The sequence below is a fragment of the Microcystis sp. M083S1 genome (assembly GCF_020246405.1).
GTDB classification, from domain to species: domain Bacteria; phylum Cyanobacteriota; class Cyanobacteriia; order Cyanobacteriales; family Microcystaceae; genus Microcystis; species Microcystis aeruginosa_C.
Genome location: NZ_JADBTB010000014.1, coordinates 1 through 57,671, shown reverse-complemented (window position 1 = coordinate 57,671; position 57,671 = coordinate 1). Strand labels below are relative to the sequence as shown.

Annotated in this window: 50 protein-coding genes, 4 pseudogenes and 1 riboswitch (1 of these 55 running past the window's edge); of the genes and pseudogenes, 33 read left to right on the top strand and 21 right to left on the bottom strand. The window is 42.5% G+C overall.

Annotated features, from left to right (window positions below; all coding sequences use genetic code 11):
- The 3 genes from IM450_RS01210 to IM450_RS01200 all read left to right on the top strand — a co-directional run.
- Window positions 1–288 carry the final stretch of a DUF561 domain-containing protein gene (locus tag IM450_RS01210; protein WP_287667190.1) on the top strand. Its footprint begins 456 nt before the window's first position, so the window shows 288 of its 744 coding nt (coding positions 457–744); its start codon lies beyond the left edge, outside the window; its stop codon occupies window positions 286–288.
- Between the two features lie 270 nt (window positions 289–558).
- Window positions 559–1,818 carry a dihydrolipoamide acetyltransferase family protein gene (locus IM450_RS01205; RefSeq protein ID WP_002801702.1) on the top strand — a complete coding sequence of 420 codons (1,260 nt, stop codon included), beginning with the start codon at window positions 559–561 and terminating at the stop codon, window positions 1,816–1,818.
- A gap of 264 nt (window positions 1,819–2,082) precedes the next feature.
- Window positions 2,083–3,030, top strand: a complete 948-nt coding sequence (locus tag IM450_RS01200) for a PRC-barrel domain-containing protein (protein WP_002801701.1) — start codon at window positions 2,083–2,085, stop codon at window positions 3,028–3,030.
- A 148-nt stretch (window positions 3,031–3,178) separates the two neighbouring features.
- Here IM450_RS01200 and IM450_RS01195 read toward each other — a convergent pair whose 3' ends face one another.
- The 6 genes and pseudogenes from IM450_RS01195 to acs all read right to left on the bottom strand — a co-directional run bounded on the left by IM450_RS01195 (window position 3,179) and on the right by acs (window position 7,416).
- Window positions 3,179–3,406 (bottom strand): type II toxin-antitoxin system HicA family toxin, encoded by a 228-nt coding sequence (locus IM450_RS01195; RefSeq protein ID WP_002801700.1) that lies wholly within the window; start codon window positions 3,404–3,406, stop codon window positions 3,179–3,181.
- Window positions 3,399–3,608 (bottom strand): type II toxin-antitoxin system HicB family antitoxin, encoded by a 210-nt coding sequence (locus IM450_RS01190; RefSeq protein WP_002734849.1) that lies wholly within the window; start codon window positions 3,606–3,608, stop codon window positions 3,399–3,401. Before IM450_RS01190 ends, IM450_RS01195 begins: the two co-directional genes overlap by 8 nt.
- Window positions 3,609–4,291: 683 nt before the next feature.
- A complete protein-coding gene (locus IM450_RS01185; protein WP_287667196.1) occupies window positions 4,292–4,687 on the bottom strand; it encodes a hypothetical protein in 396 nt (131 codons plus the stop codon).
- Between the two features lie 350 nt (window positions 4,688–5,037).
- Window positions 5,038–5,157: pseudogene (locus IM450_RS22640) on the bottom strand (DUF29 family protein); the annotation flags it as partial.
- Window positions 5,156–5,314: pseudogene (locus IM450_RS01175) on the bottom strand (ISAzo13-like element transposase-related protein); the annotation flags it as partial. The pseudogenes IM450_RS01175 and IM450_RS22640, both read right to left, overlap by 2 nt.
- Window positions 5,315–5,445: 131 nt before the next feature.
- Window positions 5,446–7,416, bottom strand: coding sequence for an acetate--CoA ligase (gene acs / locus IM450_RS01170; RefSeq protein WP_002801695.1), 1,971 nt, complete (start codon window positions 7,414–7,416; stop codon window positions 5,446–5,448).
- A 251-nt stretch (window positions 7,417–7,667) separates the two neighbouring features.
- On the opposite strand from acs, the gene psaC reads away from it, so the two are divergent.
- A complete protein-coding gene (gene psaC, locus IM450_RS01165; protein ID WP_002734319.1) occupies window positions 7,668–7,913 on the top strand; it encodes a photosystem I iron-sulfur center protein PsaC in 246 nt (81 codons plus the stop codon).
- A gap of 324 nt (window positions 7,914–8,237) precedes the next feature.
- Here the strand turns inward: psaC and IM450_RS01160 are convergent, their stop codons facing one another.
- Complete coding sequence (locus tag IM450_RS01160; RefSeq protein ID WP_287667199.1) at window positions 8,238–8,948, bottom strand: Uma2 family endonuclease; 711 nt, start codon at window positions 8,946–8,948, stop codon at window positions 8,238–8,240.
- A 75-nt stretch (window positions 8,949–9,023) separates the two neighbouring features.
- Here IM450_RS01160 and IM450_RS01155 point away from each other — a divergent pair, with 75 nt between their 5' ends.
- Entirely contained in the window at window positions 9,024–9,752 is a 729-nt protein-coding gene (locus IM450_RS01155) for an ABC transporter ATP-binding protein (protein ID WP_287667202.1), read from the top strand.
- Window positions 9,753–9,754: 2 nt separating this feature from the next.
- Here the strand turns inward: IM450_RS01155 and IM450_RS01150 are convergent, their stop codons facing one another.
- Window positions 9,755–10,525 (bottom strand): class II glutamine amidotransferase, encoded by a 771-nt coding sequence (locus tag IM450_RS01150; RefSeq protein WP_287667205.1) that lies wholly within the window; start codon window positions 10,523–10,525, stop codon window positions 9,755–9,757.
- A 487-nt stretch (window positions 10,526–11,012) separates the two neighbouring features.
- Between IM450_RS01150 and thrC the strand changes: the two genes are divergently transcribed.
- On the top strand, window positions 11,013–12,122 hold the full coding sequence (gene thrC / locus IM450_RS01145) for a threonine synthase (RefSeq protein ID WP_287667207.1): 1,110 nt from the start codon (window positions 11,013–11,015) through the stop codon (window positions 12,120–12,122).
- Between the two features lie 30 nt (window positions 12,123–12,152).
- On the opposite strand, the gene hisB is transcribed toward thrC, so the two are convergent.
- The 3 genes from hisB to IM450_RS01130 form a co-directional block, all read right to left on the bottom strand.
- The gene (gene hisB, locus IM450_RS01140) at window positions 12,153–12,782 is read right to left on the bottom strand and encodes an imidazoleglycerol-phosphate dehydratase HisB (RefSeq protein ID WP_002801689.1); all 630 of its coding nucleotides are present in this window, start codon (window positions 12,780–12,782) and stop codon (window positions 12,153–12,155) included.
- 288 nt (window positions 12,783–13,070) lie between these two features.
- Window positions 13,071–14,567, bottom strand: coding sequence for an energy transducer TonB (locus IM450_RS01135; protein WP_287667210.1), 1,497 nt, complete (start codon window positions 14,565–14,567; stop codon window positions 13,071–13,073).
- A gap of 164 nt (window positions 14,568–14,731) precedes the next feature.
- Window positions 14,732–15,415: a hypothetical protein gene (locus IM450_RS01130; RefSeq protein WP_287667213.1), complete on the bottom strand. Its 684-nt coding sequence runs from the start codon at window positions 15,413–15,415 to the stop codon at window positions 14,732–14,734.
- Between the two features lie 476 nt (window positions 15,416–15,891).
- Between IM450_RS01130 and IM450_RS01125 the strand changes: the two genes are divergently transcribed.
- A complete protein-coding gene (locus IM450_RS01125; protein ID WP_002801686.1) occupies window positions 15,892–16,104 on the top strand; it encodes a chlorophyll a/b-binding protein in 213 nt (70 codons plus the stop codon).
- Between the two features lie 58 nt (window positions 16,105–16,162).
- On the opposite strand, the gene dapF is transcribed toward IM450_RS01125, so the two are convergent.
- Window positions 16,163–17,008, bottom strand: a complete 846-nt coding sequence (dapF, locus tag IM450_RS01120; RefSeq protein WP_043997812.1) for a diaminopimelate epimerase — start codon at window positions 17,006–17,008, stop codon at window positions 16,163–16,165.
- Between the two features lie 61 nt (window positions 17,009–17,069).
- Here dapF and IM450_RS01115 point away from each other — a divergent pair, with 61 nt between their 5' ends.
- The 9 genes from IM450_RS01115 to IM450_RS01080 all read left to right on the top strand — a co-directional run bounded on the left by IM450_RS01115 (window position 17,070) and on the right by IM450_RS01080 (window position 26,832).
- Window positions 17,070–17,282, top strand: coding sequence for an Hfq-related RNA-binding protein (locus IM450_RS01115; protein WP_002733331.1), 213 nt, complete (start codon window positions 17,070–17,072; stop codon window positions 17,280–17,282).
- A gap of 361 nt (window positions 17,283–17,643) precedes the next feature.
- Window positions 17,644–18,816, top strand: a complete 1,173-nt coding sequence (locus IM450_RS01110) for a glycosyltransferase family 2 protein (RefSeq protein ID WP_287667221.1) — start codon at window positions 17,644–17,646, stop codon at window positions 18,814–18,816.
- Between the two features lie 300 nt (window positions 18,817–19,116).
- On the top strand, window positions 19,117–19,956 hold the full coding sequence (locus IM450_RS01105) for a class I SAM-dependent methyltransferase (RefSeq protein WP_002787626.1): 840 nt from the start codon (window positions 19,117–19,119) through the stop codon (window positions 19,954–19,956).
- A 173-nt stretch (window positions 19,957–20,129) separates the two neighbouring features.
- Complete coding sequence (locus tag IM450_RS22365) at window positions 20,130–21,146, top strand: acyltransferase family protein (RefSeq protein WP_353736970.1); 1,017 nt, start codon at window positions 20,130–20,132, stop codon at window positions 21,144–21,146.
- Between the two features lie 282 nt (window positions 21,147–21,428).
- On the top strand, window positions 21,429–22,325 hold the full coding sequence (locus tag IM450_RS01095; RefSeq protein ID WP_002787628.1) for a class I SAM-dependent methyltransferase: 897 nt from the start codon (window positions 21,429–21,431) through the stop codon (window positions 22,323–22,325).
- A gap of 5 nt (window positions 22,326–22,330) precedes the next feature.
- Window positions 22,331–22,738 carry a GtrA family protein gene (locus IM450_RS22360; protein ID WP_353736971.1) on the top strand — a complete coding sequence of 136 codons (408 nt, stop codon included), beginning with the start codon at window positions 22,331–22,333 and terminating at the stop codon, window positions 22,736–22,738.
- A gap of 51 nt (window positions 22,739–22,789) precedes the next feature.
- Window positions 22,790–23,860, top strand: coding sequence for a glycosyltransferase family 4 protein (locus IM450_RS01090; RefSeq protein WP_287720570.1), 1,071 nt, complete (start codon window positions 22,790–22,792; stop codon window positions 23,858–23,860).
- Window positions 23,861–23,899: 39 nt separating this feature from the next.
- A complete protein-coding gene (locus tag IM450_RS01085) occupies window positions 23,900–24,835 on the top strand; it encodes an NAD-dependent epimerase/dehydratase family protein (protein WP_287667231.1) in 936 nt (311 codons plus the stop codon).
- A 128-nt stretch (window positions 24,836–24,963) separates the two neighbouring features.
- The gene (locus IM450_RS01080; protein WP_287688695.1) at window positions 24,964–26,832 is read left to right on the top strand and encodes a hypothetical protein; all 1,869 of its coding nucleotides are present in this window, start codon (window positions 24,964–24,966) and stop codon (window positions 26,830–26,832) included.
- A 134-nt stretch (window positions 26,833–26,966) separates the two neighbouring features.
- On the opposite strand, the gene IM450_RS01075 is transcribed toward IM450_RS01080, so the two are convergent.
- The gene (locus IM450_RS01075; protein ID WP_287667236.1) at window positions 26,967–27,248 is read right to left on the bottom strand and encodes a hypothetical protein; all 282 of its coding nucleotides are present in this window, start codon (window positions 27,246–27,248) and stop codon (window positions 26,967–26,969) included.
- 75 nt (window positions 27,249–27,323) lie between these two features.
- On the bottom strand, window positions 27,324–29,789 hold the full coding sequence (locus tag IM450_RS01070) for an ATP-dependent Clp protease ATP-binding subunit (protein ID WP_002732350.1): 2,466 nt from the start codon (window positions 29,787–29,789) through the stop codon (window positions 27,324–27,326).
- A 462-nt stretch (window positions 29,790–30,251) separates the two neighbouring features.
- Here IM450_RS01070 and IM450_RS01065 point away from each other — a divergent pair, with 462 nt between their 5' ends.
- Together IM450_RS01065 and IM450_RS01060 are read left to right on the top strand one after the other, a co-directional pair.
- The gene (locus IM450_RS01065; RefSeq protein ID WP_002801678.1) at window positions 30,252–30,476 is read left to right on the top strand and encodes an addiction module protein; all 225 of its coding nucleotides are present in this window, start codon (window positions 30,252–30,254) and stop codon (window positions 30,474–30,476) included.
- A complete protein-coding gene (locus tag IM450_RS01060; protein ID WP_287667239.1) occupies window positions 30,473–30,769 on the top strand; it encodes a type II toxin-antitoxin system RelE/ParE family toxin in 297 nt (98 codons plus the stop codon). Before IM450_RS01065 ends, IM450_RS01060 begins: the two co-directional genes overlap by 4 nt.
- 262 nt (window positions 30,770–31,031) lie before the next feature.
- On the opposite strand, the gene IM450_RS01055 is transcribed toward IM450_RS01060, so the two are convergent.
- The 4 genes from IM450_RS01055 to rimI all read right to left on the bottom strand — a co-directional run bounded on the left by IM450_RS01055 (window position 31,032) and on the right by rimI (window position 34,151).
- Window positions 31,032–31,538 (bottom strand): DUF1269 domain-containing protein, encoded by a 507-nt coding sequence (locus tag IM450_RS01055; protein ID WP_002801676.1) that lies wholly within the window; start codon window positions 31,536–31,538, stop codon window positions 31,032–31,034.
- Window positions 31,539–31,635: 97 nt separating this feature from the next.
- Window positions 31,636–32,253, bottom strand: a complete 618-nt coding sequence (locus tag IM450_RS01050; protein WP_002756663.1) for a CP12 domain-containing protein — start codon at window positions 32,251–32,253, stop codon at window positions 31,636–31,638.
- Between the two features lie 90 nt (window positions 32,254–32,343).
- Window positions 32,344–33,534, bottom strand: coding sequence for a glycosyltransferase family 4 protein (locus IM450_RS01045; protein ID WP_287667243.1), 1,191 nt, complete (start codon window positions 33,532–33,534; stop codon window positions 32,344–32,346).
- Window positions 33,531–34,151 (bottom strand): ribosomal protein S18-alanine N-acetyltransferase, encoded by a 621-nt coding sequence (gene rimI / locus IM450_RS01040; protein ID WP_287667245.1) that lies wholly within the window; start codon window positions 34,149–34,151, stop codon window positions 33,531–33,533. Before rimI ends, IM450_RS01045 begins: the two co-directional genes overlap by 4 nt.
- 570 nt (window positions 34,152–34,721) lie before the next feature.
- Between rimI and IM450_RS01035 the strand changes: the two genes are divergently transcribed.
- Both IM450_RS01035 and IM450_RS01030 read left to right on the top strand, forming a co-directional pair.
- Window positions 34,722–35,702 (top strand): sodium-dependent bicarbonate transport family permease, encoded by a 981-nt coding sequence (locus IM450_RS01035; RefSeq protein WP_287667248.1) that lies wholly within the window; start codon window positions 34,722–34,724, stop codon window positions 35,700–35,702.
- A 73-nt stretch (window positions 35,703–35,775) separates the two neighbouring features.
- Window positions 35,776–36,093, top strand: coding sequence for a P-II family nitrogen regulator (locus IM450_RS01030; RefSeq protein WP_002801670.1), 318 nt, complete (start codon window positions 35,776–35,778; stop codon window positions 36,091–36,093).
- Window positions 36,094–36,358: 265 nt separating this feature from the next.
- Here IM450_RS01030 and IM450_RS01025 read toward each other — a convergent pair whose 3' ends face one another.
- Window positions 36,359–36,937: a DUF3172 domain-containing protein gene (locus IM450_RS01025; protein ID WP_002801669.1), complete on the bottom strand. Its 579-nt coding sequence runs from the start codon at window positions 36,935–36,937 to the stop codon at window positions 36,359–36,361.
- Between the two features lie 188 nt (window positions 36,938–37,125).
- Window positions 37,126–37,255, top strand: a riboswitch (cyclic di-AMP (ydaO/yuaA leader).
- A gap of 232 nt (window positions 37,256–37,487) precedes the next feature.
- Between IM450_RS01025 and IM450_RS01020 the strand changes: the two genes are divergently transcribed.
- The 4 genes from IM450_RS01020 (at window position 37,488) to IM450_RS01005 (ending at window position 43,785) form a co-directional block, all read left to right on the top strand.
- Entirely contained in the window at window positions 37,488–38,825 is a 1,338-nt protein-coding gene (locus IM450_RS01020; protein WP_002801668.1) for an ArsB/NhaD family transporter, read from the top strand.
- Between the two features lie 106 nt (window positions 38,826–38,931).
- Entirely contained in the window at window positions 38,932–40,104 is a 1,173-nt protein-coding gene (locus IM450_RS01015) for a glycosyltransferase (RefSeq protein ID WP_287667253.1), read from the top strand.
- Between the two features lie 54 nt (window positions 40,105–40,158).
- Window positions 40,159–42,165 carry an ABC transporter ATP-binding protein gene (locus tag IM450_RS01010; RefSeq protein WP_002801666.1) on the top strand — a complete coding sequence of 669 codons (2,007 nt, stop codon included), beginning with the start codon at window positions 40,159–40,161 and terminating at the stop codon, window positions 42,163–42,165.
- A 249-nt stretch (window positions 42,166–42,414) separates the two neighbouring features.
- On the top strand, window positions 42,415–43,785 hold the full coding sequence (locus tag IM450_RS01005) for a DNA cytosine methyltransferase (RefSeq protein ID WP_043997809.1): 1,371 nt from the start codon (window positions 42,415–42,417) through the stop codon (window positions 43,783–43,785).
- 16 nt (window positions 43,786–43,801) lie between these two features.
- Here IM450_RS01005 and IM450_RS01000 read toward each other — a convergent pair whose 3' ends face one another.
- On the bottom strand, window positions 43,802–44,041 hold the full coding sequence (locus tag IM450_RS01000) for a type II toxin-antitoxin system HicB family antitoxin (RefSeq protein ID WP_002732327.1): 240 nt from the start codon (window positions 44,039–44,041) through the stop codon (window positions 43,802–43,804).
- 341 nt (window positions 44,042–44,382) lie between these two features.
- On the opposite strand from IM450_RS01000, the gene yhdJ reads away from it, so the two are divergent.
- The 8 genes and pseudogenes from yhdJ (at window position 44,383) to IM450_RS00955 (ending at window position 56,302) form a co-directional block, all read left to right on the top strand.
- On the top strand, window positions 44,383–45,270 hold the full coding sequence (gene yhdJ, locus IM450_RS00995; RefSeq protein ID WP_287667256.1) for an adenine-specific DNA-methyltransferase: 888 nt from the start codon (window positions 44,383–44,385) through the stop codon (window positions 45,268–45,270).
- A pseudogene (locus tag IM450_RS22355) lies at window positions 45,251–46,370 on the top strand (restriction endonuclease). The gene yhdJ and the pseudogene IM450_RS22355 overlap by 20 nt, the downstream one beginning before the upstream one ends.
- Window positions 46,371–46,429: 59 nt before the next feature.
- Window positions 46,430–48,064: a peptide chain release factor 3 gene (gene prfC, locus IM450_RS00980; protein ID WP_130757878.1), complete on the top strand. Its 1,635-nt coding sequence runs from the start codon at window positions 46,430–46,432 to the stop codon at window positions 48,062–48,064.
- A 112-nt stretch (window positions 48,065–48,176) separates the two neighbouring features.
- Complete coding sequence (locus IM450_RS00975) at window positions 48,177–48,887, top strand: lysophospholipid acyltransferase family protein (protein WP_002801661.1); 711 nt, start codon at window positions 48,177–48,179, stop codon at window positions 48,885–48,887.
- 196 nt (window positions 48,888–49,083) lie between these two features.
- Window positions 49,084–50,115 carry a GntR family transcriptional regulator gene (locus IM450_RS00970; RefSeq protein WP_287667264.1) on the top strand — a complete coding sequence of 344 codons (1,032 nt, stop codon included), beginning with the start codon at window positions 49,084–49,086 and terminating at the stop codon, window positions 50,113–50,115.
- 253 nt (window positions 50,116–50,368) lie between these two features.
- Complete coding sequence (locus IM450_RS00965) at window positions 50,369–51,493, top strand: vWA domain-containing protein (RefSeq protein ID WP_287667267.1); 1,125 nt, start codon at window positions 50,369–50,371, stop codon at window positions 51,491–51,493.
- Window positions 51,494–51,510: 17 nt separating this feature from the next.
- Entirely contained in the window at window positions 51,511–54,660 is a 3,150-nt protein-coding gene (locus IM450_RS00960; RefSeq protein ID WP_287667270.1) for a tubulin-like doman-containing protein, read from the top strand.
- 97 nt (window positions 54,661–54,757) lie between these two features.
- On the top strand, window positions 54,758–56,302 hold the full coding sequence (locus tag IM450_RS00955; protein WP_287667273.1) for a methyl-accepting chemotaxis protein: 1,545 nt from the start codon (window positions 54,758–54,760) through the stop codon (window positions 56,300–56,302).
- A gap of 4 nt (window positions 56,303–56,306) precedes the next feature.
- Here the strand turns inward: IM450_RS00955 and IM450_RS00950 are convergent, their stop codons facing one another.
- A complete protein-coding gene (locus tag IM450_RS00950) occupies window positions 56,307–56,822 on the bottom strand; it encodes a Uma2 family endonuclease (protein WP_287667275.1) in 516 nt (171 codons plus the stop codon).
- Between the two features lie 381 nt (window positions 56,823–57,203).
- Here IM450_RS00950 and IM450_RS00945 point away from each other — a divergent pair.
- Window positions 57,204–57,671 (top strand): annotated as a pseudogene (locus IM450_RS00945) (methyl-accepting chemotaxis protein); the annotation flags it as partial.

Sequence of the window (57,671 nt, the reverse complement as noted above, 5' to 3'; positions counted from 1 at the left end):
GAAGGCGGCACTAGCAGTCAACCCCGTCACGCCGGTATTTTGGGACTGATTGAAAAAGCCGCCCCGACTTTAGCGGCAGCCCACGCTATTTCCCATGCGGTTAAAGTTCCCGTCCTCTGCGCTTCCGGTTTATCCAGCGTTACCGCCCCTATGGCGATCGCTGCTGGAGCGGCTGGTATCGGTGTTGGTTCGGCGATCAATCAATTGGATAATGAAGTAGCCATGGTGGCAGCCGTGCGCGGTTTAGTTGAATCTCTGCAAGCACAACCGGTCTATATTGGCAACTAGAACAATTTTTGTCTAGATACGACGGAGAAGGGGCCGTTTTCCCTTCTCTTTTTCCCTTTGTCACCAGTTATTTTAGCTGTCAGGAGGCGGTCGTCAGGAGTCAGAAGTCAGGAGATAGGAGATTATTTTATTTATTCTCCCCACACCCCACACCCCAATTCATAATTCATAATTTATAATTCCCACACCCCACTTCCCCACACCCCCAACCCCATCAACTGTGGTAAAATGCGCTATGGCTCAAAACATTAGAGATAGAAGCACTCCACCATGATTCGAGATATCTTCATGCCCGCGCTCAGTTCCACCATGACCGAAGGAAAAATAGTTTCTTGGGTGAAGTCCCCCGGGGAAAAAGTCAGCAAAGGGGAAACGGTGTTAGTGGTCGAATCCGACAAGGCCGACATGGACGTGGAATCGTTTTATGATGGCTATCTCGCTGTAATTTTAGTCGAAGCTGGCCAAGAAGCGCCCGTGGGGGAAGCGATCGCCTATATTGCCGAAACTGAAGCGGAAATTGAACTGGCCAAAGCTCAGGGAAAAACCGCCGCAGTCGCCCCTAGCAAGCCCGTAGAGACCCCAGAAATCGCTCCGCCTCCCGTTTCGATCCCCGTCGCCGTCGTTAAAGATAATGGCCGTTTAGTCGCCTCTCCCAGGGCCAAAAAACTGGCTAAAGAATTAAAGGTGGATCTGAAAACCCTAGTGGGTAGCGGTCCCCACGGACGAATTACCGCCGAAGACGTAGAAAAATCGACAGGAAAAGTCAGCACCGCCCCCGCTCCTGTCATTACTCCCCCGCAACCCGTCAGCGTCCCTGTAGCGGCTCCTAAAGCCCCGATTCCAACCAGCGCCCCAGTCGGCCGGACTGTTCCCCTCACCACTCTACAAAAAGCCGTCGCCCAGAATATGTCGGTTAGCCTACAGGTTCCCACCTTCCAAGTGGGCTACACTATCACCACCGACCCACTGGATCAACTCTATCAACAGCTAAAATCCAAGGGTGTCACCATGACGGCCCTGTTAGCAAAAGCGGTGGCCAACACCCTCGCTAAACATCCGATCGTTAATGCCTGCTATAGCGACGCAGGAATTCAATACCACGGGGCGATTAACGTCGCTGTCGCCGTAGCTATGCCCGATGGGGGCTTAATTACGCCGGTTTTGCGCTCTGCTAACCAGATGGATATCTATTCCCTCTCCCGCAGTTGGAAAGATTTAGTCGATCGCGCCCGCAGTAAACAACTGCAACCGGAAGAATATAATAGCGGTACTTTTACCATTTCTAATCTGGGAATGTTCGGAGTCGATCGCTTTACGGCTATCTTACCCCCCAACCAAGGCGCGATCCTAGCCGTGGGTGCTTCCCGTCCCCAAATCGTCGTCAATAAAGATGGTTTATTCGGAGTGCAAAAACAGATGACGGTTAATCTCACCAGTGACCACCGAGTCATCTACGGGGCCGATGCGGCCTCCTTCCTGCAAGACTTAGCTAAACTGATCGAAACTGAGGTGCAGTCTTTAACTATGTAATCAAAATCTAGACAGCAGGAGCCAAGGGAGTTTCTCTCTAGCTCCTGCTTTGTTGTTACTAAAAAAATGTAAAGAATTAGCTAAAATGGGTTTAACCCTATCTATCACCCGAAACTATCGCCCAAACAAGGTCAAAAAAAGTGTTAATCTCAGGGAACTTTAAGATCTAAGCTAATATCGGTAAATTAACACTCAATTTCGCCCTATATATTAAGCCTACAATAATTCGTATTCCCACGCCCTAACGCCTACCCATAGGAAAAAATGATCACAGAGAATAGTCGCTTACGTTCAGAATTTTTAAATACACAGGTTATCACTCGCAATACAGGCAAAAAACTCGGCGTTGTTAAAGATATCCTAGTAGATATCGATCAACGAGAAGTGGTTGCCCTGGGACTCCGCGATAATATCCTCTCCCTGTCGGGAATGCCTCAATATATGTATTTATCGAGCATCAGTCAGACGGGAGACGTGGTTCTCGTTGAAGATGATAACGTCTTGGAATCCGTCGATATCGATGCTTATACTCCCTTAATCGGTAGTGACGTGATCACGGAAACCGGCGAACCTTTAGGCAAAGTCCGCGATTATCAATTTGATCCCCTTAGTGGTCAATTACATTCCATTATCATTGCTTCCCTGGGATTGCCTCTGATCCCCGAACAATTGATCAGTACCTACGAAATTTCTATCGAAGAAGTGGTTAGCAGCGGTCCGAATCGCTTAATTGTCTTTGAAGGGGCCGAGGAACGTCTCACGCAGGTTAGTGTGGGGGTTTTGGAACGTTTGGGTATTGGTCGTCCCCCCTGGGAAAGAGAAGAGGAAGAAGCTTATTATACCCCCGCTGCTCGTCCAGAAAATCAGTTAGGTACGGGCATTCCCCTCCGCACCCCCGTGGAGGCCGCTAAACCCGTTGAAGAACGCTGGAGTGAGGATGAATGGGAAAAAGAACCCCTGCGTGCCACTCCCCCACCGCAAAAACGGGCCGAAGCTCGTTATTATGAGGAAGAATACGAGGAAGAAGAAGATAACTGGGGAGAAGCTCGCTCAGAACGCACAGAAAGCTTTTCTCGTCCTCAGTACGACGATTACGAAGATAAGGCCGAGGATGATATGTGGGATGATGACGTGGAACCAGATTACAATCCCCCCCGCATCAATATCACCGAGAAGAAAAAGGAAAGAATCCCCGAATACGAAGACGGTTAATCTTTGGTCATCCCCCTATCCATTAGTTACATCTTTCTTAACATAAAATTTGACAAAAAAAGAAAAGTGTGGTATGTGGCTCAAGGGGAGTTCTCTGGGGGGACTAAATATTTTTGGGATCACGTCGAGTGCATTGATTTGTCAGACCTTATAGATGTTCAATGAACTCTTCAACTGTGACTTGGGCTTGTTTCAGAATTCCACTTAATGTACCAACCTTCAATTCCTGATGTACAGGGACAACACAACCAATTTTGCCATCTTCGGTTTCTTTCTTCATCACAACATGGCTACCTGTTTGACGAACTTGCTCGAAGCCTAAGCGTTCAAGAGATCTAATTGCCTCCCCACTAGAGATTCGTGGCAGTTTAGGCATAACTAACCTCAATACTGGTCACAAATCTAGGGGATGTTTCTGGTAAGGTAAATTCCTCTAGGTAAAGCCGTGTGGCTTCTTTCAATCCAGCAATCGCCTGCTCAATTGTTTCTCCTTGATCTACTGTGCCAACTTCTGGACATTCAGCAATGTACATATTATCTTCTTTGTACAAAATAACAGTAAAGATGCGATTTTTCATGGTGTCTTATCATCTCTGGCTTACTCTGAAAATCATAACATAACTGTTTCCTAATCGTTTGGTTAGAAAATAGTTATGTTTCCTGATCATTGACCCAACTCACGCTTTTTGAAAAACTCTATAAGATATTAAGTTATTAGTACTTAATCTAATATTGTCCCACCTTCCTAGAATTGAGTGAGAAGATTGTGCAAAAACAGGCGTAGAGTTGATATAAAGAATGGAAAATATTAAAGCAAAATCAAGTTTTTCTATCTTGAACTTTAACTTTGATGGTCTAATTAGGGTTTGCGGCAAAAAGTTTTTCGTGGGGGTAGGGTGTGGGGTGTGGGGTGTAGGGTGTGGGGTTTTACCCATTTTCAGGTGGTCAATTACCTAATTTTCAGAGAAAAAGTAACTGAATTTTTCCCCGATCACTCCAATGGTCGGCACTTTTTGGGGGGAAAAAAGTCTAAAAACCTTATCCAACAAAGTTTTTAGATTTATTCAGCAGAACCTAATTAACATCTTTTATCCTCAATTTGTCCGAAAATTCCGTCTAACGGTTGAACTCACCCACCGTCATTAACTTTGGATGTTAGAGGTAGCCTAGCATATGATCGGGCGCAGTGATTTGTTAGACGGGCTTAGATTTAGACAGGTGAAAGATGCGTGGGACTCACCCACAAGATCGGCGATCACACTTAACATCTTCTGAATGCGAATTCAACAGAGCTTCCCACTTCGGCTAATTCATATTTCGAGACTACCTTCAGTGTTACTGTATTTCCATCCTTCCATTGAATCACAACGTATCCGTCATCAATAATCCATTCACCAGAGGAGTAATGTGGTTCTGGTTCTATCCGTACTAAACCGGAGGTAATCGTTACATTACTCTCTCTACTAAAACTACCTCCTGGTTCCAGTTTGTACGTTTCTTTCCAATAGCCTGAAGAAGCACCGTCAGCATTAAATTTGCTTCTTTCCCAACAACCGGATATATCAGACTTGACTACACCCGTATTGTTAAATGAACAGCCCACTAACAACAGTAAACTTATCGCCATTAACTGTGAAACCTTGATGAACATAATCATCGTTGGATTACCTCCAAAATTCTGCCTAACTACACATTATACAGAAACTTTCTGCATAACAATCTCCAGAGCAACGATAGGGGTCAACTTTCTGCATATCACCCCGTTTTATAACATAAAATACTCATTTGTCAATAGTTAGCAATATTTAATCTGCTTATACTTCGAGTTTTGGTCTGAAAATGGGCGATCAATAGTCAAGCGATCGAGAGATGGGGAACAACTTATACTAAATCCGTTGAGTATAGGCTACATATCAAGACAGACAAAAGGCACTCATGCAAAAGGGAGAATAAATAATCAGTCTTTAATAACCAGATTTAGGATTATTTAACCTTCAATCCGGGCTATCACTGGGGCAACCAATCTTCGATCACCTGCGCGATAGTATAGGGACAAAACTCGGGAAAAATGCTGAGGACTAAACCTGTTTGTCTGGCGGCTTCTCGACGCGCTCTATATTCCTTTGCCTACATTTACCCATCCCGCGTTTTGGCTCAGATCGTAAATTCCATAGGGAATGATTCTTCCCTTATCTTGGTCAGGAAAATCATGAACCAATACTTGTACTGGCTCTCCCTTTTTTAGCCATTCAGCACCGCTATTTTTATAATTTCCAATTAATTCTGGTTCTAACGAAGAACCGTTATAGATTTGATGCTTGAGCAAATATGTTCACCGAGAATCACTCCCGTTAGAGTGAGATAAGATTAACTCTTATTCCTCACCCTAACTACTAGGAAAAACCGGCAATTAAATTAGGCACCTTGCCGTAATTTATCCAAAACCGATCGATCCTCTAGAGTAGAAGTATCACCGGAAATCTCTTGACCTGATGCTAAAGTTCGCAAGAGACGACGCATAATTTTACCCGATCGCGTTTTTGGCAGCACATCGGTAAAACGGATTTCTCCCGGTCGGGCAATAATGCCAATTTCCTTGACAACGTGATCCTTTAATGCTTGCGCTAACTCCGGACTCGCTTCATAATGCCCCTCAAGAGTCACAAAAGCATAGACTTCTTCCCCTTTAATTTCATCTGGTCGTCCCACCACAGCCGCCTCTGCTACCGCAGGATGGGATACTAAAGCTGATTCGATCTCCATTGTCCCTAAACGGTGGCCAGAAACGCTCATCACGTCATCGACGCGCCCCATTACCCAGAAATAACCGTCTTCGTCCTGACGGCTACCATCTCCAGCAAAATAGAGATATTGGCCATCTTTGGGGGCGATATGTTCCCAGTAGGTATTGCGGAAGCGATCGGGATTTTTATAAACTGTTCGCATCATACCGGGCCAGGGATGTTTGACCACCAGATAACCCCCCTCATTCGCTTGGGCGGGATTACCGTCTAAGTCCACCACTTCGGCCATAATACCGGGGAAAGGTAGGGTTGCTGACCCCGGTTTGGTGGCAATTGCCCCGGGTAGGGGAGTAATCATAATCCCCCCGGTTTCCGTTTGCCACCAAGTATCGACAATCGGACATTTTTCTTTACCGATAACCCGGTGATACCACATCCACGCTTCCGGGTTAATCGGTTCTCCCACGGTTCCCAGTAAGCGCAAAGAGGATAAATCCCGGCTATTGGGGATGTCTTCACCCATTTTGATAAAAGCGCGGATAGCAGTGGGGGCAGTATAAAAGATATTAACGCGATATTTCTCAATTACATCCCAAAAACAGCCTAAATTAGAGGGACGGGGAACCCCTTCATACATTACCGTGGTGGCACCATTGGAGAGGGGTCCGTAAACGATATAACTATGGCCGGTAATCCAACCCACATCGGCAGTACACCAGTAAACATCGGTGTCTTTCAGGTCAAAAATCCATTTGCAGGTGACATGGGTGTAGAGATTATAACCGCCGGTGGTGTGGACGACTCCTTTCGGTTTGCCGGTGGAACCACTGGTGTAGAGGATAAATAACATATCTTCGCTATCCATGGGTTCGGCCGGACAGTTAGCAGATACCTGTTTTTGTAGATCATGCCACCAGTAATCGCGATCGGCAACCATATTGATGGGTTCCTTGCTGCGCTGGACAACGAGGACTTTTTCCACACTGGGGGCGCTATTATCGGCTAGAGCCAGATCTACCTGTTCCTTGAGGGCAACTACTTTATCCTTGCGGAAACCACCATCGGCAGTGATTACCACCTTAGCGGCCGCATCATTAAGACGATCGCGCAAAGCATCGGCACTAAATCCCCCAAAAACTACACTGTGGGGCGCACCAATTCTGGCACAGGCTAACATAGCGATGGCCGCTTCGGGAATCATCGGCATATAAATTCCGACCACATCGCCTTTTTTCACGCCTAATTCCTTTAAAGCGTTGGCAAATTGGCACACTTCTCGGTGTAGCTGTTCGTAGGTAATGGTGCGGCTGTCTCCCGGTTCTCCTTCCCAGATGATGGCAGCTTTATTGCGCCTCCATGTCGTGAGATGTCTGTCAATACAGTTGTAACAAATATTAATCTTGCCGTTGACGAACCATTTAGCAAAGGGGGGCTGCCACTCAAGAACCTCTGACCATTTTTCAAACCAATGTAATTCTTTTTCGGCTAATTGGGCCCAAAAAGCCGGGGGATCGGCCTTGGCTTTGGCGTAGAGTTGCTGATATTCTTCAAAGCTTTTAATGGTGGCATTCTGGGCAAATTCGGCACTGGGGGGAAACAGCCGATTTTCCTGTAGGATCGATTCGATCGCTATTTCTGTCATACTGGCAAACGAAATAAATTATCTTGCGATCCAGATTACCTTTTTCGGTTCCCCGCGTAACCCCGGCAAGCAATTCTTTAAGGCTATTTTAGGATTGCCCGATCCCTGACTAGCGATCGCCATTTGGCCCCAAGTGTTACAGAGTTTAAAGTTATGTCACCGATCGAGCGATGAACAGATCGCTGTAAGGTAAACTAACCGATAAACCCGAAATTTAACATGGAGAACACTCGGTAAGGAGTCATAATTCAATGTCTCATAGCGTTAAAATTTACGATACCTGTATCGGTTGCACCCAATGCGTTCGGGCTTGTCCCCTCGACGTGCTGGAAATGGTTCCCTGGGATGGCTGTAAAGCTGCCCAAATTGCCTCCTCCCCCCGCACGGAAGACTGTATTGGTTGCAAACGTTGCGAAACCGCTTGTCCGACGGATTTCCTAAGCATTCGGGTTTATCTCGGAGCAGAAACCACCCGCAGTATGGGTCTAGCCTACTAGGCCTGGCAATCATTCTGTGTTTAACATTTAGCGAAAACTAATCTTGTTAAGAGGACTAACCAGTCCTCTTTTTTTTTGTTATACTCCCGTCGCTAGTGAAGATTTTAGTTAGGGTTTGCGGCAAAAAGTACGGGCGAAGCATTCGGATAGAAAATCTACGGTTTCACCGATAAGTTATTGCCCGAATGCTTCGCCCCTACAGGACGCAATCGCCGATCAAGATGCAAGGTTTTTGAGCCACTAGCTTTAAAATCTTGCACCTGCCTCGCCAAACAGGCCCCAAACCCCTTACCTCGTCTATATTTCACATTTATTCAGCAGACCCTAGTTAGGTAATTCCCCAAAAAGTTGACGATATTTTTGCAGTTTTGCCTCCATTTCTACTAACTGCTGATTAGCCTGTTCTGCCCGTTGGCGTTCATTTTCAGCCCGTTGGCGTTCATTTTCAGCCCGTTGCTTTTCCTGCTCCAGTAGTTGATTAATTTCGCTGTAGGACAAAAATTGAGTACCATCAGGACGATAAATTTTTAACTCGTCGGTTAAGTCAAAACGAATGCCTAAACGGGGACTCACCCAATTATTAACCTCACTAACACTGTCTAAACTGTCACCAATTCGCTGCCAAGCTTCTAGACTATTATCATCGGGATCATAGACGTAGTATTCTTGGACTCCATAGCGATCATAAAATAGCAATTTTTTGGCCATTTCGATGGAGGTATTACTGGGAGAAAGAATCTCAAAGACGACTTGAGGAGCAAGATTATCTTCTTGCCATTGTTTGTAGGAACCTCGATCGCCTTTCGGTCTGCCAAATACTACCATCGTATCAGGAGCATCGGCAATTTTCGGCTGGCCTTCCACGGGATACCATAACAGATCCCCCGCTACAAATACCTGGGGATCATCGATATATAACCAGTCGATATTCTGCTTAATCGTTACTATCCAGTGAAATTGTTTAGTATTATCTGCCATCGGTTTACCGTCGCTCTCAGGATAGATAATCTCGTTTTTGTTAACTTGACTAACCATGGGGAATACCTGCCGAACTGATTGGGCTATTTTTATTATATAATAAATTTGAACTAAGTAAGGAAAAGACCGCTCTTGATTTTAGAACTACAGCAAGTAAATTTAGCTATCCGACGGGGCAGTGCTTATCTGTTAGAAGATATTACTTTTAGCATCAAGCAAGGAGAAAAGTTAGCTATTGTCGGAGCATCTGGGGCAGGAAAAACCACTCTTTTGCGATTGTTAAATCGTTTGCAGGAACCAAGCACGGGAAATATTTATTTTCACGGTAAATCGATTAGGGAAATACCGGTTATTTCCCTGCGACAACAGATAGTTTTATTGCCACAAGAGTCGAAGTTATTAGGGATGACTGTTCGAGATGCTCTCGCTTATCCTTTGCAATTAAAAAAACTTACTCCTGCCGAAATTAATCAGAGAATTGACCATTGGACATCCCTATTAAAAATTCCTCAACAGTGGTTTGAGCGCGGAGAGTTAGAATTATCTTTAGGACAAAGACAATTAGTGGCAATTACCAGAGCCTTGCTGTTAGAACCGAGCATACTGTTATTAGATGAACCCACCTCTGCTCTAGATACAGGCACGGCCAGCAGGTTATTAGAAGTATTAAATAATCAAAGTTCAATGACGATAATTATGGTCAATCATCAACTGGATTTTTTAGAGGAATTTGCCGAGCGAGTCATTTATCTAGAAGCGGGAAAAATTGGATCAGATTGCCTCGCCAATCAATTAGATTGGTTAGGGCTAAAAACTCAGTTAATTGATTTAGAAAAATCTCGACAAAGTGACAATTGGTAAGATTAACTTAAAATTGCTGCGCCCTCCTGAAAAACTAATAATTCTCCTGCATTAATCGCTGTCCAAACTTCATTATCAGTTAAGGGTGTAGTGGCAATAATTGCCACTTGATCGCCCAGACGAGCTAAAGCTTGAAAGTCAACGCTCACATCTTCATCAATTAAATGAGCAGCCGCAAAAGGATATTGCCGGATTATATAGCTTAATTTAGTTGAACAATGGGCAAAAAAATGTTCACCATCGCATAAAAGATAATTAAAAATTCCTTGACAAGCGATAGAGTTTGTGATAGTTTTTAGGACTGGATAAAGTTGTTCTAGGGAAGGTTTGCCCTGGGGAAAAGTCTCTCGCAGGGTATTAAGAATTAAACAAAAAGCTTTTTCGGAATCCGTCTCCCCAACCGGTTGATAAAAATCTCCCGCAGGAGGTGAGAAATTTTCTAAATTACCATTATGGGCAAAAACCCAATATTTCCCCCACAATTCCCGCCGAAAAGGATGACAGTTTTCTAGTTTAATTTCTCCTTGGGTGGCTTTGCGAATATGGGCGATAACATTGGTAGAATGGATCGGATAGTTTTTAATTAATTCCGCGATCGGAGAAGCGATCGAGGGTTTAACATCAATAAAAGTTCGGCAGCCTAAACCCTCAAAAAAAGCGATTCCCCAACCGTCTCGATGTTCGTCGGTTTTTCCTCCCCGCGCACAAAATCCCTCAAAGGAAAAACAGATATCCGTGGGGACATTACAATTCATGCCTAGAAGTTGACACATAGTTGCTTGAGTTTGAATATCAGATGCCAGCAAAATTACTTACTGCCAGCAGCCGTGACAGCAGACAGGAGAATTTTTTCCAGCTGCCTCTTGCCTATCCTAGCTAAGAAATTAATCTGGCACTAAGTAGGTAGGTGTTAAAAACTGTCAGACACCCCCCTTATCAAGGTAGGGTTGATTCATGAATCAACCCTACTATGAATCAACCCTAGGGATTAAAGGGGGAACCATCTTCAATTTAATTATAACCAGCTAATTAAATCAACCTCTGAAAGACAAAAAGGGCAAAAAATCAGATTTATAGCGATATAATAGCTATTTTTTTGACCAAAAAGGTCATTTATTTGCTGTTATTGCCTTTTATCTTCCCGCATCCCTGTTTTAACTCCCATGAATCTGAATCGGGCGATCGAGATTAATTTTTTGGACTGCTTATTGGATAAAATAGGAAATCAGGCCATCTAATCAAATCTGTATCCTTAAGGCTATGACAATTATTTCTCGATCGATCCCCCAATCACCCACTAAATCCTCGTCTATCGGCGGCTGGCGCGGTTTGATCGAAGAATATCGCCAATTTCTGCCCGTAAGCAGTAAAACCCCTGTAATTACCCTCCTAGAAGGCAATACACCCCTGATCCCCGCCCCCTATCTCTCAGCACAAATCGGGCGCGATGTCAAGGTTTTTGTCAAATATGATGGCTTAAATCCCACCGGCAGCTTTAAAGACCGAGGCATGACCATGGCCATCTCGAAAGCTAAAGAAGAAGGGGCAAAAGCGGTGATTTGTGCCAGTACTGGGAACACCTCGGCGGCGGCGGCAGCCTATGCAAGACGTGCGGGGATGCGGGCCTTTGTGATTATCCCCGACGGTTATGTAGCCTTAGGAAAATTAGCCCAAGCTTTATTGTACGGAGCGGAAGTCATCGCTATTAATGGCAACTTCGATGATGCCCTCAAGATTGTCCGCCAACTATCAGAAAATTATCCCGTAACTTTAGTCAATTCCGTCAATCCCTACCGTTTAGAGGGTCAAAAAACCGCCGCTTTCGAGATTGTCGATGTCTTGGGTAATGCCCCCGACTGGTTATGTATTCCCGTGGGTAACGCGGGCAATATTAGCGCCTATTGGATGGGATTCTGTCAGTATCACCAGATAGGTAAATGTGACCAGCTGCCGAAGATGATGGGTTTTCAGGCCGCCGGGGCCGCCCCTTTTATCTCTAAACAACCGGTTGACCATCCCGAAACCCTAGCCACGGCTATCCGTATCGGCAACCCCGCTAACTGGGAAAAAGCTTGGGCCGCTAGTCACGCTAGTCAAGGGCAATTTCATGCGGTCAGCGATGAGGAAATATTGGCAGCCTATCGGATTTTAGGGGGCCAAGAGGGGGTTTTCTGTGAACCGGCCAGCGCCGCTTCTGTGGCAGGATTATTAAAAGTGCATCAACAGGTTCCCGATGGGGCCACCGTGGTGTGTGTTTTAACGGGAAATGGACTAAAAGACCCAGATTCGGCGGTAAAATACAGCAATAATCAACTAAAATCTGGGATTGCTCCCGAATTAACGCAAGTGGCTCAAATTATGGGCTTCTAAGCTAACGTCAATTCGGGTTAAGCAGTGCTTCTATAAAACTCCCTTAGAACTGGGAATTATACCGGCGCGACGGGGATCGATCGCTATGGCCCCACTCATCGCCCGGGCAAAAGCTTTAAAAGTAGCCTCAATAATATGATGGGAATTAATCCCGTCTAATTGGCGAATATGTAGGGTCATTTGACTGTGATTGACCAAAGCAACGAAAAATTCCCGCACTAGCTGAGTATCGTAGGTTCCCACTCTTTGGGTGGGAATTTCTAGACCATAACTGAGGTGGGGGCGACCGGAAAAATCGAGGGCAACCTGCACTAAAGCTTCATCGAGAGGGGCGACAAAATGCCCGAAACGGACGATGCCTTTTTTGTCCCCCAAAGCTTGCAGTAAAGCTTGTCCGAGGGTGATTCCCACGTCTTCATTGGTGTGATGGTCATCAATTTCTAGATCTCCAGTGGCACGCACATCGAGATCGATCGCAGCGTGGGAGGCGATTTGCTGCAACATATGATCAAGAAAAGGAATTCCTGTCTGGGCGCGACAATTGCCGCTACCATCAAGATCGATCGTCACCTGTACATCGGTTTCTTTGGTAGTACGACTAACCGAGGCGCGACGGCAAGGTGAGACAAAAGAATCGGGTATCTGGGAAGTGGAAATCATTGAAGTAAAAATAAGTAGGTAGCCGTTAAAAATTATCAGATGCCCCCCTTATTAAGGGGGGATTAAGGGGGGATCGGCACCCCCTTATTAAGGGGGGATTAAGGGGGGATCGGCACCCCCTTATTAAGGGGGGATTAAGGGGGGATCGGCATCCCCTTATTAAGGGGGGATTAAGGGGGGATCGAATCATTGACTAGGGAGATGAGAGTTTTTTTCAGTGATCAGTAAACCTAAAACTCACATCTGATAACTGATCACTGATAACTGATCACTGATCACTGAAAAGGCCTAACTTTCTGGTTCAGTTTTAGCTTCCGCCGGCGGACCGGGGGGCAAAGCTTCCTCGCTCAGGGGTTGAGGATTTTGGCTAGTGGGGGGACTAGCGGGGGAAACCTCCGGCTGATTGAGAGCGGGGGTTTGGGGGGGAGCTTCTGGGGCTTTTTCTTCGATTATCGCTTCTTTGGGCGGTTCTGGCTGGGTTTGGACTGGATTTGGCCCTGTGGTTGCGGGGGGGTTGACGTTATCCGGTTGGGGACTAACGGCGGGTTGCGGGGTTTGATTGGGACGAAGCGGGGTTTCAGTTGCCGGCGTTACGGGGGGGGAGTTACGCGTATTGAGGTTACTACCCTCCGGTTTTGGGGGATTAGCGATCGCACCTCGGCACACTTCCGGGTTAGGGGCAAAACTGACTCGCACCTGATAGATTCTCGACTCACCACTGGGATTATTAAAACGAGTTGATCTCACTTCCCCAGCCGCCTGTTGATTGAAAATCGGGAAGCCAGCACTTTTAATTAACTGGGGTTCACTGCTGAGGCGGCCTTGACCATCCACCGTCACCCCATAAACCGCCGTCCCCGCTAATTGACGGGAACAAGCCGTGGCGGGATAATTACCGGTCAAATTGACGGTAGTTATACCTCTGCTGCCCTGATTGGGCTGATTTAGTTCATTTAAGGCGTTAGGATTAGTTTTTTGGACTCTGGCCAGCCAATCCACCTGATTTCTCATGGCCTCTTCGTTACTGGTATTGCTTTTGTCTGCCTCTAGGGAGCGCAAACGTTCTCGCATTTCCCACATTAATTGTTGACGACGCTGTTCATCAATGGGCGATTGACCATTCGGCTCCGAAGTGCGGGCCAAGGAATTGTTTAATTGTTCCTGTGCCTGTTGCGATGCACTACGGGGCGAATTTCGCAATTCATCTGGAGTTAGATTATCTCGGTAGGGATCGAAGTAAGGCTGGAGCTGCTGGTTATTAGTCCCCCTAGGCCGATTATTATTCTCTGACAGGGTGGGAACAGAAGGAGGACTAGGTAAACTGGGGGTAGAAGTGGGAAAATTGCGAGGAATCGGTAATCTACCCGAGGAGGAGATAGATGCGGCGGGAGGAGAATAGATATTGACGGAGGGTAAAGGAGGTAAGGAAGGTAAGGGGGGAAGGGAAGAAACCGAGGGTAAAGGAGGTAAGGTGCTGTTATGGATGCCATCCATGGCGGGGAGAGGAGGCAAAGAGGAAGAAGACGAATTGAGGTTAGGCAGTCCGGGTAAGCTGGACAGGGAGGAGTCAAGACTGGGAAGACGTGACTGCTCTAGAGGATTCAATTCAATCAGATTGACGTTGCGTAATTCCTTTTTTGGCTCCTGCGCTGGATTATTGAGGAAATTAGGTAAGATAATCGCTAAAATTAGGGCATGAATACCAAGAGAAGCGGCGAACGAGAGATTATTAGAGTTAATTAGTTTATTTTCTTCGGTTTCTAGACCAAAATAGGAGGATGTCATAATCTAGTTAATTGAGCAGCGCCTGGAGGGGGAAAGTTAACTCTATTCTAATCGTCAAGGCGATTTTTTTTCTTGAGGGCGGGGAATTAATTGGTGTCAGTACCCCACCACCCCACACCCCACACCCCACACCCTGCCCCTAGGAAAAACTTTTTCAGCCAACCCTACTTATACTGCGATCGAGCCACAGCTTTTAATTTGGGATATAATTCCGAAGGGTCTAACAAAGGGATAAACTCATCGATTACCGGTTTAAAATTAGCCGAAAAATTCTCCCTAGTTCCATGACCGTTAGGCGATTTAGGCAATGATTCTAATTCAGGGAATTTGGGCGTTTCTGGGGTTAACTGCGAGAATAATTCCTCCACATCACTCATCCCTTTGCGAGGATCATCAAAAAGAGAAGTTTCTAAGTTGAATAAAGAATCTTTACCCATGGCTACTGTGCCATTATTATCGGTTTTTCCCGCTTGTGGCTCTGGATAAGGCCGCTCAAGGGTGGTAGAAAGTATATTGACCTTTTCCTGTTCAGGGACAACTGCTGTTTTTTTGCCATTTAACTGGGAATCTGGCAAGTTTTTACAAACCAAGCGCTCGAATTCCCCCGTAAAATGAAAGGTAGGATGGCCGCGACGGTGCCAAATTTTGAGAATTTCCTCCACCGAAATGACTTTGTAACGTCCCTGATAGAGTGCCTCTAAAATCGCCATGCGAATCCAATTTAGCGAATAGGTGGGCAACCAGCGATCGATTAATTCTTGCGCTTTATATCCTCTCATTTCAAATCGATATTGGTTGAGTATAGTCGCTATCTGCATGAGGTTGATCTCTGGGCTAATCTCTGCCATAGAATTTACAAAAACAGTGAGCGCAATCGTTACGGCTACTAGGCACTCCGTATCTTAAGATTTTATTCGGGTTTTTCCTAGCGGTTTTCCCCTATTCTCCCCACACTTACCCTTTCTAGTATCTTCACTCAAGGTCAGTTGACTCCCTAAAATCTGGTTCGCTTTTGACGGCAATTTATCCCCCGCTAACTCCTGTACGGTTTAACGGGACTTCTCTGGCGACCTTAAGATAGTTTTTGTCTTTTCCCTGATTAGGCGATCGAGTTTATACCTCTTTGGTACCACAATCTGACTAATTTGTCAAGAAAAAGGCAAAATTTCATCGATAAACCCAGAGGAGATAGAACTATAGCACTACCCTGACAGCCTACCCGATCGAGGTTTTCTGAGTCCCCAAAAATTTTTTGTTAAAATTTGCAACATAACTTAACAATGTGTTACACTTCTTAACACAAGCATACAAAAGGAGCCTCCCCATGACTGCCCGCGGCTACACCACCGAAGAACAAGGAAGACTGAATAATTTTGCTGTCGAACCGAAAATGTACGTTGATAGTTCCAGCGGTCTCGGTTTTACCAAAAAAGCTGAAAAATTGAATGGCAGACTAGCTATGATTGGCTTTGTCTCTCTTTTGGCCATTGAAGTGTTAACCGGTAAAGGAATTATTGCTTGGATTACCAGTCTCTAAGAATTAACAATCCCGTCGCGCTGTTCGGGGAGTTCAGTCCCCGTCCAGACGGGGTGATTCAGATAGCATAAATGCCCTCAAAAACAGCTTTAGCAGGACCTGTCATGTAAACCCGGTTATCGGTTTGGGACCAGTGAATCTGAAGACAACCACCGGGGAGTTCCACGGTACAGATGCGATCGCATTTGCCCGTTAACAGGGCCGCAACTACCACAGCACAAGCACCAGTACCGCAAGCGAGAGTAATTCCCGCTCCTCTTTCCCAGACACGCATCTTCATATAATCCGGCGCGATTACCTCCACGAACTCCACATTAGTCCGTTGGGGAAAAACCGGGTGATGCTCAAATTTTGGCCCGATAGTTTCTAGGGGAATAGAGGCCAGATCATCCACAAAAGTGACACAGTGGGGATTACCCATACTAACGCAAGTAACTAACCAATCTTTACCCTCCACCTCTAGGGGAACCGCGAGGACTTTTTCTGATCCATTGACCAAGGTGGTGGGGATTTCACTGCCTAGTAATTGCGGCGGTCCCATATCAACCGTTACCTGTTCATTAGCTTCTAAACGGGGAATTATCGTTCCTGCTAGAGTATGAATGCGATAGGTGCGGCCAATGGTGTTGTTAGCCTCTAAACGGGCGATAAATTGGGCTAGACAGCGAATACCGTTACCACACATTTCCGGTTCCGAACCATCAGAGTTGAAAATTCTCATGGTGTAGTCGGTTGCTGCTTGGCCGGGAAGCGCAAAAATCACGCCATCGGCACCGATGCCAAAATGTCGATCGCACATAGCCACGGCTATTTCCGCTGTGATCAGGGGTTCGGGACTGTGACGGTTATCTATCAAAATAAAATCATTGCCCAGGCCTTGATATTTGGTGAAGGGGATTTTCATGGTCAATAAAAGCTGCTCAACAGGAATAATAGAGGATGAACACCTCATCGATAAACTCATTATGTCTCAATTTGATCCTGGTCTGCCGAGTATTAAACAAGTACAGAGCTATATTCAAGAGAAACGGGAAGTAGAAATTAAGTTAAGCACCGATGATCTGCTCGTTGGTCGCATCCTTTGGCAAGATGCTAACTGTCTATACCTAGTTGATCACTACGATAAACCCACTTTAATTTGGCAACAGTCTCTAGTTTATTTAAGACCTAAAGCCTAGGAGGAAATTGGCGATATTTGGCCGTGGGATGCGCCCCGGACGCATCAAAAATTCAGTGCCAAGCAGATAGCTTTTGAGCAGATTTAACGTCAGTTGGGGTTAAGGAGATTTGGCCATGACTTCTAGCAAATAATCAGGTAGGCTAGCGAGGATAGCATCAGAATTTCAGTTGCTGGAAAATTTGGGTTAAATTGCCCAATAAAGTAAAGTCAGAGAGTCGGGCAGAGCGATCGCCATCCAACTTCAGATATAGATTGCCGCTCAGATGAAAAAGAATAAGCGGATTGTGTGCTAACAATTTGGGACACTGCTGTACATAACCTGTTATACTCTTGGGCAAAACGACTCCACCTCGATTGTTATGCTGGAAAATAAGGTCATGGCAGATGCCGCCTCTAATGAGCAGATACCTACTCTAGAATTATCGATCGTCATGCCCTGTCTCAACGAGGCGGAAACCCTGGCCACCTGTATCGGCAAAGCACGAGATTATCTGGAACGACAGAAAATTGCGGGAGAGGTACTAATCGCCGATAATGGCAGTAGCGATGGTTCCCAAGAAATTGCCACTAATTCAGGGGCGCGGGTGGTTCCTATCCAAGAAAGGGGTTATGGTAGCGCCCTGCGGGGGGGTATAGCGGCGGCCAAAGGTCAATACATTATTATGGGGGATGCCGATGATAGCTATGACTTTACCAATCTCTCGCCTTTCCTAGAAAAATTGCGACAGGGTTATGATTTGGTGATGGGCAATCGTTTTCAGGGGGGAATTAAACCAGGGGCGATGCCAGTATTGCATAAGTATCTGGGCAATCCTGTCTTGACTTGGTTAGGACGGTTATTTTTTGGCAGCCCCTGTGGTGATTTTCACTGTGGATTGCGCGGGTTTAGTAAACGGGCGATCGAACAATTGAACCTACGCACCACTGGCATGGAATTCGCCAGCGAGATGGTGGTGAAAGCATCCCTCTACGGCCTGAAAATTACCGAAGTACCAACCACTTTATCCCCTGACGGTCGCAGTCGTCCCCCCCACCTAAAAACTTGGCGCGATGGCTGGCGACATCTCCGATTTCTCTTAATGTATAGTCCTCGCTGGTTGTTTCTCTACCCCGGACTGGCTTTAATGTTTCTGGGGTTTGTGGCGACGATTTGGCTTATTCCTCAACCGAAAGTTCACACCCTTCTTTATTCAGCCACAGCTTTGATTATTGGCTTTCAAATTGTCAGTTTTGCCATCTTCACAAAAGCTTTTGCTATCAGCGAGGGTTTATTACCGGAAGACCGCAAGTTAAGACGATTTTTCCGTTATCTTAATTTGGAGGTGGGTTTGATCATCGGAGGAGGTTTAATCTTGTTGGGAATCGGAGGATCGATATATGCTTTTCAAACTTGGGAAGCGAGGCAATTCGGTACTTTAGACCCTGCTGTAACCATGCGTCTCGTGATTCCTTCAGTGACCTGTCTCGCTTTGGGAATACAGGTGATTTTTTCCAGTTTCTTTTTAAGTGTATTGCAACTAAAGAGAGGATAGATAGTTTCTCAGATACATGAGGTTCGTTCTGGCATCTGAAATACCTGATTAGTAAGGATTATTCCGTGCTTCACCTTGACCAGAAAGGCTGTAAGAGAAAGCAATTTGTCCTCAACCGGAGAAAACCACTCCTATTCAGCCTAATCAATGCTGTCCAACTCCATTAAAACTATCAACAACTATCTCCATAAGTCTGGCATTGAGGTTATTTCAAGGTTAGTAATTTACTAAAAATCCTCTTGTGATATAATCGGCACGACAAAGCAATTATTAAGCTAACCTTTAATCCAGGTAGTAATTATGACTATTAACAAAAAATTGTTGAGGAGATTTCTACATGATTATCCCTTTCAGCCCGCAACTGCTGTCTGGAGAGCGACAGAAATAGATCATGTGATAGCCTATCCCTTTCCCGAGGGATTTGGTCTCGATCTCGGTTGTGGTGACGGACAACTGACCCAAATCATTTTAGAATCTGTCGGGACAAGAAGCATGGTCGGTATAGATATAGACCCTCAAGAAGCGGCTTTAGCCGAAAAATCAGGAATTTACGAACGAATTCACATTACTCCCGCCGATCAAATTCCCGAAAAAGATTCCTGTTTTGATTGGGTATTTTCCAACTCAGTTTTAGAACATATACCTAATCTAGATGATGTGATTGCGGAAGTGTCTAGACTATTAAGGCCTGGTGGTCAATTTTTGTTAACCGTGCCAGGAGATAAATTTCACCAATGTTTGGGCGGCCCTGTGTTACCGTGGGTTTCTCTGGAAGAATATAGACGGGAAGTGGACGAGCGCTTTGCCTGCCTGCGATATTGGAGTGTAAAAGATTGGGAAAATCATCTTCTTCCTCATGGTCTTCAAATTGAACGGGCTACAGAATATCAGACCGCCAGCGAAGTAAGAAGATGGGAAACAATCGCCCGTTATACGTCAGGTATCATTTACGGATTGATGAAACGCAGTAAACAGCCGATCGAAATTCAGCGCTCTTTGGGAGTTAGAAAAGCGAGTGCTAAAATGCCTTGGTTTTTAGCCCGTATTCTCGCTAACTTGTTGAGCTTTAATCTAGATAAACCTGATTCTAGAAAGGTGGAATTAATGGGAGGATTGATGATTTTGGCTCGGAAGATCTAAAAGAATATGGGCGAACGGATTACCGCACTATCCATTCAGTTGCGGTGATCGATTCACTTCAAGTTTAGCTATTACATACCGCTTATAACCTCCTCTGTGCTATTTCCGCCCGCTTTTCCTTCCCTCGATCATGTCGGAGTACAAAATCAATAACTTATCTTTAAATCAATGACATGGAAAATTATCGATATAGTGGCTTTGATTATCTTCGAGGAATTGCCTGTGTGTTAGTCGTTCTGTGGCATTCTGGAGGATTAGACTTTTTACTATCTTTCGAGTTTATAAGAGAACTTACCCGTGTTTTTTATTATAACTTTTGTCTATTGTCGGTTCCCATTTTCTTTCAAATTTCTCTATTTTTGACCTATAGTAAAGGTGCCAGCTTTCAATATATCAAGAATAGAAAAGTTCCGCAGTTATTAAAAATATATTTTTTTTGGACGATTCTCGGAGCGATTGCGATATATATTCTGGGTGGCAGGATAAATTTCCCCTTTTCCCGAGGACTTGTCGGATCGATCATGTGGTTATTGCGAGGTGGAATCCGAATCGAACTATATTTCTTGGTATCCTTAATCCTAATCACCTCTTTAGTTTTTTTGAATCAATTTGTTTTTAGAGAAACAAAAAAATCTCTCGAATTACAGTTGATTTTACTACTATTTTCTTCGTCTCTCCTGTATATATATAAATTTGATTACTGGAATCCCTTGAACTTTATACCTTATATATTCTCATCTTTAATTATTTATGAATTTAGTAAAAATGGGATGTTTCTTGCCTCCACAACAAAAACAAGGACGATTAGCATATCGTTTTCGATTCTATTCATCCTGCTATCTATTGTAGAGTGGTTATGGTTATATGATCCGAAAGCTCAATTTTTGTTGCCGCCATACTCCCGAATCTCTTTGGTTATAGGAAGCTCTTTGATTTTACACCTGTCCTTAAAAATAAAATATAAACCCCCAGGTTTCCTGCTGCTTATTTCGAGTTATTCTCTGGGGATTTACTGTATACATTTTAATTTTATATACCCAGTCAACTACTTCAACCGACTATGGAACAACCTTTGGCCAAGTTTACCTGCAAAGCTAGAAAACAGTCTGACTTTTCTGACGATATTACTGCTATCCATCTTTTTTGTTTTCCTGTTAAGAAGAATCAAAATACTCAAGGGACTTACCTAACTATTGATGGTGAAAATTACCCAACTTCATCTTTCATAAATTAAACAAATATTATGGGGGAATTTACTGAATAATCTGAATCGTTCTGGAAATCATGTTATACTAAAGTGCCTCAGGGTAATTGATTGAAATTGTCTTTTGTCACTCCCAGAGTCAGAAGGTCAAGTGAGCATCTAGAAATCTAGGATTTTCTCTCGATCAATCAGAACGATAAATTTAAACCGTTGTCTGCTAGAAATTAAAATATGTCTCGAACTGTAGCGTCTAAGGAGTAATTAAGAAATGAAAGCGATCTGTCAATTATGTGATAGTGATCGGTCACGTCTCGCTTTTGTTAAAAACGGGTATGCTCATTTTGCTTGCTGTGATTGCGGTTCCCTGTATGTTTATCCCCGACCTAGTTCGGCTGAACTGCTCGAATTTTATCGACTCGAGCAGGGAAACCATCTGTCTCAATCCTGTTGGCAAGAGTCCCATAAACATAGCTGGGATTTATGGAAACATACTTTACAAGTCGCTCGAAATAAGGCTGGTTCTGGAAGACTTTTAGATATTGGATGTGGCAGTGGTGAATTTTTGCGTTTCGCTCAAAAAATGGGCTGGTCGGATGTGGAAGGAATTGAAGTAATTCCTGAAATTGCCGATATTGCAGGTCAGTTAACTGGGGCCAAAATTTATACTTCCGACTTTTTAGAAACTCCTTTAGCCGAGAATTCCTATGCGGTCATTACCCTCTGGGACGTGATCGAACATCTTAGTAATGTTCCGATGGTTTTAGAACGAATTTTTTCCTTACTTAAACCTGGAGGAATTGTCATTATAGGAACGGTGAATCAACAGGGAATTTCGATGCGCTTCTTTAAAGAAAAATCCCTAACTGTCATGCCACCAGAACACCTAACCTTTTTTACGAGTAAGGGGATGCGGCAAGCCTTAAAAAATCAGCATTTTACAGGTATAATGTGTTGGTCATGTATGATTTACTTGCGAGAATGGACTCGTTTTCTTTCTCGAACAACATCCAACAATACTGGAGATATAAAGGACTACGCAAATGTTCGATCAACCTTGACCGATTCCTCTCTATTTTTACAGCTAATTCGAGTTACCAACGTAGGTCTAAAGATTACAAATCTAGGTGATGAGTTAGTCGCTACTGCTCAAAAGGGAAAATTATAAAGTAAATGAAAAAGAGAAAAAATTGGTTGTTGCGAGACATTTATAGCTGGAAGTTCCTGCGATTTGTATTAGTGGGTTCCTTAGGATATATTTCGTCGATATTGATAATTTATTTGCTCACAGAAAAGCTCAAATTACATTACATAATATCTTGGCAAGTCGCTTGGTTTTTTAGTAATTTACTAACTTTTTATACTAATAAACTTTATACTTTTAATAGTAAAAAAAGAAATTTTTGGTTCGAGATATGGCGATATTATTTAGTCAATTCATCTAGTTTGTTCTTTGCTATAATTGGTGTGTATGTTATGGTAGAAGCTTTTCGAGTAAATTACCTAATTGCGAGTGTTTTAGTTTCTCTAATTTCTCTATTCTATAATTTTATACTACATAAAAAATGGAGTTTTAAGTAACCGATGAAAATAGCGATTATCTCGGAAGTATTCTTGCCAAATATTGGCGGAATGGAAATTCGATATAAAGAATTAGGTCGTACTCTAGTAAAGATGGGTCACCAAGTCGAATTGTACACCTTTCGCTTAAACAAATCCGATCCAGTTCAAGAAAATATTCACGGCATCATCGTCCATAGAATCACTAATGCTTTCCGTTACTTTACCAGCATTTGGGGATTACGAAACTATCCAGATGTTCTTTTTTTCACTCTCGCATTGTTACAGCGTAAAAAAGAACTAGAAGATTTCGATATTGTTCTCTTCAACAAATGGCCAGTCATCCCTTCTCTTGTGTTACCGAGCTTTATTAACAATAAGTTCGTGGTAGATTGGTGTGAGATATATGACAATCGTTTTTGGGACTTTATTTATCGTTTAATTACCTCTCGTAGAGAAATGTTACACATCTGTGTGAATCAAAAAATTTGTGATATTCTTCAGGAAAAGTACAAAGTAATCCCTCGAAGAACTAGAGCCATTCTGAGTGGCATAGATTCTCGAAAGTTCACCTGCAATATTGACAAAAAGCAAAATAAGAAAATTTTATTTTTAGGTAGGCTCGCCAAGCATAAAAACCCCGAGTTAGTCATTAAAGCTTTTCTAAAAAAATCCTTAAATACTCAAGGTTATTACCTCGACATCGTAGGAGGGGGGCCTTTATATAGCGAACTCAAAAAACACTACGATGGCAGCAATAACATTACTATTCATGGGACTGTAGATGAAGTCGACAAAGAGAATTTTCTCAAACAGGCGAGTTTATTAGTCCTACCGTCTCGGCGAGAGGGATTTCCCGTGGTTTGTGCGGAAGGGTCGGCTGCAGGTACACCAACTCTCACCGTATTGTATCCTGATAACGGAACCGTGAACGTAGTCACTCAATTCGGCATCGGTTGGATCGCCAACCCTAACTTGAACGAATTAGCGGATAAGATCGAGCGATATGGAGATATGGATTATTGGGAATGGCTACCCGTATCCCGATGGTGTGTTGAGCGGGCTAATCAGACTTTTGATTGGTCGATCGTCGCCGAAGAATTCTTAAGCTTCATCAGTGACTCGAATTCTAAAAATTATTAAATACTGGAACTGAGTCTAGAAAAAGTTGCCTAAGAGATCATGAACAGAAAATTTGTTTTGATAACAGGAGTTGCTGGGTTTTTAGGTCGATATATCGCTAGGCATTTCTATCAGGGTGGCTGGCAAGTAATCGGCATAGACACCTCGTCGCCTGAAAATGCACCGAGTGGAATTCTGAAACATTATTATTCTTTTAGGTTACCCAGCAAAGATGAATTAAATACCTTGCTCGATCAATACTCTCCCGATGCCTGTATTCATTGTGCTGGACGCGCTTCAGTCGGTCTTTCGATGAGCGAACCATCGGCAGATTTCTACGCGAATACCCTAGTAACTTTCGAGATGCTAAACGCCTTACGCCTTCACGCTCCTAGGTGTCGATTTATCTTTTTGTCCAGTGCGGCTGTTTACGGAAATCCAAGTTCTTTACCGATAGAAGAATCGCAAAGTTCTTCTCCTCTGTCTCCCTATGGATTTCATAAATTCTATAGCGAAAATCTTTGTTTAGAATTTTCTAAAATTTACAGTATTCCCACAGCTAGTTTACGAATTTTTTCCGCTTACGGACCAGGATTACGCCGTCAGGTAATTTGGGATATCTGTCAGAAAATTTTGAGCCAGAATCGATTAACTTTACAGGGTACAGGTCAAGAAAGTAGAGATTTTATTCATGCCGTCGATATTGCGAGAGCTACAGAAATTGTGATTCATTCCGCTCCTATGCGTGGGGAAGTATATAATCTAGCTAACGGGGAGGAGTGGAAAATTTCCGAGATCGCCGAACTGGTTTTACGAGCTATGGGAGTAGAGTATCCGATCAATTTTGACGGGATGTCAACTCCTGGCAATCCTCTTCGATGGCAGGCTTCGATCTCCAAGTTACAAGGACTAGGTTTTTCTCCCTCTATTAACATAGAACAGGGAATTACTACTTTCTGTAATTGGTGTCGAGCGGAATGGCAAGGACTAGAGTAAAAATCTTTTTAGAAACTTTACAGAAGATTATGCAGACAAAGAACTCCTATTTTTTAGATCTCACTCCTCTAAGAGAATTGATGCTTTCCCGAACCTTCTGGTTCAGTCTCAGCATCGTATTCTCCATTTTGTACAGTATCCTATTCTTACAAATCGCTTTCGGTAGCGAGTACAGCATTCAGGATGACGCACGCCGTAGTATTGTTTGGATGATGCGCTTCTCCGATTCAGAGCTTTTTCCCGATGATTTCCTGATGAACTATTATCAATGGGCGACTCCTTCGGCCCTAGCAAGTCTTTATAAATTGATGTCAATGGTGGGGATAAACGCCATACTTTTTAATAAGCTCGTACCGATCGCCCTAGGTTTAATATCTACCATTTATTGCTATCGAGTCTCCCTACAAATTCTGCCCGTACCTTTGGCTGGATTTATCTCTACACTATTTCTCAATCAAAATCTGTGGTTAAAAGATGATTTAGGTTCCGGTACCCCAAGAGGCTTTTTATACCCTCTTTTTCTGGCCTTTATCTATTACTTACTTCGCTCTTCCACGATTCCTTGTTTACTCTCTTTAATTTTACTGGCTTTCTTTTACCCTCCTTCGGTTCTGGTTGCTTCTGGAGTCTTAGTTCTCCGTCTCTTCTCCTGGAATAACCAAAGATTGCGTTTGACTACAGACCGAAAAGAGATTGTTTTTTGTATAGTCAGCTTGCTGGTTGTATTTTTAATCTTACTGACATATCTTTTCAAAAGTAGTGACTATGGAGCCATGGTTTCTCTGGCGGAAGCTCGAAATTTGTCAGAGTTCGGACAAGATGGTAAAATCGGATTTTTTCATCGAGAGCCGCTGACCTTTTGGACCTGTAATGATTATAGCGGTTTTTTCCCGAGAGATTGGTGTATTTTTAACCCCTTCAAGAGAAAATTTTTCCTCTTACCACCTCAAATTCTACTCGGACTAGCCCTGCCGATTATCCTCTATTATCGCTCCCATTTTTCTCTAGTGGAACGAATCACGAGCGCACGATTTATCCTGCCACAAATTTTGCTTTCCTCGCTCGCCTTTTATCTAATCTCTCACGCTGTCCTCTTCAAGCTATATTTACCGCAAAGATACACGGAACATAGCCTAAGGATAGTTTTCGCTATTGCGGGGGGAATCGCTTTATCGATGCTGATCGATAAACTGTTAGAATGGGGGGGTAAAAAGACTATAGCAAGTGGAATAACCATCATTATCTTTCTCCTACTTCAAGTAGCAATGATTTATTCCTACCTGCCGATTCTTTATTTCAATCGAACTCGTTCGCTCTTGCTGACTGGACTGATGGTCATCCAAGTATTGGGATTAGTTTATTTCGTCGGAAGAGATAGAAAAAAAACACTTCCCGCAAGAGAAGTTTGCTTATCGAGAGTTTTTTTAACCTATATAATGCTCATCGTTATTGCGGTATCCGCACTACTGTATCCGCTCTCTCTGAAAAAATACTATTTTTTCCCAAAAGTTAGCTATATTACGGGAAAGGAACCGGAGCTTTATCAGTTTTTAGCTAAACAGCCGAAAGATAGTCTCGTGGCTTCTCTCTCCCTAGAGGGTGATAATATTCCCTCCTTTGCCCTGCGTCCCGTGTTTGTCCACCGAGACTCCTTAGAACCCTATAACTTGTTATTCTATGAAAAACTTCGCCAAAGATATATCGACTTGATCGAGGCCCAATATAGTCCCGATCTGACTGCCGTGCAGAACTTTATCCAGAAAAATAACATTCGTTTTTGGTTACTCGATCGCTCCGCTTTTTCCCCAGACTACCCAATCGATAAAGTTGGCCTTCAATCCTTTGGATCGGTAACTTCTGATGCGGTAGAAAGACTGCAAGCGGGAACCCCCCTCGTTTTATCCCAGTTAAGCAAGAGTTGTTCGGTTGTCGAATCAAAAAATATTATCCTCTTAGATGCTTCATGTATTCTCGATGCAAAAAACCCGGTTCGGTAGTTGCGCGGGGAGTAGATAACTTCAGTTCGGGTTAAGGAGGTTTTGCCATGAATTCTAGGAAAGAATAGGGCTGACCGGCTACGGTAAAATTAGGGTTTCGGCTGATCCCGAACTCAGGTTAGTTATGATACTAGCTAATTTGATAGCTTTTTACTATCCTCCGATGCTGCCGCTTCTAGGCTGGTAATTGCGGTTTCTGCCGTCAAAATGTCAGGAATATCACTTAAACTGGCAGTTTGATAAACCTGTTCATTTCTAGCAAATAAATTGCTCATATCTTGAGAATAATTAGAAGCGATAGATAGCAAAGCTCCAGCAAAAATATAGAGAGGTAACGGTAAAATAAAACCCTTGGCCCACTGATAAAATTCCACCAACAAAAATAAGAAAACACAACCCACAACCCAGACTTTCATCGCACTTTTTCCCTATTTTTACGAGAAAAGGTGAGCAAAAAGCCCACCTTTTATTTAACTAATTCCAGTGAGAACTTATTCAATCACGGGAGCGATTAACTCGCGTCTTTCACCGGAAATTACTTTCACCTTACCTTCCTCATCGATATCGACCATGGCCGTATCCCCATCAGAAACCCGTCCGGAGAGAATTTCCTCAGCCAGAACATCTTCCAATAGACGCATAATCGCACGACGTAAGGGACGAGCGCCGTAGGCCGGATTATAACCCTCCTCGATCAAGCGTTCTTTAAACTTATCAGTAACAGACAAAGTAATATTTTGTTCTGTCAGACGTTTAAACACATCCTTGAGCAGGATTTCGGCGATTTCCTTGACTTCTTCCTTATTGAGTTGACGGAAGACAATAATCTCATCGAGACGGTTGAGGAATTCAGGGCGGAAATATTGTTTTAATTCCTCATTAACCAGCGATCGAATGCGATTATACTGGGCCTCGGCCTGATTATCGGCAAACTCGAAACCTAAACCACCGCCACCCTTCTCGATGACTTTAGAACCGATGTTCGAGGTCATAATCAACAGGGTATTTTTAAAGTCCACCGTGCGACCTTTGGCATCGGTCAAACGTCCATCTTCAAGGATTTGCAGAAGCATATTGAAGACATCGGGGTGAGCTTTTTCGATTTCGTCGAATAGCACCACCGTGTAGGGACGACGACGCACCGCTTCCGTTAATTGTCCCCCTTCGTTGTAACCAACGTAACCCGGAGGCGAACCGATTAACTTAGAAACCGTGTGCCGTTCCATGTATTCCGACATATCGAGACGGATCATCGCATCTTCCGAACCGAAGAAATAAGCGGCCAGAGCTTTAGTTAACTCGGTTTTACCCACCCCCGTTGGACCAGAGAAGATAAAGGAAGCAATGGGACGGTTGGGATTTTTCAGACCGACGCGAGCGCGACGAATGGCGCGGGACACCGCTTTAACCGCGTCCTCTTGACCGATGAGACGCTGATGCAGGGTATCTTCCATGTGCAGCAGTTTCTCGGATTCGGTTTCGGTCAGTTTGTTGACGGGAACCCCAGTCCAAGAAGCGACGATGTGAGCGATTTCCTCGGCATCCACAAAGGGTTCATCGTTGCCATCTTCGCCTTTTTTGGTAGAAGCGAGATTCCGGATCTGGGTTTTGATTTCCATTTCCCGATCGCGCAATTCCCCAGCTTTCTCGAAGTCTTGACCGCGCACCGCGTCATCTTTTTGTTTGAGAATTTGCCGCAGTTCCTTGTCTAATTCCTTGGCTGCCGGTGGCAATTGGGAATTAATCAAGCGCACTCTCGAACCAGCTTCATCGATTAAATCGATCGCTTTGTCCGGTAAGAAGCGATCGCTAATGTAGCGATCGGACAATTTCGCCGCCGCTTCTAGCGCTTCGTCTAAGATTTTTAGTTTATGGTGCTGTTCGTAGCGTTCCCGGAGACCGTAGAGAATTTCGATCGTTTCTTCTACGGAGGGTTCACCGACCATAACCGGTTGAAAACGTCTTTCTAGAGCCGCATCCCGTTCGATATGTTTGCGATACTCATCCAAGGTCGTCGCCCCGATACATTGTAGTTCTCCCCGGGCCAAAGCCGGTTTGAGAATATTGGCCGCATCGATCGCCCCTTCGGCTGCCCCAGCACCGATGAGAGTATGAACTTCATCGATAACAAGGACGACGTTACCCGCTTGGCGAATTTCGTCCATGATTTTTTTGAGGCGTTCCTCAAATTCGCCGCGATATTTGGTTCCCGCCACTAACAAGCCGATATCGAGGGTGACAACCCGTTTTTCTTCGAGAATGTCGGGAATATCCTTGTTAGCGATGCGTTGGGCCAATCCTTCTGCGATCGCTGTTTTACCTACCCCCGGTTCCCCGATTAGGACTGGGTTATTTTTGGTACGACGACCGAGAATTTGGATAACGCGCTCGATTTCCTTTTGTCGGCCGACCACGGGATCGAGTTTACCCTCGCTGGCCATTTGGGTGAGATTGGAACCGAATTCATCAAGAGTGGGGGTTTTAGTGCGACCTTGGGAAGATGAACCGGCGGCCACTTCGGCGGTTTCCCCTAACATTCTGATCACCTGGGTGCGAACTTTCGAGAGATCCACGCCGAGATTTTCCAGAACCCTAGCGGCCACACCTTCCCCTTCGCGAATTAGTCCTAAAAGGAGATGTTCTGTGCCAATATAGTTATGGCCCAGTTGACGGGCTTCTTCGAGGGAGAGTTCTAAAACTCGTTTGGCTCTGGGGGTGAAGGGAATTTCCACGGCTACGAATCCGGAACCGCGACCGATGATTTTCTCCACCTCCACGCGCGCATCTTTGAGATTGACACCCATGGACTTGAGGACTTTGGCGGCAACTCCCGTTCCCTCTCCAATTAGTCCTAGTAAAATCTGCTCTGTTCCCACGAAGTTATGGCCAAGGCGGCGGGCTTCTTCTTGGGCGAGCATGATTACTTTAATGGCTTTTTCCGTAAATCTTTCAAACATAGCCTATCCATCACCTACACAAGCGACCCTAGATATGCTGATTTTAGCACGGCTTTTTAGTTTAGCCCTCTTTCAGTGATCAGTTATTGGGGAGCGGCCTGGAAACCTGCCGATAAGTGGTTCACCCTTGCATAATCAATCCCCTAGGCTCGTGGTTGTACCCATCCCTCGATCGCTTGACTATTGATCGCCCATTTTCAGGTCAAAACTCGAAGTATAAGCAGATTAAATATTACTAGCTATTGACAAATGAGTATATATGTTGTAGGACGGGGTGACATACAGAAAGTTGACCCCTATCGTTGCTCTGGAGAGTGTTATGCAGAAAGTTGACCTATAATATATAGTTAGGTCGCTTAGTATTTGAGTCATCAATATGTATGCCTAAACTAACGCTTCAAGTCCGAACCCATGACAACTTGTTAGAACTACTCGCTCAATCTGAATCGGGAGCTTGTCTGTATGGATATCGCAGCTACACTAAATGAAATTACAACTTTAAGTGTTGAGGATAGAATCCTTCTGGTTCAAGCGATTTGGGAAAGTATTCCAGTCGAACAGGTGTATCCTGATTTAACCGAGGCGCAAAAACACGAACTCGATCAGCGGATTGAGGGTCATAATAATGATCCCGATAACGTCCTCACCTGGGAAGAGATGAAAGCATCAGTCAGAAAGCAAGCATGAAGTATGTACTGGTATTTCGTCCAGAAGTCCGTGACGACCTCAGGGATGCCTATGATTGGTATGAGAGTCAACAAGCTGGTTTGGGTGATGAATTTATTGATTGTGTAGATAACTTACTCAATCAGATCGGCATGATGCCAGAGTCTTATGCAATCGTTTATCTGGACATTCGACGAGCAGTCATCAAACGATTCCCATATGCTGTCTACTATCGAGTGATTTCAAGTCGGGTCGTTGTGACCGCGATTTTTCATGGTCGGCGTGATCCAAAGTCATGGCGATTGCGAACCTAACAACCCCAATGCACCCGACCATTGAGGTTATTGGTTAGTGCGATGCCAAAGGCACTGCGTAGCAGAGCGCATCGCCTCGTAGGTTGGGTTGGGCAAAACAATACTGGGGCGAAAATAGCTCAATTGGAAGCTTAAAGTTCATTAATAATTATTGATTGTTGCTTATTTTATAGCTGCTGTGGTTGTGAGACTAAACCCATTCTTGCTCAAAAAGTAAAAAGGGAAATATATTCCCTTTTTCTGGCTTTTATGGACCCATATCCTAAACGATTTCGGGTTTAACACCTCTTTGGTCGAGAATTTTCTGTAATTCTGCTTCGTCGGTTTTGGTCAAAGAAGTGCGTAATACTTTACCTCCGTAGGGGGCCACTTCATCGAGGACCTTATCGGGGGTAACTTTTTGGACGAGAACAAAGAGAGCAGATGTACCCGGCTGCAGGGTTTCTCCCAATTCCCGCATAAAATTGTCATCCACACCGATATCACTTAAAGCACCTCCCAAAGCGCCACCAGCAGCACCGAGAACAACCCCCAAGAGAGGGGATAAAAAGAGTGTACCGATTAATAATCCCCAGAAACTGCCACTAGCGGCTCCCGCTGCCGTTAAATTGACCGCTTGCTTGAGTTTAATCTCGCCATCTTTGTTTTTAACCACTACGGCGGCATCTTCTAGCTCGATGAGATGTTCCCGTTGCAGTTTAGCCAAAGTTAAACGAACTTCTTCTGCTTTAAATTCGTCCTCATAGGCGATGACAAATAGATCAGCCATGGTTTTTCCTCGATTATTAGTAAATAAAACTTTTATACACTACTTTTGCCGGATTAAAAAGTTTGAGGTATCGGAGAATACCGAAAACCCATGGGGATTAGGTGTCATAGATACGAGCTTCAAAAGCATCGGGATTTTCTTGACAGTATTCCTCAAAATAAGTTTTTTCCGGTTTTTTAGCGCGTTGGTGTGCCAATTCTGCCTGTAATTCCTCAACAATATCCCAAGCTGCAGCACAATCGGGAGAATTTCCCCCTTTTTCAGCACATACTGCCCGGGCAATATCTCTAGCTTTGATAATCTCCGCTTCTAAATCAAGACTGCGGGGCTTTTCGACGGCGTTACCTTTATGGAGAATGTCACTAACAGAGATAACACCGAGCAAACCGCCTTTAATTACCGGTGCGAAACGAATACCGGTATTAGCAAATAAGCGGGCCACATATTCAACCCCGAGGTCGGGATTAATCACGATGCAGGGTTTGCTCATCACTTCATAGACGCGCACTTTTTGCGGATCTTGACCGAAAGCGACGACTTTATAGACAATATCGGTTTCGGTGATAATTCCGTAAGCATCTTCATCGTGACGACGATCAACAATGAGAGTTCTAATGTTCTTTTCTCTCATCAATTGTACCGCTTTGGCAACGGTTTCAGAACCTTTAATCTTGGCCACCTCCGTGGTCATAATTTCAGCTGCTTTCATAGTCATAGTTGGAGAAGTTAAGTTGTGCCTTTGTTATTTTAGGGTATAAACTGACCCGTAATACTGACGGCTGACGGCTAAAAAACCGCTCCCTGATTAACGCCATTCTACCAGTTGTCGTTCTTGGACGACCAAACCATATACTGTCTCGGTTTGACGGGCTAAATTCGCCCAATGAAAGCGTTTTTCTAGGTCTTGGTAGGCGTTATTAACTAATTTTTGAGCGTATTCGGGATTATTTAAAACCTCTAAAATGCCCCAAGCGAGGGAATCAGGATTATTGACGCGGGTGACAATTCCCGTTTGGCCATGACGGACAACTTCGGGAAAACCGCAGGTATCGGAAACTACCACGGGAACCCTAGCGGCGAAACTTTCCAGGGCGACAATGCCAAAAGGTTCGTAAAGACTGGGAAAAACGGCACAATCGGCCACAGTTTGGAAGCGATCGAGGTTTTCATCGGACATAAAGCCCGTAAAATAACAATGATGCCAGATACCGAGATGCCAGGCCTGTTGCTTGAGTTTGTCGGTATTGCCGCCACCGATAATGACAAATTTAGTTTGACCCTCGGTCTGGGCCAGGACTTTTGGGGCAGCGTTGAGTAACACCGAAACCCCCTTTTCAAAGGTCATACGCCCGACGTAATAGACGATTTTTTCGTGATCTTCGGCATATTGACGACGAAAAGCTCGGTAATCAAAGTTAGGGTCTCTTTGCTTTTTCTCGGCCCGAATACCGTTATAAACCACATCGATTTTATCCCAGGGTGCGCCCAAGGCCCGATGGACTTCATGGCGCATATAGCCGGTACAGACGATAACGCGCCAAGCATTATAGACGAGGGTTCCCTCTTTGCTGCCGATATAGCGTTGGGTGTCGGTGTGCAGTCCGTTATAACGTCCGTATTCCGTGGCGTGAATCGTGGCAATCAGGGGTATTTTAAAGAGATGTTTCAGGGCAATGGCCGCATCCCCTACTAACCAATCGTGAGCATGAACAAGGTCAAATTTTCCGTATTCGGCGATTATTTTGCCGCCTTGTTGTCCCATGCTGTTATTCATGTTGACCACCCAATGGAAAAAGTCATTGCCGGGGGGTACGGGGACGCGGTGGATGTGAATACCTTCCACCAGTTCATAACTGGGGGCCTGACCGAATTCGATCGTGATTAAATGGACTTCATGACCGAGTTTGACGATTTCGGGATAGAGTTCAGCGACATGACGGGCGATACCGCCCACTAATCGCGGTGGAAATTCCCACGCCAACACTAAAATCCTCATTTTTCCCTAACCTCGACCTGATTTAAGCTTGTAGGTAATCTTGACATCCCCATGGTATCTATTTTGGCTCTGGTTTCTTCCTCTAATTGCCACTCTCCCTGCGCCAGTCTTGAGAGGATTTCTTGTCGCCACTTGTTTAATTGTTCCTGAAAAGCGGCCGTTTGTAGATCGTTGCGCCAGAAAATTAGGGCCGATTCGCCAGTTTGCGAATAATAATTTTTCCGCTCTCCAGCGACGCGGAAGCCAAAATGCTCGTAGAGTGCGATCGCTGACTGGTTCGACACCCTCACCTCTAGCGTAGCCCTTTCCAGTTGTCTTTGTACAGCCTTTTCAAGAAGTTTGTAGAGAAGCAGTTTTCCTAATCCTTGTCTTTGATAGTCGGGATAAATTGCCAGGAGGGTAATATGCGCTTCTTCGAGAATTGCCCAAAAACAAGCCAATCCGATTAGGGTTTCGTCCTTCTGGTCCAAGTTAAGAATTAATAATTCACTGTTGGGGCTGTTTAATTCCCGTTCATAACCGGATAGGGTCCAAATACCGCCGAGACTGCTGCGATCAAGAGACACCATGGCGGCAAGATGCTCTGATTTTGGGGTTTTAAGCTGTATTTTTGCCATTGATCGGGAATGGGAGAATTATGAATTATGAATTATGAATTATGAATTATGGTTCTTCGTTACTTGGTATGGTTCGATATGGGGGCATAAATCGACTAAATCCTTATCTGGCAAGAGATTTAATTGATTAGTTCGCTCCAGATCGCAAACAATTGACAAAAATTGCGGTAATGTCTGTTTCTATAAGGGTTTCATCCCTTATAACCCCCGTCCATTGCATAACACAAACCGAAGAACCTGAATTATCAAGTGGGGAGAAGGGGGAGGGTAGAAAAAGCTGACGGCTGACGGTTTCAAGATAACAAAGGCCGAATCTAAAACCTAATTGGTTAAGTTAAAAGCTTTGAGGTACTTAGTTTCTAACCTTCTTTTTAGGTAGGAGAATTGCCAGATTCTGTCTTTTGCCTCTTGACTGTTGGCTCTTGCCTTGAGAAGCTGATCACTGAAACATCACCCATCTTAATTTTTTTTGGCGGCCATCGTTAAGCGTTTTAATCTGGTTCTTAACATTTTGCCAGTATTCTCAAAATTGAATAGTATAGATTGGAATAACTCAATGTACGCAAACCTATGGATGGCAGCTTAATCCTGTTCAATATTCTCAATCCGCCGGTTTTGTTCTTTTTCTTAGGAATGCTGGCAGTATTTTTTAAATCCGACCTAGAGATTCCCCAACCACTGCCTAAACTCTTTTCTCTCTATCTTTTGATGGCGATTGGTTTCAAGGGAGGCTATGAACTAGCGGAAAGTGGCATCAATAACCAAATCGCTTTAACTTTGATTGCCTCTGTGGTTATGGCTTGCATCGTTCCCATTTACACTTTCTTTATCCTGAAAATTAAACTCGATAGTGCCAATGCAGCAGCGATTGCAGCCGCCTATGGTTCCATTAGTGCCGTTACTTTCATCACCGCCAGTTCTTTTTTAGAAAAACTGCATATTTCCTATGGCGGTCACATGGTAGCGGCCTTAGCTTTAATGGAATCGCCAGCGATTGTAGTGGGTTTAATCCTGGTGCGAGTCTTTAAAGAGAAAAATGGCGAAGAAGAAGCATTTTCTTGGTCAAAGGTTCTACATGAAGCCTTTTTAAATGGCTCGGTATTTCTCTTAGTCGGTAGTGTTATTATTGGTATGCTGACGGGGGAAAAAGGCTGGGAAAAATTAGAACCTTTCACCCAAGGGATTTTTTATGGTGCTTTAACTTTCTTTCTCCTTGATATGGGATTAGTGGCGGCGAAAAGAATTCGAGAATTAGGCAACACTGGTCCTTTTCTCATCGGTTTCTCGGTATTTATTCCCGTCATCAATGCTATGGTGGGCATCCTCATCGCTAAGGTTCTCGGATTTGAACAGGGCAATGCTTTATTATTCGCTGTTTTGTGTGCCAGTGCCTCTTATATTGCTGTTCCTGCGGCCATGAGAATGACTGTTCCCGAAGCGAATCCTAGTTTATACGTTTCTATGGCCTTGGCTTTAACTTTTCCTTTCAATATCATCATCGGTATTCCTCTGTACCTAGAGATGATCAAAATCATTGGCTGTGGAGTCTAAAAAGCCCAGCGGTTTTTAAATAATTCCTGTCAAAAGTTTTCTCTTTCACTTGTACCTTTTTTACTTAACTACCATGCTTGAATCCCCGCATCCTTCCCTACAAACTGTCAAAAAAGTGGACATAATTGTTAGTCATGCTTTTCTGGAAGAAACCTTAAGCGTTCTTGATGTTGTCGGAGTTTCCGGTTATACCGTCTTTGGCAATACTTCGGGAAAAGGCGATCGAGGTTTATCCTGTGATGACTTGGATTGTGATTACAGTGGTAACTACATTATGACCGTTTGTAATAGTGACGAACAACTCGGTCGTCTAATCGATAAAATTCAGCCTTTTTTAAAAAAAGCCGGCGGAATTTTTGTGGTGACTACGGCCCAATGGCTAAGTCATTAGACCTCTTGTAAAAATCAAAAATTGTTCCGGTTGATTAGGAGTCAGTAGTCAGGAGAAAGATAAGTAGCTGGTTATAATTAAATTAAAAATGGATTTTAGGTTCGATCCCCCCTGCCCCCCTTGATAAGGGGGGTGCCGATAGGCGGGGGGATCTCCCCTGCCCCCCTTGATAAGGGGGGTGCCGATAGGCGGGGGGATCCCCCCTGCCCCCCTTGATAAGGGGGGTGTCTGATAATTTTTAACGCCTACCTACTTATTTTCTGGTTTAGAATTTATCTGTATCTGGTCTGGGACCAACAGCGCCGGCGGGATTAACAAAAAGATTACCACCGGCTTCATTTTGGAAGATACAATCGATTTTCGGTTTGCCTTCCAAGGGGCCGGTATAACCAAAAGTATTCATCCGGTTTTTACAACTTTGTACCTGCTGTCCATCGACTAATTTTTGTTGTTCTAAAATTGACCAGTTATTGCGTCGCAAAACGCAACCGGGTTGCATAACCGGTTGGGTAACAAAAACATTAAAGGGGTTAAGGGTGACATAAACCCGCAAATCGGTGACAATGGCACTGGCCCCAAATTGCACGCATAATTCCGCATTGGGGGCGCTGCGATCGATTACTTCCCGGGAAGCGACGTTTTCGGGGCTAAAATTGGCAGTAGAACTGAATACCAGACCGAGACCCACTCCTAGTACAAAAATACCACCAATCAAGGCGATCATGGCATAGTTTAATTTTGCCAATAGGCCTCCGGGGGACGAAGCGCGGGAGTCATCGCCATAGGAGCGTTCATAATCACGATCACGCGATCGAGGAGGAGTATAACGAGGTCTTCTATTCATCGAAATTTCTGTTGTAGCTGCTATGGCGGTCAGTCGTTAGCTATTAGCTTATCACTGTTCTATCCTAGCAACCCGGGGGATAACCGACAGGATAGGTCTGGTATAGGGCTATATCGTTTTTTTTGGGTTAGTATGCTATGGTGGATCACTAAACAGAGTAAGTCAGCCTAATCCAAGTTTCTATGCTAGATATTAGCTAGACAAATTCGGAGCGGAGGAACCACATTTGGGGCGTATTTCTAGATTTTTTAGCCTAGAAAAGGATATCTCTCTATCCTAGCCCGTCAGCTAACTTCGTCGGCGTGGGGGGGAAGACTGAAACATCACTACATTCCTAGTAATGTCTTGATCGGTTCAGTTATGTCGCTGGTACTACTTGATAGTCATAACTTACAGGAGACATTGTTTATGGAGATTCTCATGTCAGCTTACCGATCACAACAATTTTAAGATTTTCCGTAGATAACCATATTTTCTATGAGTTTGCTGTACATTTTTCGAGCAAACTTTTAGTCGTATCGAGAAACCAAGAGTAAAAACAGGATCAAAAATGCTGGAATCTTTACCAATGTGGATTGCTGCAATGACTTTTATTGCAGTCATTGTGGTGATTATGTTCGAGTGGCTTCATATTACCGTAGCGGCTTTACTAGGAGCTTTAATCTTAGTTTTTACCCATATCATGACTCTCCAGGAGGCGGTGGGTTATATCAGTCGCAGTTATGCCACTCTTGCCCTATTTTTTGGGGTAATGGTGTTAGTGAGAGCCTTTGAACCAACGAAAATTTTTGATTATTTAGCAGCACAAATGGTGCTTTTAGCCAAGGGACAGGGCAAATTATTACTAATAGGAATTGTCGCCATTACTACCCCAATCTGTGCGGTGTTACCCAACGCTACCACGGTGATGTTATTAGCCCCGCTAATTCCTCCCTTAGCTCAAGATATAGGCGTGGATTTTGTGCCGCTCTTAATCCTGATGGTTTTCGTGGCCAACAGTTCCGGGTTATTAACGATTGTTGGTGATCCCGCTACTTATATCGTCGGTGATTCTATTAATATCACCTTCATGGAATACCTACAGCGTTTGAGTTTAGGTGGTGCCTTGGCAGTGATTACCATTCTGGTTATGTTACCTTGGTTATTTCCCACGATCTGGCGGACAAAATTCGAGCATTTAGAAGACTTACCCCATCCGAAAATTAATCATCCTCGCGTCTTAGCGGTGGGGGGAATTATCGTCTTTTTGGTCTTATTTTTATTCGTCGTCGGTGAATCTTTTCCTGTACCCCTTGCTCCGGCGGCTGTTGCTTTGATGGGGGCAGCTTTAGCCCTACTTTTAGCCCAGCAATCGAAAATCGATACGGTGCATAATATTCTCCGAGATGTGGACTGGAGTACCCTATTATTTTTTATGTCAATTTTTGTCCTAATTGGCGGCTTAGAAAAAACTGGCGTAGTTAATAGTTTATCGGGACTTCTGGCGATAATTTTAGGCCAAAATATCTTTTTAGGTTCTCTAGTTTTGCTGTTTTTTGTCGGACTTGTTTCCAGTGTCGTTCCGAATATTCCCCTAGTGGTGGCCATGGTTCCACTACTGAAACAGTACCTGGTTAATGTTAATTTAGTCGGGACGGAGGTTCTTTCTCCCGATTATGCCGGTTCTTTTCCCCCGTCCGTTTTACCGCTTTTCTATGCGATGATGTATGGAGCCACCCTAGGGGGTAATGGTACTTTAGTGGGGGCTTCTTCTAATATTGTCGCCGCTGGCATCGCCGAACAACACGGGGGCAAAATTAGCTTTCATACCTTTCTACGCTACGGTTTACCAGTGATGTTTACTCAGTTAGTCGTCTCGGCAATGTATATGTTAATTTTCTTTGTCTAGTCTATCTCTGGGGGTATTAATGTTAAGTTCGCCTAAGATTGACAAGAACGTTAACATCGATTAACATTCTCCTATCGTGCTAGATAATCTGGATTGAGCGGCGATCGTGAACAAAAAAATCTCTGTTTTAGCACCAGATTTATCCGGTGGTGGTGGCACGCGAGTCTATTTGATTGCTCAAGTCTTGCAACAGCTAAACTGTCAGGTGACGATCTATGGCCCGATTTTTGGCCGGGAAATCTATCCAACCCCACCGCAGAATTTACCTGTGGTATCGGTCAAAGGCAATAATTATCCCCAGTTTTTTGGCCAGATCAAAACTTTACTCGATCGCCTCTCCGGAGAGATTATTTATGCGGTTAAACCCCGTCCCACCAGTTTCGGCATCGGTTTACTGAAACGTTTTTTTTCCCCACGTCCCCTAATTCTTGATATTGACGATTGGGAAATGAGTTGGTTTGGTGGCGATCGATGGTCCTATCGTCCTCATCCTCGACAATTAGCTAGGGATATCCTCAAAAAAAATGGTGCGCTTAGGGACCCGAATCACCCTCTCTATCTGCGTTGGCTGGAAAATTTAATTAACCGCGCCGATGCGGTGACGGTTAATAATCAATTTTTGCAAAAGCGTTATGGGGGGATTTATTTACCGAATGGCAAGGATACGCAACTTTTCGATCCCAATCTCTACGATCCCGTTGCTTGTCGTCAAAAATACGGTTTATCTGCCTATAAAGTCTTAATGTTCCCTGGTACAGCTAGACCCCACAAAGGTTTAGAAGATGTCTTAATCGCTTTAGATCAAATTGGCGATCCTGATTTTAAATTGGTGGTGGTGGGTGGTCGCCAAATCGGGGATGGCTATCTGGATAGTTTGCTAGAAAAAGGTCAACCTTGGTTAATTCATTTACCTGCTCAACCGCTCGAGCGAATGCCGGAAGTTGTGGCCGCTGCTCATGCTATTATCGTTCCCCAGAGGGATGAAGCCACGGCTAACGCCCAATTTCCAATTAAACTCACCGATGGTATGGCGATGGCTAAACCGATTATTTCCACTAAAGTGGCAGATATTCCCGAAATTTTAGCTGATATTGGCTATTTAGTCGAACCTCGATCGCCAGAGCAACTAGCTGTCATGATTAGCGAAGTTTTTAAAGATCTCGACTCGGCTAATGCACGAGGACTAAAAGCGAGAGAGCGCTGTATCGCCTCCTACAGTACCACCGCCATGGCGACAACTCTCTCTGGCATAATTACTTCTCTGGAAGGGAAATATTAGAGTCTAGCGAGTAGGATAATTGACCGTTGACTATTTACTTTATTACTTATAGCGATGAATCCTAAGCAAATTCTCCTTAAATATACGCTGAAACACTGGATATTAGTGGTTTCCAGTATTGTTATCGGCTTTGCCAGTACCATATTTAATGGGGTAGGAGCTATTTTAGTTATCCCCTTACTAATTTCTTTTATTAATCCCGAAAATGATATCTTAAAAACTGCCCCCCAAATTATCAAAAAGCTGCTCTCAGTTTTCGAGTTTTTCTCGGTCGATACTCGTTTTTTCTGGATGTTTGCGGCGATATTATTGATTTTAATTCTCAAGCACATTACCAATTTTGTCAGTAATTTTTTAGGAACTTACTTGTCTTTGATTATGGCAAAAGATATGCGAATTGATTCAGTTATTCTGCTGCTAGAAGTGGATATAGATTATTATGTAAAAAGTAAAATAGGAGATATTTTTAATCGTTTCATGTCGGAGATTAATCGGGCTGTAGCATCAATTAGAAATTACATAAACCTGATTAAGATTATCGCCACAGCTTTCATGTACTTGGCTATTTTATTATCAATTTCTTGGCAATTAACTATTCTTTCTAGTGTTTTGGGAGGCCTTTTAGGTCTGCTTAATCAATACTTTGTCAAGAGAGCAAAAAAGTTTGGAGAGATTATCACCGTAACGGCTAAACAGCAAACTAATAAACTGTTGGAACTATTAACGGGAATTCGTCTAATTAAAGCGGTAGGCAATGAAAGATACGAATTAGAATCTATTGTGGAAGATATAGAAGCCCGGGAGAAAGCGGGTTTAGATGCCCAGACTAATAATGCTGTAATCGCTCCGCTCAATGAGATCGGTGGGGTAATTATTATTGCTTTAATTATCATTGCTGGTCGTTATCTTTTTAATGAACAACTGCAAGCTTTAGCGACGATTTTATTGACCTATCTCTATGTACTTTTCCGGGCCCTGCCGATAGTTGGTCAGATTAACAGTGCTAGGAGTAGTCTATTGGGTGATGTTTCCGCAGTAGAGGTGGTAGCGGATTTTCTCATTCGAGATAATAAACCATTTATGAGCAATGGCTCTATTCCCTATCAAAGATTAGAGACAGGTATTCATTTTGATAACGTCCAATTTTCCTATCCCGGTCATCAAGAATTAGTTCTCAAGGGCATCGATCTTTGGATTCCAAAAGGAAAAATGATCGCTCTTGTTGGTGCTTCGGGGGCGGGAAAATCGACAATTGCTGATTTATTACCACGCTTTTATGATCCTACAGCCGGGAGGATTCTTTTTGACGGTCAAGATTTACGCGATTATGAGGTCAAATCTCTGAGAAAAGCCATGGGAATAGTCAGTCAAGATACTTTTCTCTTTAATAATTCTCTCCGTTTTAATATTGCCTACGGATTAACCGATGTTAGTGATGCAGAAATTGTAGCAGCGACAAAAAGGGCGAATGCCTACGAGTTTATCTCCAAACTGCCGGAAGGACTGGATACGGAAATTGGCGATCGGGGAGTGAGACTTTCGGGAGGACAAAAACAAAGATTAGCGATCGCTCGTGCCTTACTGCGAGATCCGGATATTCTCATTCTTGATGAAGCTACCAGTGCTTTGGATACAATTTCTGAGCGTTTAGTACAGGAAGCGATCGATGAACTCTGTCGCGAGCGTACTACTCTTGTGATCGCTCACCGTCTTTCCACTGTTCAAAAAGCCTATCAAATTGTGGTGCTGGACAAAGGAAAAGTGGCAGAAATCGGCAATCACGAGGAATTATTAGCTCAAGGCGGTCATTATGCCCGTTTACACGCTCTGCAATTTAGTGATAGCAAAGAGGCCGACTCTAAGAATAGGGAAGATGAGCAAAAAAGAAAAGCTTATTTATCCTACGAAGCGAGAAGCAGTCTTAATAGTCTTTTAGGTTCTCTACGTCTAGTATCTGAGGATTTAATCGATGATTCTCAGGAGAAACAGGAAATTTTAGAAGAATCCTGTAGTTCAGCTATGCGACTTCTCCACATTATCGAAGACTACGAGTATTCCTAGACTCGATAGAGCTGCTGCAAAAATCAAAAATTGTCGTAGTTAGTGAGGAGTCAGTCTCGATGAAAAAATTTTCACCACCAGAGATGAAAGAGGTGTCCTTCCCTACACCCTATACCCCACACCCTACACCCTCTTTCAAGACAGGAAATTTGCAGGAGAGGATATCTCTAGAAAAAAACTCTTAAGTTATACTAAAATATTTAGTACATATAGGCATCTTCCCAGACGGTGAAAAGGAATTATTTACCCTTGAAAACCACAGTTAAAGTCAGCACACAACCCCAATTACCCCTACATCTAGTTATCACCCATCCCCAGTATCGTTTTGTCGATTTATTTGCGGGAATCGGTGGGTTTAGAATCGCTTTGGAGAAATTGGGAGGACGTTGTTTAGGTTATTCAGAAATTGATAAACAGGCCATCCAAGTTTATCAACAGAATTTTATTAGCTATCTCAACAGCGATGAAATTGCTTTCGGAGATGTGAGTAAAATCAGCAATTTACCCGATAATCTCGATCTTATTGTCGGCGGCGTTCCCTGTCAACCTTGGTCGGTGGCGGGATGTTTACGGGGATTTGAAGATCCCCGGGGAAAACTCTGGTTTGATGTGATTAAATTAGTCCAGAAAAGTCAACCCAAAAGCTTTATTTTCGAGAATGTCAGTGGTTTAGCTAGTCCTCGCAATCGGGAGAATTTAGAGTTAATTATCGATGAATTAACTAGCTGTGGTTATCAAGTTTACTGGCAGTTATTAAATGCCTACGATTTTGGTTTACCCCAGAATCGCGAGAGAGTTTTTATCGTAGGAATTAGAAAAAATATAGATAACTATGAGCGGTTTAAATTTCCTTTACCTTTGGGTATCCATCCGAAGGTTTTGGATATTTTAGAAGACATCAAGAATATTCAACCAGTTAAGAAAGTCAAGTTATCTGCGGATACTTTATTTAATGGTTTTGTTCCCCCATCAAGAACTCGTTTCCAAAAAGAAGATGAATTAAATGACTTCTTTATTTTTTCTGATTTAAGAAATGGCCACACAACTATTCATTCTTGGGATATTATCAAAACTACGGAACGACAAAAAAGTATCTGTTTAGCTTTGCTGAAATTAAGACGCAGTAAAAAGTATGGCGAAAAAGATGGTCATCCCGTGGCTTTTTCTACTTTTTTGGAAATTATACCCGACCTAAAAATCGAGGAACTAAATCAGTTAGTTTCTCTCGGTATTTGTTGGCAAACGACCGCAGGTAAGTATGAATTTATTAACTCGAAAAATATGACGGGAATTAACGGCATTTATCGGATTATTTTACCGACGGCCGATATTATTCCTACCCTAACCGCTACGGGTGCTAAAGATTATATTGCTACTATTTCAATTACCGCTACTCATCCCCAAGAATACAAACAATTGTTTTTAAAGAAAATCTATAAACCCAAAAAGTTTCGAGAAATTACTCCCCAAGATGCGCGTAAATTACAAGGATTCCCCGATAATTTTATCTATCATCCACAGTCAGCTATCGCTAAAAAACAATTCGGAAATTCTGTTCCTATCACTGTAGTGGAAGCAGTGGCTAGAAATTTACTAGAAATAATTCGTCCCGATTATTAGACTGCGGGATACTGACTCATATTAAAATATTTAAAGGCTTAAAAATCAAATCTTCTTTGGGAATGGGTTGATGATCAGCTATCAAACTTTCGAGGTACAATTCCATAGCTTCTGTAATATTGACAATCGTTTCTTCAAAAGTGTCTCCTTGAGAATGACAACCTTTAAGCGCAGGACAAAAAGCGTGATAACCACCGTCTGACTCTTTTTCTAGAATAACGGTGTAGTTATAAATTTGTTTGGTATTATCACTCATAACACTATCAGTTGTGGATTTTAAACTATCCTAGTTACACTTAAGAAATGCTGGATAAAACACAAAAATTTTACCTGTCAACCCCTCCACCCCAATTATGTCAAAATTATTTGACCAATAGTTGACATTCGATACATTGTTTAACAATATTTACAATACTTTGTAATTTTGTTGACAAATATAAATTTTCCCAACAAATCTTATAGGATTGATCTTGAAGCCCTCAGCTTAATTGAAAAATAAAGAACTAAAAGTGGATGTTCTGATATCTGAAAAATTCTCTAGGTGCTGAACGCTAATAGCTAGTAAAAATCTAACTACTTTAAATTGAAAAAATGATCATGTTTAAACGATACGAAGCTGATGAGCAAGTTATATTTCATGGTGATTCTTTGCCGATTTTATCCAGTGAGATTGATTCTAATTCTGTAGATCTAATTTTTCTCGATCCTCCCTATAATATAGGTAAGCACTTTGCCGATTTTTACGACAAATGGGAATCGGAAAATGATTATATAAATTGGGCAAATCAAATTCTTGATCATTGCCTTCGCATCTTGAAACCCCAGGGAACATTATATGTTATGGCCAGCACTCAAGCAATGCCTTACTTTGATCTTTACTTAAGACAAAAAATGACGATTCTTAGTCGTATTATCTGGCATTATGATAGTTCAGGAGTACAAGCAACAAAATACTTTGGTTCGATGTATGAACCAATACTTCACTGTGTGAAAGATAAAAATAATTACACTTTTAATTCAAAGGATATTAAGATAGAAGCAAAAACTGGAGCAAAACGAAAACTAATTGATTATAGAAAAGCGATTCCGAGTCAATACAATACAGAGAAAGTACCAGGCAATGTCTGGTATTTCCCTAGGGTAAGATATCGCATGGATGAATACGAAAATCATCCCTCACAAAAACCTGAATCATTGCTAGAAAGAATTATTTTGGCCAGCACTGACAAGAGTGGAATTGTGCTTGATCCCTTTGCAGGAACTTTTACAGCTGCAGCTGTAGCTAAACGTTTGGGAAGAATTTCTATTAGTATAGAATTACAAGAGGAGTATTTAAAAATTGGTCTTCGACGGATTCTCGGATGGCAAGAATACAAGGGAGAAAAGTTACTCCCTCCTCAAAAAAGCTATAGTAGAAAAAGCGAAAATAAACAAGAATATAACTTTGTACAGGAGAGTCTTTTCGATGTCGATAGTAAAGCATGAATTCACCAATATAATTATTAAAATTATCGATAATTACTTTCCCAATCAGGGAAATAGCATTTTAAATGCTAGTGAGTTATTGCAATATTTGAACATTAAAACTAGAGCCGCTAATCGAGGTTCTAAATCCCGAGCAGGATTGGCTAATCATTATGCCATTTATGTTTTAGTGGAAGACTATATTAATAATGAGTTTCATCTTAAGGATGGATACGACGAGTATCAAGGCGCTCAGTATATGACACTTTTTCGCAGGCAAAGGGAGCTTCCTTTTGGCAATAAATTACAAAATCATGCTCTCAATCATCGATTAAATCAGGAATTTAAAAAGTATTTTCCTACTTTATCTTATCTACCTATAATTAGAGATGTTAAAACCAATAGATACTGGATTAATGAGAATTTAATTAAGTTTTATCTAGACGGTAATCAAGTTAATATTGCGCCAGTGATTATAGATATAATTGATGCCTATGTGCAAACAAGACAAAAAGCATTTAATCAATTTATCAGCTATTGTCAACAGATGATTGATATTCAACAGCAATATCCCCAGAGAGCCATTGAATTTATTCGGAGTTTACTCAGATCAAACATTGATGCTAGAGTTTTTGAGATTGTCAGTTATGCAATTCTTAAAGAGTATTATGGGTAACAGAAAATATATTGGGGATGGTCGCCTGATCGGTTAAACTCTGAATACTTACTTTTATATAAAACTGGTCGAACAAATGCCAATGACGGGGGGATAGATTTTGTCATGAAACCCCTAGGTCGATTTTTTCAAGTTACGGAAACGATAGCTGCTGATAAATATTTTTTTAGATATTGATAAAGTGCAAAAATATCCCATTACTTTTGTGGTTAAAACTGAGCAGACTTGCGAGGAAATTTTAGAAAAAGTTGCGGAGCAAGCTAAGATAAGATACAAGATCAGGGCAATTGTCGAAAGATATCTAGAATCTGTAGAGGAAGTGATCAATATTCCCGAATTAATCAACCGTTGTGAGCGGGTTTTAGCTCAAGGTAAAGGAGGAGCGGTAATTGCAGAAATGGTTTTACAGAGCCGGATTGAGTTTAACCTAGAATCAGAGCCATAAAGATATCTAACTCCCCACTTAAACTAGAATAGAAAGATAGGAAAGCGATCGAACTTAGAATGACGACCGAAATTGAAAAAGAACTAGAAACCAGCGAAGCTGTCTTGGAAAAACGGCGAAATTTTGCCATTATCTCCCACCCTGACGCGGGAAAGACCACCCTGACCGAAAAACTGTTACTATACGGGGGTGCAATCCATCAAGCGGGTGCAGTCAAAGCAAGACGCGACCAACGCAAGGCCACCTCCGACTGGATGGAAATGGAAAAACAACGGGGAATTTCGATTACTTCCACGGTTTTACAGTTCGATTATCGTGATTTTCAGATTAATCTCCTCGATACTCCCGGCCACCAAGATTTTAGCGAAGATACCTATCGTACCCTAGCCGCTGCCGATAATGCAGTGATGTTAATCGACGCGGCCAAAGGTTTGGAACCCCAAACGAGAAAACTCTTTGAAGTGTGCAAACTGCGGCAGTTGCCTATCTTTACCTTTGTTAACAAAATGGATCGGCCTGGCCGCGAACCGCTGGATTTATTGGACGAAATCGAGCGAGAATTAGGATTACAAACCTATCCCGTCAATTGGCCGATCGGAATTGGCGATCGCTTTCGGGGAGTTTTCGATCGGGCCACCCAGACCATACACCTGTTTGAACGTCGCTCCCACGGCTCTCAGGAGGCGCAGGAAACCGTGATCGAGCTTGGCGACCCCAAAATTGAGGATCATCTCGAAAAAGACCTGTATTACCAGTTAAAAGAGGATATAGAACTACTCTCGGAATTGGGTGCGGAATTGGATTTGCCAGCAGTCCACGCAGGAGAAATGACCCCGATCTTTTTTGGTAGCGCCATGACCAATTTTGGGGTGAAATTATTCCTAGAATCCTTCCTCGACTATGGATTGCCACCCAGAGGACGCAATTCCTCCCTCGGTGTCCTTGATCCCACCTATCCCGATTTCACCGGTTTTGTCTTCAAACTGCAAGCAAACATGGATCCCAAACATCGGGACCGGGTAGCCTTTGTGCGGGTATGTACGGGGAAATTCGAGAAGGATATGGTAGTAAACCACGCTAGAACAGGTAAAACTATCCGTTTATCCCGTCCTCAGAAACTTTTTGCCCAAGATCGAGCAGTTATTGAAGAAGCTTATCCCGGAGATGTGATCGGATTGAATAACCCCGGGGTCTTTGCGATCGGTGATACGATTTATATGGGTAAAAAGCTCGAATACGAAGGGATTCCCTGTTTTTCCCCGGAATTATTCGCCTATCTCAGAAATCCTAACCCTTCCAAGTTCAAACAGTTTCAAAAAGGAGTCTCGGAATTACAGGAAGAAGGGGCCGTACAGATATTATCCTCGATCGATGAATTTAAACGCGACCCGATTTTAGCCGCCGTCGGTCAATTACAGTTTGAAGTGGTGCAATTCCGTCTTTTAAGCGAGTACGGAGTCGAAACTACCCTCGAACCCCTAGCCTATAGTTTAGCCCGTTGGGTCGCCGGGGGTTGGGCCGCTTTAGAAAAAGCAGGTAAACTCTTTAATACTCTAACTGTCAAAGATTACTGGGGTCGTCCCGTCTTATTATTCAAAAATGAGTGGAATTTACAGCAAGTCAAAGAAGATCATCCCTCTTTGCAATTAAACTCGATCGCACCGGTAGGATCGGGAGTAGAACCGCAATCCTAACCATTAATCCCCCAAGACAATTGCCGAACTGGTCAGGACAAGATAGCGACCCCCAGACAACTACTCTAAAGTAGAAGTGGTCAGAAAGTCTCGATCTTTCCTAACACTTCGGATGTCTCAAAGCACTATCGTTGACGATTCCCTCACCATTAGAAAAATTCCTGCTGTCAATTCCCGAATTAATCCCTGTTTAATTCGCTTTTGTTATTTTCTGGGAAATTATCTAGTTTTACCAGCTTTTTTCAGCAAAATAACGGTTACGGGCCAGGAAAATATTCCCCTAACGGGAGGTGTCATCTTGGCACCTACCCATCGTTCCCGTTGGGATGCGCTGATTTTACCCTACGCAGTGGGACGTTTAGTTACTAGACGCGATTTGCGCTTTATGGTTTCCGCTAACGAGATGAAAGGGGTGCAAGGTTGGTTTATCCGACGTTTGGGGGGTTTTCCCGTCAACACCGATCACCCCGGTATGGGTAGTCTGGTCCATAGCGTCGAACTTTTGGCCGCGGGGGAAATGGTGGCGATTTTTCCGGAAGGGGGTATCTGTCGCGATCGAGTGGTTCATCCTCTTAAACCGGGGGTAGCGCGGATCGCATTGGAAGTTAAGACTATCAAACCCGATGCCGATATCAAGATTTTGCCGGTAAGCATTAGTTATAATCAGCCTTACCCCGGATGGGGAAGCGAAGCGACAGTAAATATCGGTCAAGGGATTAATGTGCTTGATTATCAACAAAATTCGCTAAAACGGGAAACTGTCCGCTTAACCAAAACCTTGAGCGATCGCTTAAAACTTCTCCACGAGGATCAATCCCCTTAATCAGCTGTTGACTATCTACCCCATGAGTGGGATTTCGGGGACGGATTAAAATGATTGTTTTAACTATTTTTCAGCAAAAAAGTGGCTTTTCTGGTTTAAATAAATAATATCTTGGTTTTTGCTGCTTCTGGCTCCTGAATACTGCCTCGAAGACCCCTCAGATCGGGGAAGATATCCGATTGTTGCAGGGGGTCTAATGATAGAATGGGCATCAGCGAAAGTAGTTTGTGAGCGAAGTGATCCGATGCAGTTCCAAATCCAGCCAGACAGTGAAATACCCGCCTCTAAGCAATTATTTGACCAAATTCGCTTCGCTATCGCCTCTCGTCAGTATCCACCGGGCCATCGTTTACCTAGTACCCGTCAACTAGCTATGATCACGGGATTACACCGTAATACGATAAGTAAAATTTATCAACAACTGGAAGACGATGGGTTAGTGGAATCCATAGCAGGTTCGGGGATTTATGTCAAGGCTCGCGGGCATGAAAACGATAATTTATCGGGTTCACCCCTATTGGAACAAAATCCAGAAATAGGCCGACTAATTCGCCAGAGTTTGGCTGGTTTTCTCGCTCAAGGTTTAACTTTAGAGCAAATTCGCGAGTTATTACTGGCGGAAATTGATTGGCGATCGCAGTGTAGTTCTCAAGTTCTTGTCACCATTCCCCGTCACGATTTGGGTGCAGGGGAGCTAATGTTGAGAGAATTAGAGCAATCCCTCAAAATTCCCGTCCAATTAGTGGCAATGGAGGATTTAGCCCAAGTTTTAGCCAATACTAAATCTGCCACTGTTGTCACCAGTCGCTATTTTATCAGTGTAGCGGAGGAAATTGCCGCTCCTTTTCAATTACGAGTCATTCCCATCGATATCTACGATTACAGCAAGGAATTGGCATTAATCAAAAAATTACCCACCGATAGCCGCTTGGGGATTGTCAGTATTAGCACCGGTATTATTAAGGTGGCCGAAGTTTTAATTCATAGTTTACGGGGCGATGATTTATTAGTTATGTCTGCCCAAATTCATGAAACGGATAAGTTAAAAGTTTTAGCTCGAACTTCCCAGACAATTATCAGTGATCAGGCGAGTTATACTTTAATTAAAAATATGATTAATGAAGTGCGATCGGATTTAATTCGTCTGCCAGAAATTATCTGTAGTGATAATTATATTGGGGATAAATCAATTCAATTGCTCAGACGAGAATTAGGATTAGGTGGTTAGAGGATAAGCTAGGACACATTTTAACCTCTGAATCTCCCCCCTTTGCTGTTGCCTCTTGCCTTATCTCAACAAGCAATTTAAATGCGCGGGCAGCTTAACTTTAAAATTTATTTTAGTCTATGGTTACTATTGAGAATAACCTAGGGCAAATCGAGAATAAAAGCGAAAAAAACTTTTAAGAAGTATTAACTTTTTTAGTACAATGGGGCAAGAATAGGGATAAGCTCAATTTTTCACTCTCGGACGAGGTTAGATGAAAAGTGCTGAATGTTTAACGGTATCCCCCGGTGAACCGCTTACTGATTGGCAAAAACTGGGATTAGATTTTGTGGCTCGTTGGCAGGGACGAGATGTTATCCTAGCGATCGATCTTACCGGTAGTGTTAACTTTAATGATGAAGGACGCACGCGCCTTGGTCAAATTATTCGCGATAGTTTAAAAAATAACGATTCCGTTTATTTAGTCCCCTTTGCTGATAATGTTCAACCGATTGCAGAACCGATTTTAATTCGGAGTCAGGAAGATATAGACGCGGTTTTAAAGGCGATTCCCTGGCAATCTAGCCAAAGTGCTAAAAATACCGATATTCAGGGAGCAGAATGGCACGTTTATCCCCGACTGGCACGCTTAAATCAGTGTCGTTTAACTGCCAATCAAGCTATCAAACCCCAGTCGGTAGTTTGGATTACCGATGCACCCCTTTCTACCGCTGCGGGGATTACTTCACAACAGTGGATAGAAACCCCAAAAAATAGCCCTTTTCGTCTTGCTAATTCTCCCGAAAGTTTGGAGAGACAAAACTGGCTTAGTTCCCTACCAATTAATCTAAGAACCCAAGAAATTACTGCCACTAACGGCAATAAATATAAACTATCAGTGGTCGATATTGCTCCCACAGCACAAGAGTTTTGCACTCCCGCACCGGGAGGACAAGAAACCTGTTTGATTAATCCTTATCTCTTGAGTCAGTTATGGTTGCCAGCATTGGTAATTACATTAATGGGAATTGGGGGAATAGTAGCGAGTATTTTGGGAATTCGTCACTGGTTGCTGTTAAATACTGCTTGGACTATTGAAGTCTCATCTTATCAGGATGAAGATGAAACCCAAAAATATATTTTAAAAACATCCGAAAGAATTAACATCGGTGGTGAAGAACATAAGAAGAATAGCTTTTCTCATGCAGGGGAAGAAATTCGCTGCTATTTAGAAAGACGCGGCAATCAGTTATATCTGAAACCCACTAAACAAGCAGAGATTTTTTATCGAGGTAATCAACTAACTCAGGAGGTGAAGATAGATAAAAATTACCTGACTTTAACCTATCACCATAACCATCAAGATTTCGACCTACAAATTCAGATTAGTAAAAAATAACTCAGGAGATTTAAACCATGCCTAACACCAGTCAAACCCGCGCTATCAAACGGACAATTATCATCGGATTAGGTGGTACTGGTCGAGATGTGTTGATGAGAATTCGTCGCTTTATTATTGATAAGTATGGGAAGTTATCTAACCTACCCGTTGTCAGTTTTGTTCATATTGACACAGACAAAAATGCTTTCAATGGTTCGGGTTTACCCACAGGAAATAGCTATCACGGAGAAGAAATTCTTCTATCAGCTGCTGAAAGAGTATTCATTAATATGAATGCTCAGGATGTTAACAATCTAATCTTTGAACTTGAACACCAAACCCTTTTTGAAAGTCCCTTTTCCCATATTGAAAGCTGGTTAGACCCAAGACTAAAAAAACAAATAACTTCCATTGAAAATGGTGCGGGAGGTATTCGTCCCGTCGGTCGTTTAGCTTTCTTCCATAACTATCAAAAAATTCAAGAGGCAATTGAAGCAGCGGAAAGACGAACTTTTGGTCATGAATCCTTTATGTTTAGCGGTAAAGTTAATGGTCAAAGTTTTAATGTCCAAGGGGGGTTAAATGTCTTTGTTGTCGGTTCTTTGTGTGGGGGAACTGGTAGCGGTATTTTCCTCGATGTGGCCTACACTTTGCGTCATATTTTACAACAAACGGCCGAATATACATCCTTTGGTTATTTGGTAATTAGTCCTAAACTTTATGGTGATGGGGCAATTATGAGAGCTAATACCTATGCAGCTTTGAAAGAGTTAGACTATTATACCAATGAAAGTAATTCCTTTCAAGCCTGTTATGATAAACAAAATTTCGTCAACATTGATGAAAAACGTTCTCCTTTTGATTTTGCCTACTTAGTTTCTAATCGCACCGCGGGAGATTACCAGATTAATAACAAAGCTAAATTATGTAATGTCATTGCTTACAAGATTTTCTTGGATTTTGCCGATGAGTTATCTCTCCCCATCAAAAGAAATCGGGATAACTATAAAGACCCGATGATTCGTAAAGATAATCATCCTTTTCAGATGTGTCAAGGTTATATCTCCTTTGGACTAGCGAGGATTTATTTTACTCGCGACCGAATTGTGCAGATTGGTCTCAATCGTTTTAGTCTCAAATTAATTAAATTTTGGTTAGAGGGATATGGTCAAAGTCCCAGTGGACAAGAGTTATTAAGTAAGTTCCTAGCTAATTGGAGTACCCAAAGTAATAAGGATTATTTTACTGCCAGATTGGAAGAAGCAACCCTAGAGAATAATAAAACTTTTTCTAAGACTTTAACCTCTTGGAAAAATTCCCTAGAGGAAGAAATATCCAATAGTCAAGATTTGGAGAATTTACCCCAAACCGTCAAGCAATCCCTAGAAAAAGAGTTTCGCAAAGTACAGGGGGGAGAAACGGATAGCAGTCGTGGAATCTGGTTAACTCTGACCCAACAAACTCAACCTAAGTTAATCGAAAAATTTAAGTCAGATATTGACCAATTTTTGGAGATTCTTCTTAATCCTGATAGCCTAGAATTTTCTTTGGAAAATAGCCTATCTTTTTTGGTCGCTTTACAAGTACAGATTAATACCTACAAGGGGAATCTAGAGGAATTATCTCAGGATAATAAAGGGTTTCATTCCTCGGAAAAAATTGATAACATTTGGCGAAATGTTAAACAAACTCTCGAAGATATAAACGGGAAAAAGTCTGTCTTCAAGATGTTCAATAAAAATGCCAATAGTGAGAGAATCAAAGCTGAGTTAAGAGACTACGTTCAAAGCGGACAAAAATTAATTCAGCAGAACTTTAATTTCAGTATCAATCGCGAATCTAGAAAGATTGTTGAAGCGATTCTCAAGCATATTTCCAGTCGAATGCTGCAGATACAACAACTGAAAGAATCCCTATATCAGCTAATCACAGAATACGATAAATACGAACAGGAGTTAATGCAGTTAAATCTCGACGAGATGACTGGGGAAGGTATTTTCCCAGAGGAGAATATTGATAACTGTATCCCGGACAGTAACTCCCGAACTCAATACATTTCCGTTAGCCAAAAAGTCACCAATAATTTAGGCTATAATGCTTCCCTATTCAGTTTATTTAGCCAATCTTTTGTTATTGATAATGAAACTCTCAAAGAGACCCTAACAGCAACAATCGAGAAACAGTTTCAATCAGTAAGCACTAATAAAATTGATGCAGTAATTAAGCGATTTATGGGTCAATATAAACCCCATGATTTTCCTGAACGCTTGGCGCAAATTCTGCGAGAAGCTGATTTAATGTTACCGATAAATGTTAATGATGCTTACTATCGCTTGCATCCAGATAAAGCATTACTAATTGGGACTAAGGACGATAATTCACCCACCATGCAAAGATTTATGAAGACTCTCGAATCTGATTTAAATATTAATCGGGGGACTTCTTTTGAATCAATTCAAACGGACGAAGAAATCCTAATTACCTACGAGTTTGGTGGGTTTCCCCTAAGAATCATTACTGATTTATCTGGGTTACAAAAAATCTATCAAGACCAAAAAAGAATCAGCATTTTACACAATGATTACAGGATAGATTTTGCTGATATTATTCCACCACCTGCCAAATTAATTGAGGAATTAGAGTTTATTTTCTATCCCGCAATTGCTCTCGGTTTACTAGAATACGATGAGGAAGATGATACTTATCAATTAGTCATCGAAGGCGATTTATTTAACAATAAGTCCATCATTGACATTAGCGGTAATTGGCGACTTGCCTTAGAACAATTTGCTTCTCGTAAGGACATGATTAATGCTTTGCAGATACTGCTTAATCAGGCAAAAAATGAGATTTTGGCTAATCCTACCCTATTATTTACTAACGAGGGTGATTATTTCCAGAATGTCAGCTATTTTGTCAACAATGTCAAAAATTTACCCTCCTATCACCCTAATTATCGCTACAAAGATAAGGTAGCTGGACAAGATGGAAATGCTCAACAGGAGGCAAAAGAAGGAATTATCACCCGTTTTGTTAATCAACTGAAAATGGAACTAGAAAAACGTGCTGCTGAACAGAAAAAACTCGAAAAACAACAGCAAAAGCAACAAACTTTACTGGGAACAAATAATAACAGTAGTCAACCCAGTTTACCCGCAGAGGTTAGCACTGCTGATGAATGGTAAAATTAATCAATCTTAATGATGTTTCCCCAGCTATCTGAGGAAACATTCACCCCCAACTCTCTCTATCAACCACAATTCGAGGTATCCAATAACTATCATGGCATTACTTAACCTTTTTCCTCCCTATCTGATTGTTTTAACTCTAGTCTTGGTTATTTTTCCCACCGTCTTAGCTGTGAGAATCCGGATTGCTCTCTATAAACATATCCAAAAGTCAACCGCAAAAGTCAACCGCTTAATTCGGGGAGAAAGTCGCGGGGTTCAACCTAAAATTATCTCTAATCTAGAGAATAGATTTAAGATAGCCAGTAGTCAACTAGATGATGTTAATACCGCAGCTTTGGTAGATGGTTTATACCATGAAGAACAATTTACTTTCATGTCTAAATCTCTTAGCTGCGAGAAATGGGATTATTTTGTAAGAGTGTTACCCAATCTCCTCCTCGCTTTTGGTTTGTTGGGAACTTTCCTGGGAATTACTCTCAATCTGACGGGAATCAGCACACTTATCGATATCAATAATGTCGATTTGCAAAGTTTAGGAGAAAAGCTCAAAACTCCCCTAGAAAGTATGGGGATTGCTTTTATCACTAGCTTAATTGGTTTAGCTTGTAGTTCTGTACTGACTGTGATTAACTTAATCTTTAATACCCACCTTGCTAAAGTAAATCTAATTAGTTCCCTAGAAGACTATTTAGATAACATCTTGCAGCCGACTGTAGAAGGGAATAGTCGCTTGGATAAAGCGGTTAATCGCATGGTGGATACACAGCAAGCATTTCTGACTAACTTTCATACTGAGGTGACGAGAGTATTAGAATCTTCTTTAGAGAAAGTTGCTAAAAAAATTGATGATGGTAATCAGGAAACTGCTAAATTAGTCACTCAGGTTTGTGAAAGATTAACTGAAACCGCAGGAACTTTATCTACCGGTGCGACGACTTTTAAGAGTTCTACCAATAGTTTTGAAGAAAATGTCAACAAATTATATAAAGCAATTCACCACGAAAACTTTGTTAAATATGGTCAGAGTTTGGATAACTGCATTAGTAACTTTAAATCGACAGTTGATAAATTAGTTAATAGTCAAGTTACTGATAATTTAGTCGCAACTTCTGAAAAGTTATATTCTACTCATGCTAAGTTATGTCTAACAGTGGAACATATAGATAGTTTAACTAAATTGATGAGTCAAGCAACAGATAATGTTCATAATACTTTCAAAAGCTTGGTAAGCGTAGAAGCGGAAATTAAAAATTTAGGACAGTCTTCTCTATCAATTCGTAAAGAAAGTCAAAATTTAAACATTGTTCTCAATGAAAGGACTGAACAACTACTTATTTCTCTTCAGTCAATCCAAAACAACTTATTAGAAACTACTCACAATATTAACAATAATTCAGACCAATTAACTGCTTTAGGCGACCGGTTAAGTCGATTAATTTCTCAAGAAGTTGGCCGTAATAATTATCAAGGAGAAATTATTGCTGAGAAAAGTCAGCAAACAGTCAGTTATCTCAGAGATATACAAGCCATCTTAAACCAAATTATTAACCTTAGCAATCAACAGAAAAATTCTTTTTTATCTGAGATGGAAAAAGAAATCAATCAAGTATCTGATAGTATCAAAAAACCATTCTAAGCAACTATGTATAGACGTACTTACTACCGAGATGAAGATAAATCGGCAGAATCCATAAACCCTGTTCACCCCGTCGAAAAGTTTCCACTCGTTGGTGTTTACTATTCACTAAGACATATTCCTCTAAACTTTCTAGAGTTTGATAATCATTAAATTTATCCCCCCTGTCAAAAGCTTCTGTAGAATCGGAGAGAACTTCAACAATCAATTTAGGAAACCTTTTGTAGGTAGCGGTTTCTCTATCTCTGTCATCGCAGGTGACAAGAATATCAGGATAGTAAAAGTGATTGCGTTTTTCTAATCTGACTTTCACATCGGCAAAATAAACTCGACAATCGGAACCCCGCAAATGATTACAAATAATTGTGTATATATTCCCCAAAACAATATTATGAGTATCCTTCGTCCCTGCCATGGCGTAAACTTGTCCATCGATATACTCGTGTTTAATGAGACTGGTTTCTTCAAACTGAAGATATTCTTCTGGAGTGAGATTATTATAGCTATATAAAGCAATCATGGGTTTAATCGTTGAAAAAGCAACAAACTTTACTGGGAACAAACAATAACAGTAGTCAACCCAGTTTACCCGGAGAGGTTAGCACTACTGATGAATGATAAAATTTATTAATCTTAATGATGTTTCCCCAGCTATCTGAGGAAACATTCACCCCCAACTCTCTCTATCAACCACAATTCGAGGTATCCAATAACTATCATGGCATTACTTAACCTTTTTCCTCCCTATCTGATTCTTTTAATTCTAGTCTTGGTTATTTTTCCCACCGTCTTAATTGCTCTCTATAAACATCTCCAAGAGTCAACCAAAAAAGTCAACCGCTTAAGTAATAATATTGATACAGTGACAGAGCAACTTACTCAAGTCAAGGAAAGCTTACAGTCTGATTTAAACCAATCAACTCAATCTCTAGCTTCTTTAACTCAAGACTTCCAGCGTTCCATGACAACTATGGTTGAGTTAGGAATAAAAATTACTGACTTGAATCAAAAATCTGAGACAATCCTAGAACAAAATCAGCAACGCTCAGTCACCGAACAAGAAAAGTTATCTAACATTCAGGGAGAATTAGTAAAATTAATCGAAACTGTGAAAACCTATCAAGACAGTTTTAACTCCGAGTCGAAACAATTAGGAAACCAACTTATCAATAGTCTCGATGAAAGACTCTCCCAAACCTCCGATAAAATCCTCACTGCTTCCAATGCGATTGAGCGCTCTAGTAATAATCTCGATGTGACTAATGCTAACTTGTCTCAGTTAATTGATACAGTGACAGAGCAACTTACTCAAGTCTCTGAGAAAATCCTAGAACAGAATCAGCAACGCTCAGTCACCGAACAAGAAAAG

Coding starts and splice junctions, on each gene's coding strand:
- IM450_RS01205 (WP_002801702.1), top strand. CDS start 559: ATGATTCGAGATATCTTCATGCCCGCGCTCAGTTCCACCATGACCGAA.
- IM450_RS01200 (WP_002801701.1), top strand. CDS start 2,083: ATGATCACAGAGAATAGTCGCTTACGTTCAGAATTTTTAAATACACAG.
- IM450_RS01195 (WP_002801700.1), bottom strand. CDS start 3,406: ATGCCTAAACTGCCACGAATCTCTAGTGGGGAGGCAATTAGATCTCTT.
- IM450_RS01190 (WP_002734849.1), bottom strand. CDS start 3,608: ATGAAAAATCGCATCTTTACTGTTATTTTGTACAAAGAAGATAATATG.
- IM450_RS01185 (WP_287667196.1), bottom strand. CDS start 4,687: ATGATTATGTTCATCAAGGTTTCACAGTTAATGGCGATAAGTTTACTG.
- acs (WP_002801695.1), bottom strand. CDS start 7,416: ATGACAGAAATAGCGATCGAATCGATCCTACAGGAAAATCGGCTGTTT.
- psaC (WP_002734319.1), top strand. CDS start 7,668: ATGTCTCATAGCGTTAAAATTTACGATACCTGTATCGGTTGCACCCAA.
- IM450_RS01160 (WP_287667199.1), bottom strand. CDS start 8,948: ATGGTTAGTCAAGTTAACAAAAACGAGATTATCTATCCTGAGAGCGAC.
- IM450_RS01150 (WP_287667205.1), bottom strand. CDS start 10,525: ATGTGTCAACTTCTAGGCATGAATTGTAATGTCCCCACGGATATCTGT.
- thrC (WP_287667207.1), top strand. CDS start 11,013: ATGACAATTATTTCTCGATCGATCCCCCAATCACCCACTAAATCCTCG.
- hisB (WP_002801689.1), bottom strand. CDS start 12,782: ATGATTTCCACTTCCCAGATACCCGATTCTTTTGTCTCACCTTGCCGT.
- IM450_RS01135 (WP_287667210.1), bottom strand. CDS start 14,567: ATGACATCCTCCTATTTTGGTCTAGAAACCGAAGAAAATAAACTAATT.
- IM450_RS01130 (WP_287667213.1), bottom strand. CDS start 15,415: ATGGCAGAGATTAGCCCAGAGATCAACCTCATGCAGATAGCGACTATA.
- IM450_RS01125 (WP_002801686.1), top strand. CDS start 15,892: ATGACTGCCCGCGGCTACACCACCGAAGAACAAGGAAGACTGAATAAT.
- dapF (WP_043997812.1), bottom strand. CDS start 17,008: ATGAAAATCCCCTTCACCAAATATCAAGGCCTGGGCAATGATTTTATT.
- IM450_RS01115 (WP_002733331.1), top strand. CDS start 17,070: ATGTCTCAATTTGATCCTGGTCTGCCGAGTATTAAACAAGTACAGAGC.
- IM450_RS01110 (WP_287667221.1), top strand. CDS start 17,644: ATGCTGGAAAATAAGGTCATGGCAGATGCCGCCTCTAATGAGCAGATA.
- IM450_RS01105 (WP_002787626.1), top strand. CDS start 19,117: ATGACTATTAACAAAAAATTGTTGAGGAGATTTCTACATGATTATCCC.
- IM450_RS22365 (WP_353736970.1), top strand. CDS start 20,130: ATGGAAAATTATCGATATAGTGGCTTTGATTATCTTCGAGGAATTGCC.
- IM450_RS01095 (WP_002787628.1), top strand. CDS start 21,429: ATGAAAGCGATCTGTCAATTATGTGATAGTGATCGGTCACGTCTCGCT.
- IM450_RS22360 (WP_353736971.1), top strand. CDS start 22,331: ATGAAAAAGAGAAAAAATTGGTTGTTGCGAGACATTTATAGCTGGAAG.
- IM450_RS01090 (WP_287720570.1), top strand. CDS start 22,790: ATGGAAATTCGATATAAAGAATTAGGTCGTACTCTAGTAAAGATGGGT.
- IM450_RS01085 (WP_287667231.1), top strand. CDS start 23,900: ATGAACAGAAAATTTGTTTTGATAACAGGAGTTGCTGGGTTTTTAGGT.
- IM450_RS01075 (WP_287667236.1), bottom strand. CDS start 27,248: ATGAAAGTCTGGGTTGTGGGTTGTGTTTTCTTATTTTTGTTGGTGGAA.
- IM450_RS01070 (WP_002732350.1), bottom strand. CDS start 29,789: ATGTTTGAAAGATTTACGGAAAAAGCCATTAAAGTAATCATGCTCGCC.
- IM450_RS01065 (WP_002801678.1), top strand. CDS start 30,252: ATGGATATCGCAGCTACACTAAATGAAATTACAACTTTAAGTGTTGAG.
- IM450_RS01060 (WP_287667239.1), top strand. CDS start 30,473: ATGAAGTATGTACTGGTATTTCGTCCAGAAGTCCGTGACGACCTCAGG.
- IM450_RS01055 (WP_002801676.1), bottom strand. CDS start 31,538: ATGGCTGATCTATTTGTCATCGCCTATGAGGACGAATTTAAAGCAGAA.
- IM450_RS01050 (WP_002756663.1), bottom strand. CDS start 32,253: ATGACTATGAAAGCAGCTGAAATTATGACCACGGAGGTGGCCAAGATT.
- IM450_RS01045 (WP_287667243.1), bottom strand. CDS start 33,534: ATGAGGATTTTAGTGTTGGCGTGGGAATTTCCACCGCGATTAGTGGGC.
- rimI (WP_287667245.1), bottom strand. CDS start 34,151: ATGGCAAAAATACAGCTTAAAACCCCAAAATCAGAGCATCTTGCCGCC.
- IM450_RS01035 (WP_287667248.1), top strand. CDS start 34,722: ATGGATGGCAGCTTAATCCTGTTCAATATTCTCAATCCGCCGGTTTTG.
- IM450_RS01030 (WP_002801670.1), top strand. CDS start 35,776: ATGCTTGAATCCCCGCATCCTTCCCTACAAACTGTCAAAAAAGTGGAC.
- IM450_RS01025 (WP_002801669.1), bottom strand. CDS start 36,937: ATGAATAGAAGACCTCGTTATACTCCTCCTCGATCGCGTGATCGTGAT.
- IM450_RS01020 (WP_002801668.1), top strand. CDS start 37,488: ATGCTGGAATCTTTACCAATGTGGATTGCTGCAATGACTTTTATTGCA.
- IM450_RS01010 (WP_002801666.1), top strand. CDS start 40,159: ATGAATCCTAAGCAAATTCTCCTTAAATATACGCTGAAACACTGGATA.
- IM450_RS01000 (WP_002732327.1), bottom strand. CDS start 44,041: ATGAGTGATAATACCAAACAAATTTATAACTACACCGTTATTCTAGAA.
- yhdJ (WP_287667256.1), top strand. CDS start 44,383: ATGTTTAAACGATACGAAGCTGATGAGCAAGTTATATTTCATGGTGAT.
- prfC (WP_130757878.1), top strand. CDS start 46,430: ATGACGACCGAAATTGAAAAAGAACTAGAAACCAGCGAAGCTGTCTTG.
- IM450_RS00975 (WP_002801661.1), top strand. CDS start 48,177: ATGTCTCAAAGCACTATCGTTGACGATTCCCTCACCATTAGAAAAATT.
- IM450_RS00970 (WP_287667264.1), top strand. CDS start 49,084: ATGATAGAATGGGCATCAGCGAAAGTAGTTTGTGAGCGAAGTGATCCG.
- IM450_RS00965 (WP_287667267.1), top strand. CDS start 50,369: ATGAAAAGTGCTGAATGTTTAACGGTATCCCCCGGTGAACCGCTTACT.
- IM450_RS00960 (WP_287667270.1), top strand. CDS start 51,511: ATGCCTAACACCAGTCAAACCCGCGCTATCAAACGGACAATTATCATC.
- IM450_RS00955 (WP_287667273.1), top strand. CDS start 54,758: ATGGCATTACTTAACCTTTTTCCTCCCTATCTGATTGTTTTAACTCTA.
- IM450_RS00950 (WP_287667275.1), bottom strand. CDS start 56,822: ATGATTGCTTTATATAGCTATAATAATCTCACTCCAGAAGAATATCTT.